Annotated in this window: 57 protein-coding genes and 1 pseudogene (2 of these 58 running past the window's edge); 32 read left to right on the forward strand and 26 right to left on the reverse strand. The window is 71.3% G+C overall.

Annotated features, from left to right (window positions below; genetic code table 11):
- On the forward strand, positions 1-589 hold the 3' portion of the coding sequence (locus tag Vau01_RS30170; protein WP_203999482.1) for a GntR family transcriptional regulator. The gene continues 116 nt to the left of window position 1, outside the view; the window shows 589 of its 705 coding nt (coding positions 117-705); its start codon lies off the left edge, out of view; its stop codon occupies positions 587-589.
- Here the strand turns inward: Vau01_RS30170 and Vau01_RS30175 are convergent.
- Both Vau01_RS30175 and Vau01_RS30180 read right to left on the reverse strand, forming a co-directional pair.
- Positions 582-857, reverse strand: a complete 276-nt coding sequence (locus tag Vau01_RS30175) for a DUF1905 domain-containing protein (RefSeq protein WP_203999485.1) — start codon at positions 855-857, stop codon at positions 582-584. The two genes, Vau01_RS30170 and Vau01_RS30175, sit on opposite strands and share 8 nt — an antisense overlap.
- Positions 858-874: 17 nt before the next feature.
- Positions 875-1,252 (reverse strand): DUF1761 domain-containing protein, encoded by a 378-nt coding sequence (locus tag Vau01_RS30180; protein ID WP_203999488.1) that lies wholly within the window; start codon positions 1,250-1,252, stop codon positions 875-877.
- A 147-nt stretch (positions 1,253-1,399) separates the two neighbouring features.
- On the opposite strand from Vau01_RS30180, the gene Vau01_RS30185 reads away from it, so the two are divergent.
- Positions 1,400-1,972, forward strand: a complete 573-nt coding sequence (locus Vau01_RS30185; protein ID WP_203999490.1) for a TetR/AcrR family transcriptional regulator — start codon at positions 1,400-1,402, stop codon at positions 1,970-1,972.
- Here Vau01_RS30185 and Vau01_RS30190 read toward each other — a convergent pair.
- Complete coding sequence (locus Vau01_RS30190) at positions 1,969-2,925, reverse strand: ArsR/SmtB family transcription factor (protein WP_203999493.1); 957 nt, start codon at positions 2,923-2,925, stop codon at positions 1,969-1,971. The two genes, Vau01_RS30185 and Vau01_RS30190, sit on opposite strands and share 4 nt — an antisense overlap.
- A 69-nt stretch (positions 2,926-2,994) precedes the next feature.
- On the opposite strand from Vau01_RS30190, the gene Vau01_RS30195 reads away from it, so the two are divergent.
- Positions 2,995-4,206: an MFS transporter gene (locus tag Vau01_RS30195; RefSeq protein ID WP_203999495.1), complete on the forward strand. Its 1,212-nt coding sequence runs from the start codon at positions 2,995-2,997 to the stop codon at positions 4,204-4,206.
- 329 nt (positions 4,207-4,535) lie between these two features.
- Here Vau01_RS30195 and Vau01_RS30200 read toward each other — a convergent pair whose 3' ends face one another.
- Positions 4,536-5,408 (reverse strand): EI24 domain-containing protein, encoded by an 873-nt coding sequence (locus Vau01_RS30200; RefSeq protein WP_203999497.1) that lies wholly within the window; start codon positions 5,406-5,408, stop codon positions 4,536-4,538.
- Here Vau01_RS30200 and Vau01_RS30205 point away from each other — a divergent pair.
- The 3 genes from Vau01_RS30205 to Vau01_RS30215 all read left to right on the forward strand — a co-directional run bounded on the left by Vau01_RS30205 (position 5,389) and on the right by Vau01_RS30215 (position 7,775).
- Entirely contained in the window at positions 5,389-5,760 is a 372-nt protein-coding gene (locus Vau01_RS30205) for a hypothetical protein (protein ID WP_203999499.1), read from the forward strand. The genes Vau01_RS30200 and Vau01_RS30205 overlap by 20 nt on opposite strands.
- Positions 5,761-6,274: 514 nt before the next feature.
- Complete coding sequence (locus tag Vau01_RS30210; RefSeq protein ID WP_203999501.1) at positions 6,275-6,895, forward strand: class I SAM-dependent methyltransferase; 621 nt, start codon at positions 6,275-6,277, stop codon at positions 6,893-6,895.
- Between the two features lie 58 nt (positions 6,896-6,953).
- Positions 6,954-7,775 carry an SAM-dependent methyltransferase gene (locus Vau01_RS30215; protein WP_203999503.1) on the forward strand — a complete coding sequence of 274 codons (822 nt, stop codon included), beginning with the start codon at positions 6,954-6,956 and terminating at the stop codon, positions 7,773-7,775.
- A gap of 1 nt (position 7,776) precedes the next feature.
- Here Vau01_RS30215 and Vau01_RS30220 read toward each other — a convergent pair whose 3' ends face one another.
- Both Vau01_RS30220 and Vau01_RS30225 read right to left on the reverse strand, forming a co-directional pair.
- Positions 7,777-8,700 (reverse strand): DUF1295 domain-containing protein, encoded by a 924-nt coding sequence (locus Vau01_RS30220; protein WP_203999505.1) that lies wholly within the window; start codon positions 8,698-8,700, stop codon positions 7,777-7,779.
- Between the two features lie 17 nt (positions 8,701-8,717).
- On the reverse strand, positions 8,718-9,947 hold the full coding sequence (locus Vau01_RS30225) for a phospholipase D-like domain-containing protein (RefSeq protein ID WP_203999507.1): 1,230 nt from the start codon (positions 9,945-9,947) through the stop codon (positions 8,718-8,720).
- A gap of 206 nt (positions 9,948-10,153) precedes the next feature.
- Between Vau01_RS30225 and Vau01_RS30230 the strand changes: the two genes are divergently transcribed.
- Entirely contained in the window at positions 10,154-11,770 is a 1,617-nt protein-coding gene (locus tag Vau01_RS30230) for a pectate lyase family protein (RefSeq protein WP_239151966.1), read from the forward strand.
- A gap of 61 nt (positions 11,771-11,831) precedes the next feature.
- Positions 11,832-13,004 (forward strand): MFS transporter, encoded by a 1,173-nt coding sequence (locus tag Vau01_RS30235; protein ID WP_203999509.1) that lies wholly within the window; start codon positions 11,832-11,834, stop codon positions 13,002-13,004.
- A gap of 25 nt (positions 13,005-13,029) precedes the next feature.
- Here Vau01_RS30235 and Vau01_RS30240 read toward each other — a convergent pair whose 3' ends face one another.
- From Vau01_RS30240 to Vau01_RS30250, 3 genes are all read right to left on the reverse strand, one after another.
- A complete protein-coding gene (locus Vau01_RS30240) occupies positions 13,030-13,920 on the reverse strand; it encodes a hypothetical protein (protein WP_203999511.1) in 891 nt (296 codons plus the stop codon).
- Positions 13,921-13,994: 74 nt separating this feature from the next.
- Positions 13,995-15,209, reverse strand: a complete 1,215-nt coding sequence (locus Vau01_RS30245) for a CapA family protein (RefSeq protein WP_239151967.1) — start codon at positions 15,207-15,209, stop codon at positions 13,995-13,997.
- 85 nt (positions 15,210-15,294) lie between these two features.
- The gene (locus Vau01_RS30250; RefSeq protein WP_203999513.1) at positions 15,295-15,822 is read right to left on the reverse strand and encodes an alpha/beta hydrolase; all 528 of its coding nucleotides are present in this window, start codon (positions 15,820-15,822) and stop codon (positions 15,295-15,297) included.
- An 83-nt stretch (positions 15,823-15,905) separates the two neighbouring features.
- Here Vau01_RS30250 and Vau01_RS30255 point away from each other — a divergent pair, with 83 nt between their 5' ends.
- Both Vau01_RS30255 and Vau01_RS30260 read left to right on the forward strand, forming a co-directional pair.
- Entirely contained in the window at positions 15,906-17,087 is a 1,182-nt protein-coding gene (locus Vau01_RS30255) for a PucR family transcriptional regulator (protein WP_203999515.1), read from the forward strand.
- Between the two features lie 139 nt (positions 17,088-17,226).
- Positions 17,227-18,192 carry a TerC family protein gene (locus Vau01_RS30260; protein ID WP_239151968.1) on the forward strand — a complete coding sequence of 322 codons (966 nt, stop codon included), beginning with the start codon at positions 17,227-17,229 and terminating at the stop codon, positions 18,190-18,192.
- Here Vau01_RS30260 and Vau01_RS30265 read toward each other — a convergent pair.
- Positions 18,176-18,826 carry a GntR family transcriptional regulator gene (locus Vau01_RS30265; protein WP_203999517.1) on the reverse strand — a complete coding sequence of 217 codons (651 nt, stop codon included), beginning with the start codon at positions 18,824-18,826 and terminating at the stop codon, positions 18,176-18,178. The genes Vau01_RS30260 and Vau01_RS30265 overlap by 17 nt on opposite strands.
- A 123-nt stretch (positions 18,827-18,949) precedes the next feature.
- On the opposite strand from Vau01_RS30265, the gene Vau01_RS30270 reads away from it, so the two are divergent.
- The 9 genes from Vau01_RS30270 to Vau01_RS30310 are packed head-to-tail and all read left to right on the forward strand — an operon-like array spanning position 18,950 to position 26,760.
- Positions 18,950-19,894 (forward strand): NADP-dependent oxidoreductase, encoded by a 945-nt coding sequence (locus tag Vau01_RS30270; protein ID WP_203999519.1) that lies wholly within the window; start codon positions 18,950-18,952, stop codon positions 19,892-19,894.
- A complete protein-coding gene (locus Vau01_RS30275) occupies positions 19,891-20,865 on the forward strand; it encodes an aldo/keto reductase (protein ID WP_203999522.1) in 975 nt (324 codons plus the stop codon). Before Vau01_RS30270 ends, Vau01_RS30275 begins: the two co-directional genes overlap by 4 nt.
- 44 nt (positions 20,866-20,909) lie before the next feature.
- A complete protein-coding gene (locus Vau01_RS30280) occupies positions 20,910-21,974 on the forward strand; it encodes an ABC transporter substrate-binding protein (protein ID WP_203999526.1) in 1,065 nt (354 codons plus the stop codon).
- Complete coding sequence (locus Vau01_RS30285) at positions 21,971-22,792, forward strand: ABC transporter permease (protein ID WP_203999528.1); 822 nt, start codon at positions 21,971-21,973, stop codon at positions 22,790-22,792. The genes Vau01_RS30280 and Vau01_RS30285 overlap by 4 nt, the downstream gene beginning before the upstream one ends.
- Positions 22,789-23,586, forward strand: coding sequence for an ABC transporter ATP-binding protein (locus tag Vau01_RS30290; RefSeq protein ID WP_203999530.1), 798 nt, complete (start codon positions 22,789-22,791; stop codon positions 23,584-23,586). Before Vau01_RS30285 ends, Vau01_RS30290 begins: the two co-directional genes overlap by 4 nt.
- Complete coding sequence (locus Vau01_RS30295) at positions 23,583-24,926, forward strand: NtaA/DmoA family FMN-dependent monooxygenase (RefSeq protein ID WP_203999532.1); 1,344 nt, start codon at positions 23,583-23,585, stop codon at positions 24,924-24,926. The genes Vau01_RS30290 and Vau01_RS30295 overlap by 4 nt, the downstream gene beginning before the upstream one ends.
- Positions 24,923-25,732, forward strand: coding sequence for a sulfurtransferase (locus Vau01_RS30300; protein WP_203999534.1), 810 nt, complete (start codon positions 24,923-24,925; stop codon positions 25,730-25,732). Before Vau01_RS30295 ends, Vau01_RS30300 begins: the two co-directional genes overlap by 4 nt.
- Before the next feature lie 54 nt (positions 25,733-25,786).
- A complete protein-coding gene (locus tag Vau01_RS30305) occupies positions 25,787-26,299 on the forward strand; it encodes a flavin reductase family protein (protein WP_203999536.1) in 513 nt (170 codons plus the stop codon).
- Positions 26,296-26,760, forward strand: coding sequence for an NADPH-dependent FMN reductase (locus Vau01_RS30310; RefSeq protein ID WP_203999538.1), 465 nt, complete (start codon positions 26,296-26,298; stop codon positions 26,758-26,760). The genes Vau01_RS30305 and Vau01_RS30310 overlap by 4 nt, the downstream gene beginning before the upstream one ends.
- Here Vau01_RS30310 and Vau01_RS30315 read toward each other — a convergent pair.
- From Vau01_RS30315 to Vau01_RS30340, 6 genes are read right to left on the reverse strand one after another with little or no spacing between them, the layout of a single operon-like run.
- Entirely contained in the window at positions 26,757-27,416 is a 660-nt protein-coding gene (locus Vau01_RS30315; RefSeq protein WP_203999541.1) for an HAD family hydrolase, read from the reverse strand. The genes Vau01_RS30310 and Vau01_RS30315 overlap by 4 nt on opposite strands.
- A gap of 2 nt (positions 27,417-27,418) precedes the next feature.
- Positions 27,419-28,576, reverse strand: a complete 1,158-nt coding sequence (locus Vau01_RS30320; RefSeq protein WP_203999544.1) for an LLM class flavin-dependent oxidoreductase — start codon at positions 28,574-28,576, stop codon at positions 27,419-27,421.
- Positions 28,573-29,616, reverse strand: coding sequence for an LLM class flavin-dependent oxidoreductase (locus tag Vau01_RS30325; RefSeq protein ID WP_203999546.1), 1,044 nt, complete (start codon positions 29,614-29,616; stop codon positions 28,573-28,575). The genes Vau01_RS30320 and Vau01_RS30325 overlap by 4 nt, the downstream gene beginning before the upstream one ends.
- Positions 29,613-30,923 carry an NtaA/DmoA family FMN-dependent monooxygenase gene (locus Vau01_RS30330; RefSeq protein ID WP_203999548.1) on the reverse strand — a complete coding sequence of 437 codons (1,311 nt, stop codon included), beginning with the start codon at positions 30,921-30,923 and terminating at the stop codon, positions 29,613-29,615. The genes Vau01_RS30325 and Vau01_RS30330 overlap by 4 nt, the downstream gene beginning before the upstream one ends.
- Positions 30,923-32,113, reverse strand: a complete 1,191-nt coding sequence (locus Vau01_RS30335; protein ID WP_203999550.1) for an LLM class flavin-dependent oxidoreductase — start codon at positions 32,111-32,113, stop codon at positions 30,923-30,925. Before Vau01_RS30335 ends, Vau01_RS30330 begins: the two co-directional genes overlap by 1 nt.
- Positions 32,110-33,003 (reverse strand): glutathione S-transferase C-terminal domain-containing protein, encoded by an 894-nt coding sequence (locus Vau01_RS30340; RefSeq protein ID WP_203999552.1) that lies wholly within the window; start codon positions 33,001-33,003, stop codon positions 32,110-32,112. Before Vau01_RS30340 ends, Vau01_RS30335 begins: the two co-directional genes overlap by 4 nt.
- A gap of 219 nt (positions 33,004-33,222) precedes the next feature.
- Here Vau01_RS30340 and Vau01_RS30345 point away from each other — a divergent pair, with 219 nt between their 5' ends.
- The 5 genes from Vau01_RS30345 (at position 33,223) to Vau01_RS30365 (ending at position 37,964) form a co-directional block, all read left to right on the forward strand.
- On the forward strand, positions 33,223-34,191 hold the full coding sequence (locus tag Vau01_RS30345) for an amino acid ABC transporter permease (protein WP_239151969.1): 969 nt from the start codon (positions 33,223-33,225) through the stop codon (positions 34,189-34,191).
- A gap of 2 nt (positions 34,192-34,193) precedes the next feature.
- Complete coding sequence (locus tag Vau01_RS30350; protein ID WP_203999758.1) at positions 34,194-34,946, forward strand: amino acid ABC transporter ATP-binding protein; 753 nt, start codon at positions 34,194-34,196, stop codon at positions 34,944-34,946.
- 8 nt (positions 34,947-34,954) lie between these two features.
- Positions 34,955-35,905, forward strand: a complete 951-nt coding sequence (locus Vau01_RS30355; protein ID WP_203999556.1) for an ABC transporter substrate-binding protein — start codon at positions 34,955-34,957, stop codon at positions 35,903-35,905.
- A 17-nt stretch (positions 35,906-35,922) separates the two neighbouring features.
- On the forward strand, positions 35,923-36,594 hold the full coding sequence (locus Vau01_RS30360) for a GNAT family N-acetyltransferase (RefSeq protein WP_239151970.1): 672 nt from the start codon (positions 35,923-35,925) through the stop codon (positions 36,592-36,594).
- A gap of 62 nt (positions 36,595-36,656) precedes the next feature.
- Complete coding sequence (locus Vau01_RS30365) at positions 36,657-37,964, forward strand: sulfite oxidase (RefSeq protein WP_203999562.1); 1,308 nt, start codon at positions 36,657-36,659, stop codon at positions 37,962-37,964.
- Between the two features lie 157 nt (positions 37,965-38,121).
- On the opposite strand, the gene Vau01_RS30370 is transcribed toward Vau01_RS30365, so the two are convergent.
- Positions 38,122-39,078: an NADP-dependent oxidoreductase gene (locus Vau01_RS30370; protein WP_203999565.1), complete on the reverse strand. Its 957-nt coding sequence runs from the start codon at positions 39,076-39,078 to the stop codon at positions 38,122-38,124.
- 81 nt (positions 39,079-39,159) lie between these two features.
- On the opposite strand from Vau01_RS30370, the gene Vau01_RS30375 reads away from it, so the two are divergent.
- Positions 39,160-39,720: a TetR/AcrR family transcriptional regulator gene (locus Vau01_RS30375; RefSeq protein ID WP_203999568.1), complete on the forward strand. Its 561-nt coding sequence runs from the start codon at positions 39,160-39,162 to the stop codon at positions 39,718-39,720.
- Here the strand turns inward: Vau01_RS30375 and Vau01_RS30380 are convergent.
- Entirely contained in the window at positions 39,710-40,585 is an 876-nt protein-coding gene (locus Vau01_RS30380; protein WP_203999571.1) for an SDR family oxidoreductase, read from the reverse strand. The two genes, Vau01_RS30375 and Vau01_RS30380, sit on opposite strands and share 11 nt — an antisense overlap.
- A gap of 77 nt (positions 40,586-40,662) precedes the next feature.
- On the opposite strand from Vau01_RS30380, the gene Vau01_RS30385 reads away from it, so the two are divergent.
- On the forward strand, positions 40,663-41,232 hold the full coding sequence (locus Vau01_RS30385) for a TetR/AcrR family transcriptional regulator (protein ID WP_203999575.1): 570 nt from the start codon (positions 40,663-40,665) through the stop codon (positions 41,230-41,232).
- A 45-nt stretch (positions 41,233-41,277) separates the two neighbouring features.
- Here the strand turns inward: Vau01_RS30385 and Vau01_RS30390 are convergent, their stop codons facing one another.
- The 3 genes from Vau01_RS30390 to Vau01_RS30400 are packed head-to-tail and all read right to left on the reverse strand — an operon-like array spanning position 41,278 to position 43,803.
- On the reverse strand, positions 41,278-42,285 hold the full coding sequence (locus Vau01_RS30390) for an aldo/keto reductase (protein WP_203999577.1): 1,008 nt from the start codon (positions 42,283-42,285) through the stop codon (positions 41,278-41,280).
- Between the two features lie 4 nt (positions 42,286-42,289).
- Complete coding sequence (locus Vau01_RS30395) at positions 42,290-43,222, reverse strand: GlxA family transcriptional regulator (protein ID WP_203999579.1); 933 nt, start codon at positions 43,220-43,222, stop codon at positions 42,290-42,292.
- Entirely contained in the window at positions 43,219-43,803 is a 585-nt protein-coding gene (locus Vau01_RS30400) for a cysteine hydrolase family protein (protein WP_203999581.1), read from the reverse strand. Before Vau01_RS30400 ends, Vau01_RS30395 begins: the two co-directional genes overlap by 4 nt.
- Positions 43,804-43,916: 113 nt before the next feature.
- Here Vau01_RS30400 and Vau01_RS30405 point away from each other — a divergent pair, with 113 nt between their 5' ends.
- Both Vau01_RS30405 and Vau01_RS30410 read left to right on the forward strand, forming a co-directional pair.
- Positions 43,917-45,524, forward strand: coding sequence for an AMP-binding protein (locus Vau01_RS30405; RefSeq protein WP_203999583.1), 1,608 nt, complete (start codon positions 43,917-43,919; stop codon positions 45,522-45,524).
- A 39-nt stretch (positions 45,525-45,563) separates the two neighbouring features.
- Entirely contained in the window at positions 45,564-46,079 is a 516-nt protein-coding gene (locus Vau01_RS30410; RefSeq protein ID WP_203999585.1) for a pyridoxamine 5'-phosphate oxidase family protein, read from the forward strand.
- On the opposite strand, the gene Vau01_RS30415 is transcribed toward Vau01_RS30410, so the two are convergent.
- Entirely contained in the window at positions 46,076-47,323 is a 1,248-nt protein-coding gene (locus tag Vau01_RS30415) for a glycoside hydrolase family 16 protein (RefSeq protein WP_203999587.1), read from the reverse strand. The genes Vau01_RS30410 and Vau01_RS30415 overlap by 4 nt on opposite strands.
- A gap of 163 nt (positions 47,324-47,486) precedes the next feature.
- Here Vau01_RS30415 and Vau01_RS30420 point away from each other — a divergent pair, with 163 nt between their 5' ends.
- Entirely contained in the window at positions 47,487-48,251 is a 765-nt protein-coding gene (locus Vau01_RS30420; protein WP_203999589.1) for a phytanoyl-CoA dioxygenase family protein, read from the forward strand.
- Here Vau01_RS30420 and Vau01_RS30425 read toward each other — a convergent pair.
- Both Vau01_RS30425 and Vau01_RS30430 read right to left on the reverse strand, forming a co-directional pair.
- Positions 48,241-49,056, reverse strand: a complete 816-nt coding sequence (locus Vau01_RS30425; protein WP_203999591.1) for an ABC transporter permease — start codon at positions 49,054-49,056, stop codon at positions 48,241-48,243. The genes Vau01_RS30420 and Vau01_RS30425 overlap by 11 nt on opposite strands.
- A complete protein-coding gene (locus Vau01_RS30430) occupies positions 49,049-49,996 on the reverse strand; it encodes an ATP-binding cassette domain-containing protein (RefSeq protein WP_203999593.1) in 948 nt (315 codons plus the stop codon). The genes Vau01_RS30425 and Vau01_RS30430 overlap by 8 nt, the downstream gene beginning before the upstream one ends.
- An 83-nt stretch (positions 49,997-50,079) precedes the next feature.
- On the opposite strand from Vau01_RS30430, the gene Vau01_RS30435 reads away from it, so the two are divergent.
- Positions 50,080-50,829 (forward strand): TetR/AcrR family transcriptional regulator, encoded by a 750-nt coding sequence (locus tag Vau01_RS30435; RefSeq protein WP_203999595.1) that lies wholly within the window; start codon positions 50,080-50,082, stop codon positions 50,827-50,829.
- Between the two features lie 8 nt (positions 50,830-50,837).
- Here the strand turns inward: Vau01_RS30435 and Vau01_RS30440 are convergent, their stop codons facing one another.
- Entirely contained in the window at positions 50,838-52,055 is a 1,218-nt protein-coding gene (locus Vau01_RS30440) for an alpha/beta hydrolase family protein (protein ID WP_239151975.1), read from the reverse strand.
- On the opposite strand from Vau01_RS30440, the pseudogene Vau01_RS30445 reads away from it, so the two are divergent.
- Positions 51,972-52,862 (forward strand): annotated as a pseudogene (locus Vau01_RS30445) (adenosylhomocysteinase); the annotation flags it as partial. The gene Vau01_RS30440 and the pseudogene Vau01_RS30445 sit on opposite strands and share 84 nt — an antisense overlap.
- Here the strand turns inward: Vau01_RS30445 and Vau01_RS30450 are convergent.
- A complete protein-coding gene (locus tag Vau01_RS30450; RefSeq protein WP_203999603.1) occupies positions 52,856-54,997 on the reverse strand; it encodes an MMPL family transporter in 2,142 nt (713 codons plus the stop codon). The pseudogene Vau01_RS30445 and the gene Vau01_RS30450 overlap by 7 nt on opposite strands.
- Positions 54,998-55,165: 168 nt before the next feature.
- Between Vau01_RS30450 and Vau01_RS30455 the strand changes: the two genes are divergently transcribed.
- Positions 55,166-55,228, forward strand: the 5' end (the start) of a protein-coding gene (locus Vau01_RS30455) for a sensor histidine kinase (RefSeq protein ID WP_203999606.1). Its footprint extends 1,197 nt past the window's final position; the window shows 63 of its 1,260 coding nt (coding positions 1-63); its start codon is at positions 55,166-55,168; the stop codon falls past the right edge of the window.

Genomic DNA, 55,228 nt, shown 5'->3' on the forward strand with positions numbered 1-55,228 from the left:
GATCGCGCCCGGCGAGCGCCTGGTCGAGACCCGGCTCGCGTCGGTGTACGGCACCAGCCAGGCGCCGGTGCGCGAGGCGCTGCGCGAGCTCGAGGCGATGCGCATGGTCGAGACGCGGCCGCGGCGCGGCACGTTCGTCCGGCACTTCGTGCAGCAGACCCTGCGCGAGTGCTACGTGGTGCGGGCCGCACTCGAAGAGACCGCCACCCGCCTCGCGATGCTGGCCGGCACGATGCCGATCGCGGCGCTCCGCGCGGAGGTGAAGGCCATGCGCGCCGCCACCCGCTCCGGCGACGCCGACGCCGCGGCCCGGGCGAGCGTGGCGTTCCACCGGCACATCGTCGACGCGGCGCACAACGAGTTGCTGAAGCTGTCGTGGGAGGCGCTACGGATCGAGGCGCGCACGTCGGTCACGATGGTCGCCGCCGACGTGAAACTGAAAGACATTGCCCGCGAACACGCCGAACTGCTGAAGACCATCGAGACCGGCGATCTGGAGGCCGCGTGCCGGGAGACCCGCGACCACCAGTGGCACTACGCCGACCTCCCGCACGACGCACACGGCCGCGCCCGTCGCAACGCTAGTTGAGGCGCTCGGTCAGGTGGACGACGACGTCGTCGCCGTCGGACTTGCCGATCGCCTTGCGCACGGCAGCCTTGATCGGCAGCTTGTGGGTGCCGTCGCCCAGCGCCATGAAGGCGCCCCGGAACGCGACGCCGTCGACGGTGCCGGCGACCTTCACGAGGCCACGGGTGCCGAAGATCTTCGCGGAGTCGGGGAGCTTGACGCAGGTCCAGGTGTCGCCCTCCTGTGCCTTGCCGAGGGTCGCGGTGAACGTGATGTCGAGTGGGCTCATCTCGGGTCTCCTGCCTCTTATACGAACACGCCGACGAGGGCGCCGATCACGACGAGCTTGACCAGCCAGTCGCCGATGTGCAGGGCGGCGCGGGGCACGGGAACCCGTTCCCAGACCACCGAGCCGGTGAGGATCACGAACGGCAGCACCCACAGTACGAGGCCGAGCAGGGCGCCGGCGGCGGCTCCGTCCCATCCGCCGGCGACAAGCAACCCGGCGACGAGGCCGGCGGTGATCGCGCTGCGGACGAGTTCGGCCGCGATCTGCCACGGCGCGGGGCGGCCGGAATCGGGTGTGGCGCCGCCTGCCATGGGGACCGCCGGCATCACGATGTAATACACCGAACTGACGATGAACGCGGCGACCGTGGCGACGCCGATCCCGAGTGCGATCATGGCAACCTCACTTTAGTACTATGCCGTACTGATTGCCGAACCATAGGCCGACCGATAAAGTACTGTCAAGTACTGAACTGGAGGTGCGAGATCGAGACCCGCCGTCGGGGCCGTCCCAGTGGTAGCCAGGGCACCGAACTGCTGGCGGTGGCCCGCGCCGTCTTCCTCGAACACGGCTTCGCCCGCACCACCATGGACGCCGTCGCCGCGCGTGCCCGCATCTCGAAGGCGTCGCTCTACCAGGCGCACCCCTCGAAGGACGCGTTGTTCGCCGCCGTCGTGCGGGACTGGGCGGCGCGCGGCCGCGACGCCATGCGTCCACATCTCGATCTTTTTCTGAGAACCGACGACACCGCTTCCGCCCTCCTGACCCTCGCGCGCACGATGCAGGCCGGGATCCTCAGCGCCGACGTGCTCCGGATGCGCCGGCTCGTCGCGAGCGAGGCGGGCCGGTTCCCCGAGGTGGCCGCCGGCTACGTCGCCGACAGTTGGGACCGCAACATCGCCAACCTCGGCGCGGCGCTCGGCGAACTCGACCGGCGCGGTCGCATCCGCACCGGCGATCCGGTGACGGCCGCGCAGCAGTTCACCTGGCTCGTCGTCGCCGCGCCGCTCAACGACCGCACGTTGCGCGGCGACGACACCCCACCCGACCGCGCCGATCTCGACACGATCGCCATTGCCGCGGTCGACACGTTCCTCGCTCGGTACGGCCCTTAAGCCATCAGGGCCTGCGCGCGATCGGTGCGGAGGTGCAGGGTCGTGCGGCCGTCGCGATGCGTCGCGACGAGGCCGGCGTCCTTGAGGACCGCGAGATGCTGCGACACCGCACCGGCGGTGACGCCCAGCCCGGCGGCGAGTCCGCCGGTGGTCTGCGGCGTGCCCAACCGGGCGAGGATCGCCGCGCGGGTGCGCCCGATCAGGTTGGCCAGCGCCTCGGGTGCGGGCTCGGCGGCCTCCCACAGCGTCGCGACGCCCCGCGCCGGGTACCGAAGCGTGCCGACCGTCGGGGGATTGGTCGACGCCGTGACCCGTGGCCAGCAGAAGACGCTCGGGCACAGCACGAGCCCGTGCCCGCGGACGTTCACCGTCGCCGACGGCGACTGTCGCGGGTGGACGATCAACTCCGAGTCGGCCCACACGACGTCGTCGTGCAGGTCGGTGAACAGGCTCTCGAACCCGCCCGCGGCCAGCGCCCGGGCGCGGAACGCGATGTCGGCGTCGAGCAGGCGCACCATGCGGTCCCAGTGCGGCGCGATCACGAGGTCGTAGCAGCGGCGCAGGGCGTCGACCACCAGCGGCAGGCCGGCGCGGGGATCGTCGTGGAACTGCCGGGCCAGCCGGGAGGTGAGCCGGGCGGTCTCGTCGCGGGCGTCGGCGAGTCTCGTCGCCCGGACCGTGCGCAGCTCGTCGGTCATGTCGGGCATCCGCGCGGCCGGTGCCGGCATGAGGAAGCCCGGCTTGAACCCGTCGCGGCTGACGAGGGCCTGCAGGAGCGGCAGAGTGTCCACTGTGGCCAGTCGGGGCCGGGCCCAGCGCGCCCACGGCAGGTGCACCGCGTGCACGCCGGGCCGCGCCAGCGCCGCCAACGCCATGACGGTCTCGTACACCGGCGAGATCGCGAAGCGCACCCGGGCCAGTTCGGCCCCGGCCAGCTGGATGCGGATCCTCATGCACGTCTCCCGGTTTAGCGTCAGCTAAATCCTACCGCCGCTCCATCCGGCGGCCGCACGCTTGCCCGCGTGAAGAGAGACTGGCGCCTGCTGTGGACCGCCTCGACCGTCACCAGCCTGGGCGACGGCGTGTTCGTGGCGGTCCTGCCGCTGCTCGCCGCGACCCTCACCACCGACCCGCGACTGATCGCCGGCGTGACCGCGTGGGGCACGCTGCCGTGGCTTCTCGCCGCCCTGCCGGCCGGCGCGATCGTCGACCGGTCCGACGGCCGGCGGGCGCTGGTGGTCGTGCAGTGCTGCCAGGCGCTGCTGGTCGGCGCGCTCGCCGTGGTGTCCATGATGGACGCCGGCACCATGGCGGTGCTGTATGGCGTGGCGTTCGCGCTCGGCACCGCCGAGACGTTCGCGAAGGTCACCGTGCAGAAGCTGATCCCCGCGGTGACGCCGTCGGACCGGCTGGAAACCGCCAACGGTCAGCAGAACGCCGCGATGTTCGCGATGAAACTGTTCCTCGGCCCGCCGATCGGCGCCCTGCTCTTCTCGTTCTCGGCGGCGCTGCCGCTGTGGCTCGACGTCGCCGCGTTCGCGGTGTCGGTCACGCTGGTCGCGCGGCTCACCGTCCGGACCGTCGCGAGTGGACGGTCGCCGGCCGGCGGCGTGTGGGCGGGTGCCCGCTGGCTCGCCGGTCACCGGGTGCTGCGCACGCTGACGATGCTGACCGCCGTCGCCAACCTGGCGAACTTCATGACCGTCTCGACGCTCGTGCTGTTCGCGCGGCAACGGCTCGGGCTCGACGAGGTCGGCTACGGGGTGCTGCTCAGCGCGATGGGGGTCGGCGGCGTCCTCGGCAGCCTCGTCAGCGGGCGGCTCATCGGCCGGTTCGGCGGTCGCGCCGTCGTCACCACGACGATCTTCACGACGCCGGTCGCGATGCTCGGCGTCGCCTCCCTCGCGACCGACCTGCCGACCATGGCCGCGCTGACGACGGTGACCTCCGCCGGCGCGTCGTTGTGGAACGTCGCCTCGACGTCGTTGCGCCAGCGCACCGTCCCCAGTGGACTGATCGGCCGGGTCAGCAGCGCCGGCCTGATGGTCTCGTGGGGAATGCAGCCGATCGGCGCTGTCCTCGGCGGGCTCGTCGCCGTGTCACCGCTGGGGATCGCGGGCCCGTGGATGGTCGCCGGCGCACTGCGCCTGCTCGCGGCCGTGCTCGCGACCCCCGTCCTCCGCGACTGGCCGGCCGTCGCGTCGGCCGACCTCGATCACGTCGGGAAGGCCTAAGATCGCCGCTTGCGGAACAAACCTGAAGCCTCACTGCGGGTTTCTTCCACGGACAGCGATCTTGACTGGCCGTCGCTCGTCATGGCGACCCCGAACCCGTATCGCCGCCGTCGCCGGATCACCCCCTCAAGAGTCGATCTTGCAGTTGTGGTGCCTGTGCCTACCAAGGCGGAACAATGCCGCTGCAACCCGGAACCACTACTGCAAGATCGATTGCACCACGCCATCGCCCGCTCGCGGTGTTCCCAACCGGCATGGCATCCGGGGACCTTCGCGACCGGCCTTAAGGGAGAGAAAAGTCGGTTGCGGCAAACCGTAGTCACCCAGATCTAGCTCGACGGCAGTGCGGGCTCGTGCGGGAACTTCCGGTGCAGCAGCACCGCGCCGATGAACACGGCGGGGATCGTGAACCAGCGCAGCGGCGCGAACGGGACACTCAACACGAGGACGCTCATCGTGCCGAACCCGATCGTCGGCCACCGGCGCCGCCACACGTACTTCAGGTGCGCGAGCCGTTCGCCGACGCCGCGGTGGTGCAGCGTGGGCCCGACCGCGAGCAGGCCGATGACGAACCCGTTCACCAGCACCGCGACCGTCAGCGCCACCAGCACGTTGATGCCGGGGATCAACAGGATGGGCACCAGCACCAGGCCGCCGAACGCGATCACGAGCGTCACCAGGATCGTCTGCGACATCACGAAACCGCTGGCCCGCAACCACCCCGGCCGGTCCCGGCGGTCGACGGTCTCACCGAGCCGGCGCTCCATCCGCCGCACCGTCAGCACGAGGAACGGTGCACCGACGATGAGCGTCAAGGGGACGACGAGGAAGCCGATCAGCATGTAGGCAAGCCCGGTGAGTCCCCACCGGACGGTATTCTCCAGCGCCCACCGCAGGATTCCGGGCCAGTCCTCGGCGAACCCGACCGCCCACCCGGTGAGGCTCTCGGTGGCCGCGTCGGCCCCGGCCCGCCCGGCAAACGTCAGAAGGTAGACGGCCACCGCCGGCACCACCGCGTACAACCACAACACGGGACTCGTGACAAACGTCCACAACCCCCGCCAGAACGCGCCGATGCCCGTCCCGAACTCGGCGACCGCCGAGACCGTCCGCCGCGCCGCCCGCCCGGTCTGCGTGACGGTCGTGCGCCCCACCTGCCCGGCGACCGCCGCCACCCGACCCGTGTCAACGCGCGACGCCATCCCCCGCACCGCCGAACCGGCGGTGGTGGCCTGGACCCGGGCCCGACCGGTGAGGTGCTGGGCCCGGACGAGCATGGACTGCTGCGGCGACGCCTGCGCCGGCACCACAAAGGGCACCGGGGCCGACGCCGCGAACGGCGCGGCCGGTGGCGGCGCGGCGGCCGGTGGCGCGAACGGCGCGGCGGGCGGCGGTGCGAACGGCGCGGCGGCCGGTGGCGGCGCGAATGGTGCGGTGGGCGGCGGCGCGGTGGGCGGCGGAGCGAAGGGCGGCTGCGCGAAGGAGGCGGGAGGCGGCGCGGCCGGTGGCGGCGCGGCGGCCGGTGGCGCGAACGGCGCGGCGGGCGCAATGTAGAACGCCGCGGGGGCAGCCGGCGGAGCGTACGGCGCCGTGGGCGGTGCGAGGGGAGCCGCAGGCGGAGCGCCGGGAACCGTGGGCGGCACGGGGGGAGGAAAGTAGGGACCGGTGGGAGGTGCCGACGGCGGTTGCTCCTCCGGAGACGATGTCACGCGCGACCCCCGTCCACCCACGTGCGTAGCATGCCCACCAGCATGACCGATCCGACCCGGCCGAGTCACGCGCGCCCGTTTCGTCCCGACATTGTCAACGGGGAAACGAGCACACGCCACCACGTGGACAAAGTTCCCCGCTGATGACATCGGTATAAAACGGGCGCCGGGGCTTGCTGGGGCGCCCGCCGTGGGACCGGGTGTCCGAAGTGGACAGACGCCGGAGCGTCGCCGAGACGACCGGTCCGGGACGCCGCCTGGCGCAACCCGGTGTGGGCACCACGCCGGCGGCTCGCTCGCCGAGTGGTGACCCCGAGAGCCGCCCCGGATACTGTTGCGGCAGGTCGGGGAGGTATCGCATGAGCACCGACAAGCAGCGTCGGGTCTGGGACCGGCACGCGTCGAGCTACGACCGGCAGATCGCGTTCTTCGAGCGGCTGCAGTTCGGGGGCGGCCGCGAATGGCTCGGCGCCCGGGTGCGCGGCCGGGTGCTCGAGGTCGCGATCGGCACCGGCCGCAGCCTGCCGTTCTATCCGGCCGACACGCCAGTGACCGGTGTCGATCTCAGTCCGCGGATGCTGGCGATCGCACGGGAACGCGCCGCGACGGAGGGGCGCGCCGTCGACCTGATGGAAGGCGACGCCCAGCGGCTGCCGGTCGCCGACGCGTCCTTCGACACGGTGCTGTGTGCCCTGTCCCTGTGCTCGATCCCCGAACCGGCGGTCGCGCTCGCGGAGATGCGCCGCGCGCTGGTGCCCGGTGGGCGGCTGCTGCTCCTCGACCACATCGCCAGCACCTGGCCGCCGATCCGGGCCGCCCAGTGGCTGCTGGAGCGCGTCACGATCCGCACGGCCGGCGAGCATTTCACCCGCCGCCAGTTGCCGCTGGTGGAGGCGGCCGGCTTCGACGTGGTGGAGACCGAGCGGCTGAAGGCCGGCACGGTCGAGCGGATCCACGCCGTCGCGCCCGGTACCTCGTGAGGTAGTGACGGCAGGGTATATTCACCGCCGACGTAGATTCCACATTGGAGGGTCGGCAGTGGGCGACGAGAGGGTACCCCGGGGAATCGACGTCACCAGGCCGAATGTGGCCCGCGTCTACGATTTCATGGTCGGCGGCAAGGACCATTTCGCCATCGACCGGATGGCCGCCGAGCGCGCGCTCGAAATCATGCCCGACGCCCGGGAGGCGGGCCGGGCGTGCCGCGCGTTCCTCCGCCGGGTGGTGCGGTACATGGCCGCCGACGCCGGGATCCGGCAGTTCCTCGACATCGGCTCCGGCCTGCCCACCGACACCAACGTCCACCAGGTCGCGCACGACGTCGACCCGGACGCGCGCGTCGTCTACGTCGACAACGACCCGATGGTGCTCGTGCACGGCCGGGCACTGCTCGCCACCGAGCAGACCACCACGGTCATCGAGGGCGACGTCCGGACGCCGGAGAAGATCCTCGACCGCCAGGCGGTCCGCGAGCGCATCGACTTCACCGAACCGGTTGGCCTGTTGCTGCTGTCGATCCTGCACCACGTCCACGACTCCGAAGACCCGGCGGGCATCGCCGCGACCCTGCGCGACGCCCTACCGTCGGGCAGCTACCTCGCGATCATCCACTTCTGGGACCCGGCCGGCGAGCACCCGGAGATCTCGGCCAAGGTGCGCGACGTCGAGCGGGTGTTCAACGAGACGATGGGCACCGGTCGCTGGCGGCTGCGCGAGGAGATCGAAGGCTACTTCGGCGACTTCGAGATGATCGAGCCCGGCCTGGTGCCGCTGGCCGACTGGCGCCCCGACGGCCGGGACGACGCCGACCAGAAAGACACCCACTACACCATGATCGGCGGCCTGGCCCGCAAGCGCTGAGTCACAGCCGCCGCAACCGCAACGGGAAGATCGCCGGCACGCGGCGCATGTATTCAGCGTAGTCCGGCCGGCGTTGCAGCGACCGGCGGTCCATCATCGGCACGCTGACGACCGTGAACAGCAGCACCATCCCGAGCGGGCCGATCACCGTCCACCACCAGCCGGGCGCGGCGGCGAGGCCGAACAGCCACATGCCCCACCAGAAACCGATCTCGCCGAGGTAGTTGGGGTGGCGCGAGCGGCGCCAGAGGCCGCTGTCGATGACGCGGCCGCGGTTCGCCGGGTCGGCGGCGAACCGGTGCAACTGGCGGTCGGCGGTCGCTTCGACCGCGATCGCGGCGGCTGTCACCGCGGCGGCCACGGCGTCGAGGACGCCGAACCGCCGGCCTGTCTCGGTGACCGCGGGGAACACCGCGAGCATGCCGACGAACACGACGAGCGTCGGCATCAGCTGGATCCCGGTGAGGCTGACCAGCCACCACGGAACGCGATGGGGAAGCTGGTCGCGCATCTGGACGTAGCGCCAGTCCTCGTGGCTCAGGCCGCGCCACCCCCGCGCCCAGTTCGCGGTGAGTCGTACCGCCCACGCCAGGATGAGGACGAGCACCACGGCCTGCCGCCGGCTCAGTCCGTGGTCGTTCCAGAGCACCCACCCGACGGCGATGACCGGTGGTGCCACGCTCCAGTAGGGGTCGTAGAGGCTCGAGTTGGCGACCGCCATGGACGCCGCGAAGACGACGACGGTGGCGGCGAGGTCGGCCCACAGCGTCACCCACAGCGGATGCATGTCGGGCAACGCGGCAATCACGCCCCACGCGACGACGCCGGCCGCCAGGTACGCGGCGGTGACCACCGCGAAACCCAGCGGCCGCGACGCCGTCGCCAGCCCCCGGCCCACCCGATATCCATCCCGGCCGATCGTCATGGGAAGAGGGTAGAGGACTACTTACACGGATAGTTGGCCGTGGTGCAGGTGACGCCGAAGTTGTAGGCGTCGTTGAAATGGTTGTAGAAGCCGTCGTACAGCGGGTGGGTCGCGCCCGACTCCGTGCCCATCTTCACGAAGATCTCGTCGTTCTCGCTGAGCGCGTCCTGGGTCCAGTTCTGCGAACCGGTGTAGACGCGGTAGTTGTAGGCGGTGCCGTACTTCCCGTACACGAGGAAGAACTTGTCGTGGACCTGTGCCATCCGCCGGATCTTCACGCCGGCACCCAGCAGGTCGTTGTAGACGCCCTGGTTCATGCTGATGCCACCGGCCGAGTCGTTGCCGACGACCATCCACACCTGGCAGCCGCCACTGCGGTACCGCTTGACCTGACTGACGATCTCCGGCCGCCCGCTCGTCACCGACGCCATGCCGATGCGCAACCGGCAGTTGGCGTCGGGCGTGACGTCGTTGAGCCGGGTGACGATCGTGTCGGTCTGGCCGGCCCGCTCGGGTGACGCGTACACGTCGGCGGCCGTCGCCATGTAGTAGCCGCGGCCCGACGCCGAGTCGTAGTAGTCGTTGTTCGCGTAGTGCCGCTGCGCGAACAGGTCGGCGACGTTGGCGTTGAGCCCGTTCATCAGCGTCGCGTCGCCGTACACGGTGACGGTGTTGTTGAACGAGTCGGGTCCGGTCGCGTACGTCAGGTTCGACGAGCCGAACCACGACACGTTCGAGCGCGCGGTGCCGTCCGGGTCGGTGGTGGCGGTGAACGTGAACATCTTCGTGTGCATGTCACCGTCGGCACTCGTGCTGACGCAGCTGTGGCCGGCGTTGGCGTTCACGCAGAACCTGTTGCTCAGCTGGCGCAGCGACGGAATCGACGGGTCGGTCGACGCCGCGTTCTTCCCGTCGACCACGACCTGCACGGTGACGCCGCGGTTCTTCGCGTTCACCAGTGCCTGCGCGACCTCGTCGATGCTGATCGAGTGGATCGTGCCGCGGATCGTCGACCCGGCCGGCGCGGCGTCGATGAGCCGGCGCAGTTCGGTGATGATCGTGTAGTCGCGCGCGGTGCGCGGATTCGAGAAGTGTGCCCAGACCGGATACCCGCCGATGGTGGCGCGGGCGGACGCGACCAGCGGCCGCACCTCGTCGTCCGCCACCGCGGCCTGCTGTCCCACGACCGGCCCGCCCACCGCGAGCAGACCGGCCGCCAGTACCGCGACGACGCGTTTCTTTCCCATGATCGAAGCTCCCCGTGTCGGCGACCGGGTCTGCCGGCCGCCGACGAGCGACCGGCCTCCCGGCCGCAAGTTACGCCTATCTATATCTGCAGCGAGGTGGCAATGCAACAAAGCTGCAAACGGAATCCATTGACCGCCGTAATTTCATCTCCATACCGTATTAGGAAAGCGCTTTCCTGGAGCGCTTCGGACATGGAGGTCCACCAGTGCAGCCACTCAAGCACCCGCCGCGTCCCCTGAGCAGACGTACCCTCACCGCTCTCGGTGCCGGTGCCACCGTCCTGGCCACTGCGCTCGTCTTCACCGTCGCGACCGCCGCCAACGCCGCGACGCTCCTCTCCGACGACGTCGCCGACGGCAACGCCAACGGCTGGAGCACCTCCGGCGGCAGCTGGTCGGTGTCGTCCGGCGCCTACGCGCAGTCGAGCGCCTCCGCCAGCGCCAAGGCGTCGGCGGGCTCGACGTCGTGGGGCACCGCCACGGTGTCGGCCCGCGTCCGGGCCACCACGTTCAGCACCAACGGCTCGCGCGGGATCGGCGTCACGGCCCGCGTGCAGAGCACGTCGAACTTCTACGCGCTCGTGATCACGCCGACCGCCGTGCAGCTCCGCAAGGGCGCGACCACCACGCTCGCCTCCGCGCCGTTCTCGGCGACCACCGGCACCTGGTACACGCTGTCGTTGAGCGCGACCGGCGGTTCGCTGGTCGGCTCGGTCAACGGAAGCGCGGTGGTGTCGGCGTCCGACGGCTCGTACCCCACCGGACGCGCCGGCCTGCTCGCCAACTACACCGCCGGCTCCTTCGACGACGTCGTCGTGACCGACGCCGCCGGACCGAGCCCGAGCCAGCCGCCGAGCTCACCCGGAACACCGTCGTCGCAACAGCCGTCGCCGAGCCAGAGTCAGAGCCAGAACCCGAACCCGCCGACCGGGATCGTCGGCTGGGCCACCCAGGCGGGCGGCACCACCGGCGGCGCCGGTGGCACCACGGTCACCGTGTCGACGTGGGCCGACCTCCGCACCCAGGCACAGGCCGCGGGCACCCGGACGATCCTCGTCAACGGCATGCTCAGCGGCTCGGGCACGATCGAGATCTCGGCCAACAAGACGATCCGCGGCGTCGGCTCGAACTCCGGTGTCTCCGGCACGACGCTCAACATCGAGGACATGAGCCCGGCCAACGTCATCATCCAGAACATGCAGATCCGCGGGGTTCCCGGCGGTGACGCGATCCAGATCGAGAACGCCACCCACATCTGGATCGACCACAACACGATGCAGAGCACCATCGAGAGCGACGTCGACTTCTACGACGGAATGATCGACATCACCCACGCGGGCGACTACATCACGGTCTCGTGGAACATCATCCGCGACCACTGGAAGACGTCACTCGTGGGCCACTCCGACGGCAACGGCTCCGAGGACATCGGCCACCTCCGGATCACCTACCACCACAACTGGTTCGACCGGACGTTCGAGCGCAGCCCCCGGGTGCGCTTCGGCGAGACGGTCCACGTCTTCAACAACTACTACACGAACGTCAACAACAACACGTCGTCCTACGCGATCGCGTCGACCGAGAACGCCGGCGTGCTCGTCGAGGCCAACGTCTTCGAGACCGTGCAGCAGGCCTGCTGGTCGGCGAGTGGTTACGCCGACTCGGGTCCCGGGCGGCTCGTCGCCCGGAACAACTCGCTGACCAACTCCGGGCCGTGCGAGGTGAACGGCACGGTGGCCGCCCTGCCGTACAGCTACACGGCGGAGAACGTGGCCAGTGTCAAGGCATCCGTCACGGCGGGCGCGGGCGCCGGACGGATCTGAGAACGCGGGCCGGCACCCTGACGATCGTCGGGTGCCGGCCCTGCCCGCTACGATCTTCCGCATGGGGGAACAGGACCGCGGCCGCATCCAACGCGGCCGCGTCGCCACGTCGCTCGCCTTCTTCCTGTTCGGCTCGGCGCTGGGCGTGTGGACGGCCCGGATTCCCGCGGTGAAGGAGCGCCTCGGCCTGAGCGACGGCCGGTTGAGCGTGGCGCTGCTCGCGTTCGCCGCCGGGTGCATCGTGGGCATGGCGGCGATCGGGCGGCTGACCGACCGATTCGGCAGTTCCCGCGTGCTCGTTCCGGCGGCGTTGCTGGAGGGCGTGCTGCTCGTCGTTCCCGGCTACATGACCGGGCTCGTCGGCCTGTGCGTGGCGCTGGTGCTGTTCGGCGCCGCGCACGGCACGCTCAACATCGCGATGAACGCCAACGCCATCGAGGTGCAACGCGCCGACGGCCGGCCGATCATGTCGTCGTTCCACGCGGTCTACAGCATCGGCGGCTTCTGCGGAGCGATCGTCGGCGGCTTCTTCGCCGGCCGCAACGTCGGCGCCGGCACCACGTTCCTCATCGTGGGGGCCGCCGTCGTGGTCCTGGCCATCTGGACGTCACTGTGGATACTTCCGTCAAAGACAGTGGACGGAGAGACGCACCCGCCGCGGCCCGAATCCAACGGACGCCGGTATGTGTTGCTGTTCCTCGGTTTCCTCGTGCTGTGCACGCTCGTGGGTGAGGGCGCGGCGGCCGACTGGAGCGCGGTGTACCTGCGCGACCACCTCGGCAGCGATCCCGGCTTCGCCGCGTACGGGTACGCCGCGTTCTCCATCGCGATGACCGCCGGCCGGTTCGCCGGCGACCCGCTCGTCCGCGCGATCGGGCCGGTCCGCCTGGTGCGGGGGAGCGGGCTGCTCGCGGCCGCCGGGCTCGGCGTCGCCATGCTGATCGACCATCCGGTCGCCGGCGTGGTCGGGTTCGGGTTGCTGGGCGCCGGCCTGTCGTGCGTCGCGCCGCAGATCTTCTCCGCGGCCGGCGACCGCGACCCGCAGCGCGCCGGCCGCGCGCTGTCGACCGTGGTGAGCATCGGCTACCTCGGGTTCCTGCTCGGTCCGATCGCGATCGGTGCCGCCGCGACGGTGGTCGGCCTGCGTGCGGCGCTGGTCGTCCCGGTGGCGCTCGCGCTGTTCGTGGCCGCGAGCGCGCCGGCGATGCGCACGACGTCCACTGTGGAGCGTTGACGTACGGGCCGATCAGCGGTGGGCGTCAGCGGGTGACGGTGAGCGTCCCCAGGCCGGCGACCGCGTCGATGACGTAGCGGTCGCGGGCGGCGTCCCAGCCGGTGGGCACGATCCGCGTGCCGGCCGCGACCCCCGACCGGGTCGTGCCGTCGACGGTGACCGTCGCCGCGCCGCGGGCCAGCGCCACCCGCACCGGAACATTGCGGGGCGCGTGCACGGCGAAGTCCCGTACCCCGCCGGCCATCCGCACCGTGACGTCGCCCTGCGGTTTCGGCAGGAACACCTCGATGCGCGCGGCTCCGCCGGTGAAGTCGACCCCGGCGAGGGCGGCGTTGCGCATGTCGACGGTCGCCGTCTCCGTTCCGGCCACCAGCGTGATGCGCCACCGCACCCGCTGGTTCAGTTCCACGGTGACGGTGTCGGGCGCGTCGGTCTCGTAGAGGCTCGTGAGGCGCAGCTTCACCTGGTCGCCCTCCTGCGCGACGCGCGGCACCGAGCCGGCCCCGTCCGGGGTGCTCGCGCGGTACAGGTCGGTGCCGAGGTCCGCGGCCCGCACCACGATCGCGGTGACGCCCTCGACGAGCTGGAACTCCGCGGCCGTCGTGGCGCCGACCGGCGCCGACACCGTGTACTGCGGCCGGGGCTGCGCCGACGGCCGGGTGTCGGGTTCCGGTGGCGGGTCGATGATGCGGGCGAAGGTGACGGTCACCAGCACGACGATCGCCGCCAGCGCGACGGCGATGAGCAGCCCGACGACGGGAAAGCGACGGCGGTCCGGTGGCGGGTCCTCGTCCGCGCCGTCCGGATTCCGGTACTGCGGAACGATGGTCGCGGGTTCGCTCTGCGAATCCGCGGGTTCGCTCTGCGAGTCCCCGGTTTGTGGCACAAGGCCCGATTCGACCGGCGTGGATGCCATGACCGACTCCGCCTCACCCCTGAACATGATCCCTGCCGGGCAGTACGCAGCGCGGCGCGGTCCGGGTCCATGAGCTAGCCGGTGATCGAGAGGCCCTGCGCCCCGGCGCCGCGCGCGGTGACCGCCGTCGTGGTTCTCCGCAGCGACCGCGCGCACGCGTCGCGCAGCGCGGGCGGCGTGGCCGGATCGGCGAGCGCGGCCGGCACCAGCACCAGCCGGGCCGGGTCGGTGTCGTGCGACATCCAGGTGGGGATCGCCTCGGCCGCGGTCACCCGCCAGCGCTTCGGCCCGACCTCCGTGAACGTCATCCGGGCCAGCACGCCGTCGCGGGTGGTCTCCGGGTTGCGCTGCGTCGACACGTGGTTACCCAGCCCGTAGGCGACCCACTTGTCGCCGATGCGTTCGAACGGCTGCACCACGTGGGCGTGGTGGCCGAGCACGAGGTCGATGTCGGGCGACGTGAGCAGGTGCCGCGCCACCGCGAGCTGGCTGTCGTTCGCGCCGCTCTGGTACTCCGTCCCCCAGTGCAGGCTGGTGATGACGATCTCGGCACCGGCCGCGCGTGCCCGGGCGGCCTCGGCGACAATCGCGTCGGCGTCCAGGCTGTTGGCCAGCCACGGCTTGTCGGCCGGCCGGACGATCCCGTTGAACGAGAACGTGTACGACAGCAGGCCGACCCGCACGCCGTTGGCGCTGACGATCGTCGGCGCGGCCTTCTCGCCGGCCGAGCGGTGCGTGCCCGAGTGCGCGACGCCGGCCGCGTCGAGCGCGTCGAGCGTGCGGCGGACGCCCGCCTCGCCCCGGTCGAGGCTGTGGTTCGACGCCGTGCTGCAGGCGTCGTAGCCGGTCTCCTTCAACGCCGGCACCACCTGCGGCGGAACCTCGAAGACGGGGTAGCCGGAGAACGGTCCGCCGGGGTTGCCGAGCGGCGTCTCGAGATGGCAGATCGCCAGGTCCACGCCCGCCACGACGGGCCGCACCGCGGCGAACAACGGCCCGAAGTCGTACCCCTGCCGGCCGGCCGCCGCGGCGTCGCGCTGCGCCTGTCGCCACAGCCCGCTGTGCAGCAGCACATCGCCGGAGCCGAGCACGGTCAACGTGCGGGGCCGCGCCGGTGCCGTGGCCGGTGGCGTCGCCGCCGAGGTGGCCGGCGCCGGCCGCGCGTCCACCGGAGTGGCGCTGCCGCGCGCCGCCGGTCCGGGTTCCCGCGCCTGCGTCGGCGCGGCCGACGCCGCGCCGACGGCCAACAGAATCACCAGGACGTGCCCGGCCCCGCTTCGAACCCCCATGAGAGCCCCCCTCCGCGCCGGTAAGACGCCGAGGGCGACGAACGGGTTGCGGAGAGTGCGCTGTCGGGTTACGGCACCGGGCGCGTCAGCCCGGCCACGAGATGGCGTCGAGGAACTCGTCCATGGCCGCGATCACGCGGGCGAGCACGTTGACCGACCCGACCATCGGACCCGGCACGCACAGGCCGTGATCGGCGTCCGCCACCTCGACGACGTGCGGGGTCAGGCGTCGGGCGGTCGCGCCGTCCCAGAGCCGGTCGGCCGTGCCGCCGACGAGCAGGACCGGTCGGGTCGCGCGGCCGAGCGCCGCGACCACCCAGGGCGCGGTGAGCAACGGCGTGAGCCAGACGGCGGGCAGGCCACGGTCGGCCGCGAGCGCGGCGGCCGCCGACCCGAGCGACTTGCCGATCAGGAGCGGCCGGCCGGTGAGCGTCGGGGCCAGCTGCGCGGTCACCCACGTCTCGACGGTGGCGTCGAAGGCGTCGGGCGCCGGCTCCGTCCAGCTGTGCCGGTGGACGGTGGCGCCCCGCCGGGCGGCCACCTCGCCGGCGTACCACAACATCCCGGTGGTGACGCCGTAGCCGCCGCCGGGGATGACCACCGCCTCCGCCATGCCATCGAGCGTAGTCGCTGCGTGGGTCGCGTCGGTGGTGCGGTTCGGGCTCGCGCCGGCGGTGGGCACGGCATAGTAGGGCGGTGGGAGACCTGGAGCAGGTGGGTCGGGCGGCGGCCCGTGACGCGGGTGGGATCGACCCGCAGTTGCTCGGCGGGTTCCTGCCGGCCGTCGTGGCGGCGACCGCGGCGGGCCGGCGGTTGCGCCGTCCGGAGCTCGCGGCCTGCGTCGCGGCCGGGCGCCGGGCGGCCACCCAGGGCATCGCCATGCGCGCCCTCGTGGACCTCTACCTGTCCGCCGGCTGGCGGCTGTGGCGCGACGTCCCCGAGGTCGCCGCGGGCGACGCCGCCCGGGTGCGGGCCGCCGCGCTGAGCGTGCTGCGGGCCGCCGACGACGGGGTCGCCGCCCTGGTGGAGGGCTACCAGTTGGCGCTCGCCGACCTGGGCCGGCTGCACGAGTCCACCAAGCGTGAGGTCCTCGAAAGCCTGCTTGCCGGCGGCCAGCAGGCGGTCGAGGCGGCCGAGCCCGCGGCCGACCTGGGGCTGGTGCTGACCGGACCGGTGTCGGTGCTCGTCGTCCGGGCCCGGGCCGGCTTCGCCGAGCCGGCGGGCGCGGCGCTGCCGGTCACCGTCGACCGCGCGCTGCAGGGTCGTTACGGTGACGCCCAACCGCTGGTCAACCTGCACGCCGGCGATCTCGTGTGCGTGTTCGCGGCACCGGACGCCGTCGCCGTCGACCTGGTGGGCCGGGCCGTCACCGTCGAGGTCGACGCCTACTTCGCGACCGAACCGACCGTCCACGCGGACGGCCGGCGGCTCTGGCACGGTGCGGTCAGCACTCCACGCATCGGTGCCGCCGCCGTGCGGGCCAGCCTCGACGAGGCCCGGTACGCCCTGGAGATCGCCGACCGGCTCGGGCTCGACCGGCCCATGGTCGACGCCGGTGAGCTGGCCGTGTACCGGGTGCTGCTGCACGACCGTCCCGCGGTGCACGACCTGATCCGGGGCACCCTGGCGCCGCTCACCGACGCCCGCGGCGGCGCGGCCACGCTGCTCGAGACGCTCGACGTCTACTACCAGACCGGGTGCGTGGCGACCGAGACGGCGGCCCGGCTGCACCTGTCGGTGCGGGCCGTCACCTACCGGCTGGCCAGGGTGGCCCAGCTCATCGGGCGCGACCCGGCCGATCCGACGCACCGGTTCACCGTGCAGGCGGCCGTCACCGCCGCCAAGCTCCTCGACTGGCCCGCGACCCCGCTGGATTGACGCGGCACGGTGCCGGTACCTTGCCGGCCGCCGGCAAGATTCGGGCGGGATCGTTGTCCGGGCAGAGACCCGTCCTCACCAGGGGTTTTACGGAGACGATTGACCGGTCATCGTGTTCCGACCCTCAGGGAGGTATTTCGTGCTCGACGTGCCGGTGTGGCTGTGGGCGGTGTTCGCGACCAGCGTGGTGGTCATGCTGTTGATCGACCTGTTCGCGCACCGGAAGGTCCACATCATCGGGTTCCGCGAGGCCGGGGCGTGGAGCGCGGTCTGGGTGGTCGCGTCGCTGCTGTTCGCCGGGCTCGTCTGGGCCAGCCTGGGTTCGGGCGCCGCCGTCGAGTTCACCACGGCGTGGCTGCTGGAGAAGAGCCTGAGCGTCGACAACCTCTTCGTCTTCGCCCTGATCTTCGGCTACTTCGCCGTACCGCGCGAGTACCAGCACCGGGCGCTGTTCTACGGGGTCATCGGTGCGCTGGTCTTCCGCGCGATCTTCATTGCGGCCGGCGTCGCGATCGTCACCAAGTTCGTGTTCGTGCTGTTCGCGTTCGCGGCGGTCCTGCTGTGGAGCGCCTACAAACTGATGAAGGGCGACGACGACGAGTACGACCCGCAGAAGAACATCGCGGTGCGCCTGGTCCGCAAGCTGGTGCCGGTGCAGGAGGAGTACTCGGGCGCGAAGTTCTTCGTCAAGGTGGCCGGCAAGTGGATCGCCACCCCGCTGTTCGTGGTCGTGGTCGCCATCGAGGTCGCCGACCTCGTGTTCGCCGTCGACAGCGTGCCCGCGGTGCTGGCGGTCAGCGACGACACGTTCATCGTGTACGCGTCGAACGCGTTCGCCATCCTCGGCCTCCGGGCGCTGTACTTCTTCCTCTCCGGGATGCTCGACAAGTTCCACTACCTGTCCAAGGGCCTGGCCATCATCCTCGGCTTCATCGGCGTGAAACTGATCCTGCAGGCGTCGCACAAGATGATCAGCACGTCGGTGCCGGAGATCCCGTCCCTGGTCAGCCTCGCGGTCATCGTGGTCGTGCTGGCCGGCTCGGTGATCCTCAGCCTGAAGCGCCCGGCACCGGCGAAGGAGGACGAACCTACTCAGGTTCACTGAGCAGGGACTCGATCCGCAGGTCCCGCATGTGCTTCAGGTGGTCCCGCATCAGGGCCTGCGCGCCGTCGGCGTCGCGGGCCCTGATCGCGTCGAGGATCTCGGCGTGTTCCTCGGCCGAGCGGTCGGCCGACGGGGGGAACGGCGTGCGGTGCGGGTACAGGGTCAGCAGCGAGTCGAGGCGTTCCAGCAGGTCGGTGATCGTCGCGTTGTGGGCGGCCGCGCGGAGGGCCTCGTGCCAGCGGTTGTTCAGCTTGCCGAACGTGCTCCGGTCGGTGGCGGCGCGGCGCTCGTCCACCAGATGGGTGAGGCGCACCAGATCGAAGTCGGTTCTCCGGGACGCGGCGAGCGCGGCACCGGTCGTCTCGAGCGCGATGCGTGCCTCGTAGATCTCCAGGATGTCCTCGGGCGAGTACCGCCGCACCTGGAAGCCCCGCGTCGACCGCACGAGCAACCCGTCCTGGGCGAGGCGCGTCAACGCCTCCCGCATCGGCGTCCGCGAGACGCCGTACCGCTCGCTGAGCACGGTTTCGAGCAGCGTCGCACCGGGCGGGAACGTGCCGTCGAGGATCTCGGCGCGCAGCCGGGCGTACTGGAGGTCGGCGGCATCGGGTCGCCGGGCGGGCGATGTGTCCACTGCGATCCCCTTCATGTGGCGTGCGACTCCGTTGACCATAGCGGATGCCAGCGTATACGCTCGTGTCCACTGGTGTACGTCCGGTGCCGGCATCTGTTTCCCTGCGTTCGGTGAGGAGTCACCGTGTCCAAAGCCGTTGTCATCAACCGTTTCGGCGGCCCCGAGGTGCTGGAGGTGGTCGACGTCGAACGGCCGTCGCCGCCGCCCGGCGGCGTGGTCGTCGAGGTCCGGGCCGCCGGGGTCAATCCGGTGGAGGGAAAGATCCGTTCGGGACGCCGGGCGGGCGGACCGTTGACCGCCCCGTTGCGCCTCGGCTCCGACGCCGCGGGCGTGGTCGTCGCCGTCGCGCCCGACGCGACCGGGTTCGCCGTCGGCGACGAGGTCGTGGCGCGCGGTCTCACCGGAGCGTATGCGACGCACGTGGTGGCGCGGCCGGAACAGTTGTGGCGCAAGCCGTCCGGCGTCACGTTCGAGCAGGGCGCCGCGATCGGCATCCCGGCCGGCACCGCGTACCAGTCGCTCCGGTCGCTCAAGCTGAGCGCGGGGGAGAGCCTGCTGGTGCACGCGGGTTCGGGCGGGGTCGGGCAGGCGGCGATCCAGTTCGCCCGGCTGTGGGGCGCAACCGTGGTGGCGACCGCGAGCCCGGCGAACCACGACCGGTTGCGGCACCTCGGCGCGGTGCCGGTCGCGTACGGAGACGGCCTGCTGCAACGGATCCGGGCCGCGGCACCCGACGGCGTCGACGTCGTGCTCGACGCCGCGGGCACCGACGAGGCCATCGACGCGTCGCTGGAACTGGTCGACGACCGGTCCCGGATCGCGACGGTGGTGGTCGTCGAGCGGGCCGCGGAACTGGGTATCCGGGGTTTCAGCGGGTCGCGCGCCGCGTACCTCGACGACGCCCAGCGGGCGCTGCGGGTCGAGGCGCTCGGCGTCACCGCAGACCTTGCCGGGCAGGGGAAGTTCGAGCTCGAGATCGCCGCCAGCTATCCGCTGGCGAGCGTCGTCGAGGCGCACCGGCACAGCGACAGCGGCCACGTGCGCGGCAAGATCGTGCTGATCCCGTGAGCCACCGCCATGTGGGTGACTCGGGCCTCGTCGTATCGGAACTCGCGATCGGCGCGGCGCCGTTCGGCAAGGGCAACCGCGTTCCGGACGGGCAGCGGGGCGTCGACGCGATCGTCCACCGCGCGCTCGACCTCGGCGTGACGCTCTTCGACACCGCCGACGTCTACGGCGACGTGCCGGGCGCGAGCGAGGAACTGCTCGGCCGGGCGCTCGCGGGCCGCCGCGCGGAGGCCGTGATCTCCACCAAGTTCGGCGGCGATCTGCGTGGTGCCAACGGGCCCGACTGGGGCGCCCGCGGCTCGCGCCGGTACATCCGGCGCGCGGTGGAGGCGTCGTTGCGGCGGCTCGGCACCGACTGGATCGACCTGTACCAGCTCCACCTGCCCGACCCGCGCACGCCGATCGAGGAGACACTGTCCACACTGGACGATCTGGTGCGCGAGGGGAAGATCCGGTACGCCGGCAGCTCCAACGTCGACGCGTGGCGGGTGGCCGACGCACACCACGTGGCGCGCGGTCGCGGTCTGCGGGGGTTCGTGTCGGTGCAGCACGAGTACAACCTGCTGTGGCGCAGGCCGGAGGAGGAACTGCTGCCCGCGGTGCGGGCGTACGGGCTGGGGCTGCTGGCCTACTTCCCGCTGCAGAACGGGCTGCTCACCGGCAAGTACACGCGGACGGCCGCACCGGCCGACGGCAAGGTGACGCGGTTCAAGCCGCACCTCCTGGACGAGGCGCCGTGGGACGAGCTGGAGTCGTTCGCGGCGTACGCCGACGCCAACGGGGTCTGCGGCGTGCACCTGGCGTACGGCTGGCTGCTCGCCCAGCCGGGCGTGGCCTCGCTCGTCACCGGCGTCACGAGCGTCGCGCAGTTGGAGGCGAACGTGGCGGCGGCGCGCTGGCGTCCCGACGCGGAGCAGTTGGCGACGATCGGCAAGCTCTTCGCGTCCCGGATCAGCGGCCGGCGCAGGTAGTCCTTTTTTCGTACCCAAATTCCTAGTAAAATGATCGGAGAGCAATGAGATTCAGGGCTGTTCTGCTGACGTTGGGGCTCGCGACGGCGCTCGCCGGCTGCGGTCTCGACGACACCGAACCGGGCAGCGGACCCGGCGGCGAGGGCCGCGACAAGGTGCTCATCGGCACCTCCGGCGACTCCGCCGGAACGCAGCTCGCGTACAACATCGCGCGGGCCGAGAAGTACTACGACGCCGAGGGCGTCGAGATCGAGGAGGTACAGGTCAACGGCGCGCCGCTGATCCTGCAGGCGCTCATCAACGACCAGGCCAACGTCGGGTTCCTCTCGCTGTCGACCGCGTTGCAGGGGCGCGAGCACGGCAAGAACATCAAGCTCGGCGCGGCGGTGCAGATCACCAACGACTGGACGCCGATCATCTCGCTGGCGTACCTGAAGAAGAAGGGCATCGACCCGGCGGCGTTCGTCAAGCTGCCGGTGAAGGAGCGGCTGGCCCAGATCAAGGGCAGCGTCTGGGCGGTGAACGCGGCGGGCGGGCTGTACGAGCGGGCCACCGTCTACCTCGTCGACCACTACGGGCTCGACCCGGAGCGGGACATCGAGATCATCCCGCTCGACCAGGTGAGCCAGGTCGCCGGCGTCAAGGACGGGTCGGTGAACGTCTGGCTGGCCAGCCCACCGAACAACAAGCTGCTCGTCGAGCAGGGCCACGCGGTCGAGCTGGTGACGCACGACGAGATCGTGAAGGAACTGCCGCTGGTCGCCAACGCGCGGTCGGCCGAGACGATCATCAACGACGACTGGGCGAAGAAGAACAGCGACGTCGCCAAGCGGTTCTTCCGGGCGTACCAGCGCGGTGCGGACTTCGTGGTGGCGCACACCGTCGAGGAGATCATCGCGTCGCTGAAGAAGGTCTACCCGGACCTGTCCGGTGACCGGCTGAGCGCGATCGTGCGGGCGAACAAGGAGAACACGCCGAAGGACAGCCGGCACCCGACCGAGGCGATCCAGGCGCAGATCGAGTTCGCGTTGGCGAGCAAGAACATCAAGAAGTCGTTCACGGTCGACGAGGCGTACACCGACGCCTACCTGCCGGCGGCGAAGTCATGAGTGCGCTGAGCACAGAGCTGGACCAGGTTCCCAAGCCGGCGCGCCGGGTGGGCGGTTCGGCCGCGCTCGTCCGGACGGCGCAGCACGTCGCGGTGGTACTCGCGTTCCTGGCGGCGTGGCAGTTCCTCTCCGGCCGGTACGTGGACCCGTTGCTCATCACCGATCCGGTGTCGGTGGGCCGGCAGCTGTGGGAGTGGGTGGAGAACGGGCGGCTGCTGTTCCACCTCTCGTTCACCGTGCAGGCGTTGGTGATCGGGTTCGTCGCCGGGTCGCTGGCGGCGTTCGTGCTCGCGGTGGCGTTCACCGAACTGCCCCGGCTGGGCCGGTTCACCGAGACGTACATCATCGCGTTCAACGCGATCCCGAACATCGCCCTGGTACCGATCTTCATCGTGTGGTTCGGGTTCGGTATCGAGACGAAGATCCTGATGGGCTACCTGACCGCGTCGTTCATCGTCTTCATCGCGGCGTTCCAGGGCCTGCGCAACACCGAGGCCCGGTACCTGGAACTGGCCCGCATCTTCGAGGCGACGAAGCTGCAGACGCTGCTGAAGATCCGGCTGTGGGCGGCGCTGCCGTTCCTCGCGTCGGCGTTCAAGATGGCGCTGCCGAAGACCGCACTGGCCGTGGTGATCGCGGAGTTCCTGGGCTCCAACCGGGGCGTGGGCTATCTCGTGGTACGGGCCAGCAACCTGCTCGACATCCCGGCGCTGTTCGCCGCCGTGGTGGTGCTGACCGTTCTGGTGCAGGCGCTGTCGTTGATCGCGGCGTTCGTGGAGTCGCGGTTGTTGCGCTGGATTCCCAAGGAGAAGCGATGACCGCGACGACGCTCGACACGCGCCCCACCACCGGCGGCCGGATCGTCGTCGAGAACCTGACCCACGCGTTCGACGACCTCGAGGTGCTGCACGACTTCACCCTGGACATCGCGCCCGGAGAGTTCGTCTCGTTCGTCGGCAAGAGCGGATGCGGCAAGTCGACGCTGCTGAACATCCTCGCCGGGCTGCTGACCCCGACGTCCGGGAAGGTGGAGATCAGCCGGGCCGAGGTCGCGTCGAAGCTGCCGCGCCGCGCGTACATCACGCAGGACGACCGGCTGCTGCCGTGGCGTACCGCGGTGCAGAACGTGGCGCTGCCGTTGGAGTTGCACGGCGTCGGCAAGCGCGACCGGCTCGCCCGCGCGCACGATCTCCTCGACCGCGTGGGGCTGGCCGACTTCGCCCGCCGCCGGCCGAGCGAACTGTCCGGCGGCATGCGCCAGCGGGTGTCGATCGCGCAGGCGCTCGTGTACGGGCCGGCGGTGCTGTTGATGGACGAACCGTTCGGCGCCCTCGACGCGTGGACCCGCGAGTCGCTGCACGAACTGCTGCTCGGCGTGCAGGCCGAGTTGGGCACCACGACGGTGCTCGTCACGCACGACGTCGTCGAGGCGCTGGCCCTCTCCGACCGGGTCGTCACGCTGGCGCCACGGCCGGGACGGTTGCTGGGCGAGTACGTGCTCCCCGCGTCACCCCGACCCCGGACCCACCGCGACCTTCAGCGCGGCGAGTTCGCCGACCTCCACGACCGCATCCGCACCGATCTCGGCTTTCACAGTGAGGACCGACCATGACTCAACGCAGGCAGGTGAAACTCGGATTCTCCATCTGGGCGTCCGGGATCCACCCGGCCGGATGGCGGCTGCCGGAGGCCAACGCGCACGGCACGTTCGACCCCGACTTCATCCGCGACACCGCCCGGGCGGCCGAGCGCGGCAAGCTCGACTTCTACTTCATCGGCGACCGCGTGGTCGGCCTGCCCTCGTCGCAGTACGAGGCGCCGAACGAGGTGCTGCGCCCGGAAGCGTTGACGCTGGCGGCTTTCGTGGCCGCGGCGACGAGCCGGATCGGGATCGTGACGACCGTCAACACGACGTACGCCGACCCGTACACGGTGGCCCGCGCGACCGCGGAGGTCGACCACCTGAGCCGGGGCCGGCTGGCGTGGAACATCGTCACCGGCAAGAACGAGGAGGCGGCCGGCAACTTCGGGCGCGACGAACACTGGAGCGCCGACAAGCGCTACGAGTGGACGAGCGAGTTCGTCGAGGTGACCCGCGGGCTGTGGGACAGCTGGGAGGACGACGCGCTCGTCGCCGACAAGGCGCGCGGGCAGTTCATCGACGAGGCGAAGGTGCACGCGCTGAACTACCGGGGCCGGTACTTCTCGGTCAACGGGCCGTTGAACATCGCGCGGCCGCCGCAGGGGCACGTGCCGATCCTGCACGCCGGATCGTCGGAGGAGTCGCACGAGTTCGGCGCGAAGTACGCCGACATCCGCTTCATCCTGTTGCAGGACACGGCGAAGGCGAAGCAGTACTACGCCGAGACCAAGGCGCGCCTGGCGAACCACGGCCGCACCGAGGACCAGCCGTTCGTGGCCGGGCTTCCGGTGTACGTCGCCGGCACGGCGCGGGAGGCGCACGCGAAGTTCCGTCAGATCCAGCACCTGACGGTGCTGGAGGCGTCGCTGGCACCGCTCGGGGCGGCGCTCGGCGTCGACCTGACCGGGCACCGGTTGGACACCCCGATCTCCGATGTCGAGTCGCTGTCGGGCCTCGACGGCCGCGCGGCGTTGATCCTCGACCGGGCGCGGCACGCCTACGACGACGAGTCGCCCACGCTGGAGGAGGTGGCGCTGTTCCTCAAGCGCACGCACGGAAAGCAGGTCGCGGTCGGCGACGGCAGGCAGGTCGCGGACTACATCGAGGAGCAGTTCGAGGAGCGCACCACCGACGGGTTCATCCTCTTCCCGCCGTACCTGCCCGGTCCGCTGGACGCGTTCGTCGACCTGGTGGTCCCGGAACTCCAGCGCCGCGGCCTGTTCCGCACGGAGTACGGGTCGGAGCGGACGTTCCGCGAGTTCTTCGGCCTGTCCAAGCCCGCCAACCAGTTCGTGGGGAGCGCGCGATGAGCCGATCCGAACACTTCGTGTCCGCCGTCGATCTCGCGGCGCTGCTGGCCGGTCCGCGGCCACCGGTCCTGTTGGACGTCCGGGAGGCGCCGGGCTCCGTCGGCCACCTACCGGGCGCGGTGTACGTCGACCTGCCGACGCAACTGGCCGGGCCGCCGTCGGGGTACAGCGGACGGCGCCCGCTGCCCGGGATCGCCGACCTGCAGTGGCTGGCGCGGTCGTGGGGGATCGACGACGGCGACGCGGTGGTCGTCTACGACGATGTTGCCGGAACGAAGGCGGGCCGGGCGTACTGGGTGCTGCGCTGGGCCGGGATCGCCGACGTGCGCGTCCTCGACGGCGGCCTGGGTGCGTGGACCGCCGCGGGGCTTCCGCTGAGCACGGCGGCGTCGGCGCCGTCGCCGGGCGGCGTGACGCTCACCGCCGGTCACCTCGCGGAGTTGACCGCCGACCAGGCGGCGGAGTACGCGGCGGCCGGCCGGCTGTTCGACGCCCGGGGCGCGGCGCAGTTCGCGGCCGGCCACATCCCCGGTGCGGTCTCGGCGCCGACCCGCGACAGCCTCGACGCCGCCGGCCTGCTGCTCGACGAGACCGCCCTACGGGAGCGGTTCGCCGCCCTGGGCGTCGACGGATCGCAACCGGTGGGCCTGTACTGCGGCGGCGGGGTGGCCGCGGCGCACGCGGTGGCGGTGCTGCGCTCGGTGGGGCTCGACGCGGCGCTGTTCGTCGGGTCGTTCTCGGCGTGGTCGTCCGACCCCGACCGGCCGGTGGCAACCGGGGTGACCGACGTCGCAGTGGTGCCCTAAAACCTATTCCTGAAGTAGGATATGACAAGTGCTTCCGCAGGCAGGGGACCCGGCATGACAGTGCAATCCGAGGATCTAGCTACGGTGGATGAGCTCGCGTTCCGGCGCCTGATGGGCAGGCACGCCGCCGGCGTGGTGGTGGTGACCGTCGCCGGCGACCCGCCGGCCGGGTTCACCGCGACGTCGTTCACGTCGGTGTCGTTGCGCCCGCCGCTGGTGTCGTTCTGCCTCGACCGCAAGGCGTCGAGCTGGCCGGCGGTGGCCCGCGCGCGCACCGTCGCGGTGCACGTCCTGTCCGACCGGCAGGAACGGGTCGCGCGCACGTTCGCCACGAGCGGCATCGACCGGTTCGCCGCCCACGCCGACTGGCAGTCCGGCCCCGACGGCGTACCGTTGCTCGGCGGCGTGGCGGCCCACCTCGTATGCCGCGTGGTACAACGGGTTCCGGCCGGCGACCACTCCATCGTGCTGGCGACACCGGTCATCGGCGCACACGGCGACGAGAACGCCGCCCCGCTGCTGTACCAGGCGGGCGGATACGGCTACCTGCACCGGGAGATCGCATGACTGTCGTTGTCGTATCGGGTCACCCGCGGCTCGGGTCGCGCACGGCCGGCCTCGCGGAGGAGGTCGGCCGGGCACTCGCCGGGGGCTCGGAACCCGAGGTCATCCACGTCTCCCGGCTGGGCGCAGGCCTGCTCGCCGGCGACGCGCCCGCCACGGTCGACGCGCTCGACCGCATCCGCAAGGCCGACCTGCTGGTGGTGGCGACCCCGACGTACAAGGGCGCCTACACGGGTCTGCTGAAGGTGCTGTTCGACCACCTGCCCGCGCGCGCCCTCGACGGGATCGACGCCGTCACCGTCGTCACGGCGGGAATCCAACCACAGGCCGACGCGGCGGAGGGCCACCTGCGCGACCTGCTCGGCGAACTCGGCGCGCGCATCCCGCGTCCCGGATTGACCGTGGTGGAAAAGGACCTCGACAGCGCCGCGGACATCGCCGCGCGATACGCCGCCGCGGGTTAGCCCGCGAGGGCGAGTGCGTGGTGCAGGCCGCGCGTGCGGCGGGGAGTGAGCACCGGCGGTAGCACCAGCGCGGTGATTCCGGCGGCGACCGCGCCGCCGTCGCCGGCCGGATGGTCACCGACCATGAGCGTGCGGGCCGGGTCGGCGGCGAGCGCCCCGACGGCGATGCGCCAGATCTCGGGATCGGGTTTCACGCGGCCGACCTCGTACGACACGGTGAACCCGTCGACCAGCCCGTCGAGCCCGTGCCGGGCGAAGATCGGCCTGATGTCGCAACCGAAGTTGCTCACGACGCCGACGCGGATCCCGCGCCCGCGCAGGGTTTCCAGGGTCTCACGGACGTCGATGTACGGCTCGTAGCTGGTGAGGTACCGCTCGAACAGCGCCGCCGCGAACTCCGGCTCGACGCCCGGCAACCCCGTCAGGAGAGCCAGGATCGCCGCGTCGTGGACGGTCGGGTCGAGGTCGCGGCCGATGTGCGCGGGATCCAGTGCGGTGACGGCAAGCTGACGCGTGAACTCGGTGACGAGCCGGGTCGGCTCGCCGTCGGAGAGCGGCCGTCCGATCGACGCCGCCGCACCGCCCATCCAGCTCTCGGGATCCTTGGCGAACAGCGTCCACGCGAAGTCGAACAGGACGGTCGTGAAGGTCGGCATCCCTAGGACGTTACCCATTCCTCCGCGAGAAGGTCGAAGGACCGCACACGATCGGTGTGGTCGTGCGTGATCGTGGTGACGAGCAACTCGTCGGCGTCGGTGGCGTCGCGCAGGACGCGGAGCTGGTCGGCGACGCGGTCCGGGGTGCCGACGAACTGGGTGTCGACGCGGTCGGCGACGAGCTGCCGGTCGTCGTCGGTCCACTCGTGGGCGGCGGCCTCCACGGCCGACGGGAACGGGATCGCGCCGTGGCCGGTGCGGATGCTGCGCACCCACAACCCGTACGGTGCCGCGAGTTCGGCCGCCGTCGAGTCGGTCGCGGCGACCACGACGTCGGCGGAGACGAGCACGTGCGGCTTGTCGAGCCGCGCCGACGGCTTGAACGCGGCCCGATACGCCTCGACCGCCTCCAGCACCGCCGACGGCGCCACGTGGTAGTTCGCCGCGAACGGCAGGCCGCGTTCGCCGGCCACCTGCGCGCTCTGCCCGCCGCTGCTGCCGAGGATCCACAGGTCGAGGTCGGCACCCTCGCCGGGGACGGCGTGCGCGTCGAGGCCGTCGGCCGACACGTAGGTTCCGGCGAGCAGCGCGATGATGTCGTCGACCTGATCGGCGAAGTCGGGGCTCTCCGCACCGGGCTGCTGGAGCAGCGACGCGTACAGCGCGAACTTCGGCGACGCGAGCAGCTTCGAGAACGAGAACGGTGCCGGGATCAGCAGGCCGTTGTCGGTGCGGAAGGCCTCCTCCTTCGGCGGAGCGGCCGTGTTGAGCTCCTTGACGGCCTCCGCGCGGCGCTGGCCGCTGCGTCCCAGCCCGAGGTCGATGCGGCCGGGGTGCAGCGCGTCGATGGTGCCGAACTGTTCCACCACCGCGATCGCCGTCTGGTGTCCCAACTGGACGGCGCCCGAGCCCACCCGGATCCGCTGGGTAGCGGCTGCGACCAGTGCGATCAGCACCGCCGGCGAGGAACTGGCCACGCCCGGGGTGAAGTGGTGCTCGGCCAGCCAGTAGCGGTGGTAGCCGGCGGCTTCGGCCCGGACCGCCAGATCGATGGTCTCGCGGATCGCCTTGGCCGCGGTGTTGCCCGTCGCCTCTTTCGGCGACAAGCCGGCAACGGACTTCACCGGTGCGAGGTCCAGAATGGACAGTGGCGTCGTCATGGCACGTTCGCTTTCGTGAGGGGACGGCTGGGGAGCTCGCGCCGCAGCACCGGCGCGATCTCGCTCTGGAACAGCTCCAGCGACCGGCGGTGCTGCTTCTCGGTCAGGCCGTCCGGTTCCGCCGACAGGTGCATCACCTCGTGCCCGAAGCGGGCGTGGTACCGGTGCACCTTGTCGATGATCTGCCGCGGGCTCCCGACGAGGATCGAGCTGCGCTCGATCGCGTCCTCCAGCGTCGGGAACACGGGCTCGACGCCGACGCTCCGGAACAGCGCCAGCCGCTTGTCGTAGATGGGCCGGTAGGTCTCCACCGCCTCCTGCGACGTGCGCGCGGCGTAGAAGCCGGCCGACCCGGCGCCGACGAGCGCGTCGGCCGGGTCGTGTCCATAGTGGACCCACCGCTCCCGGTAGTAGTCGATCAGCTCGGCGTAGGGGTCGATCGGGTTGGTCACGTTCGCCGAGAACAGCGGGTCGCCGAAGCGCGCGGCCAGGTCGACCGACTCGCGGCTCGTGGCGCTGCCGTGCCAGACCCGCACGGGTTGCTGGTACGGCCGGGGGAGCACCTCGGCGTCGGTGAGCGACGGGCGGAACCGGCCCTCCCACGTCACCCGGTCCTCCCGCCAGAGCCGGCGGAACAGTTCGTAACCCTCGCGGTTGCGGTCCCACTGGTCGGCGGCGGTGACGTGGAACAGCTGCGCCTGCGCGGCGCCGTTCCCCTTGCCGATCATCAGCTCCAACCGGCCGTCGGAGAGGTGGTCGAGCGTCGCGTAGTCCTCGTACGCGCGCACCGGGTCGAGCAGGCTCAGCGTGGTGACCGCGGTGAACAACCGGATCGTCGACGTGCGCGCCGCGATGTGGCTGAGCACCACGGGCGGGGACGACGAGATGAACGGCCGCTCGTGCCGTTCGCCGACGCCGAACCCGTCGAACCCGAGCTCCTCGGCCAGCACGGCGTTGTCGACGACCTCCCGCAGCCGCTGGTGGGTCGACTTGGTCGCGTCGGGCCCGTGCACGATGAGCGTGATGGCGAGGAACTTCATAGGCCCAGGTGCTCCCGTAGCGTCTGCGTGGTGTATTCGGATCGGAGCACGCCGCGCTCCTGCAGCAGCGGCACCACCGTGTCGACGAACCCGTCGAGGCCGGTGGGCGTCAGGTGCGGGACGACGATGAAGCCGTCGCACGCGTCGGTCTGCACGAACAGGTTCATCTGCTCGGCGACGTGCGCGGGCGTCCCGATGAACGACTGCCGCCCGGTGACCTCGATGATGAGGTCGCGGATGCCGAGGTTCTTCTCCTCGGCGAGCGCGCGCCACTTCGCCGCGGTCTCCAGCGGGTCTCTGGTCATCCGCGCGCGGCCCTGGATGATCGACGTCGCGTCGACGTTCGGGTCCTCCTTCGGGAGCGGGCCCTCCGGGTCGTAGGCCGACAGGTCGCGGTTCCAGACCTGTTCCAGCAACAGGATCGCGGTCTGCGGGCTCACCTGCTGCCGGCGGATGTGGTGCGCGCGCTCCTGCGCGTCGGCGTCGCTGTCGCCGAGGACGAACGTCACACCGGGCAGCAGCTTGACCGAGTCCGGGTCGCGGCCGTGCCGGCGCACCTTCTCCTTGACGTCCTTGTAGAACGCCCGGCCCGCTTCGAGCGTGCCGTGCCGGTTGAAGATGGCGTCGGCCGTCGCGGCGCCGAAGTCGCGGCCCGCGTCGGAGTCGCCGGCCTGGATGATGACCGGATGCCGTTGCGGGCTCCGGGGAACGGTGAAATTCCCGGTGACGTCGAACTGCGCGCCCCGGTGTCGGAAGGCACCCGGTTGGCCTGTGACGAACCGGCCCGTCTCGGCGACCAGCGCGTCCGGATCCCAGGAGTCCCAGAGCTTCCGGGCGACCGCGACGAACTCGGCGGCCCGCTCGTACCGCTGGCTGTAGTCCAGGAAGCCGCCGCGCCGGAAGTTCTCCCCGGTGAACGCGTCGGACGAGGTGACCACGTTCCACGCCGCCCGCCCGCCGGAGAGGTGGTCGAGCGTGGCGAGCTGGCGGGCCAACTGGTACGGCTCGTTGAACGTGGCGTTCACGGTGGCGCCCAGCCCCAGGTGCTCCGTCACCGCCGCCAGTCCACTGAGGACGGTCAGCGCGTCGGGCCGGCCGACGACGTCGAGGTCGTGGATGCGGCCGCGCTGCTCGCGCAGGCGCAGCCCCTCGGCGAGGAAGAAGAAGTCGAACCGGCCGCGCTCGGCGGTCTTCGCCAGGTGGACGAACGACGCGAAGTCGATCTGGCTGCCCGACGCCGGATCGCTCCACACGGTCTGGTTGTTCACGCCGGGGAAGTGCGCGGCGAGGATGACCTGCTTGGGCATCAGCGGGCCTCCGCGTAGCGGTTCTTCGGTTTCTCCAACCCGAGCCGGCCGCGCAGCGTGTACCCGTTGTCGCCGGCGCGGTAGACGCCGAGCCGGCGTAGCTCGGGCACCAGGAAGTCCACAATGGAGTCGAGGTCGAGCGGGAGCACCGCCGGCCGCAGCCGGACGCCGGTGACGCCCGCGCTCCAGTAGTCGACGAGGAGGTCGGCGAGTTGTTCGGCGCTGCCGGTGAACGTCGCCGCGTCGGACCGGTGCTCCGCGCCGTCGAGCTCGTCGAGGCGGGCCCTGCGGTCGGCGCCGGTGCCGTCGGCGGCGTCGAGGTGCACGAGCACGTCGGCGAACACCCGCAACGGGGGCCCGGTGCGGCCGACCGCCCGCTGTGCCGCGTCGACCTCGGCGAGGATCCGCCTGGCGTCGTCGGGGTCGCGTGGGGTGACGTAGACGAGATCCGATGTGCGCGCCGCGAACTCGTAGATCGGCGTGGAGTGCGCCAGCGCGGCGATCACCGGCTGACCCTGCGGGGGCCGTGGCGTGATCGACGGTCCCTTGACGCTGAACCACTGCCCGACGAAGTCGATGTAGTGCAGCTTGTCGCGGTCGACGAACCGGCCGGTGGCGACGTCGCGGATCTCCGCGTCGTCCTCCCAGCTGTCCCACAGCCGGCGCACCACCTCGACCGCGTCGGCGGCCTCGTCGAGCAGATCGGTCAGCCGCTCCTGGAGGTTCTCGTCGTAGCCGGTCAGCTCCGGCACCTCGCGGCGGCCGAACAGCGCGGCGTCGCTGTGCCTCGCCGAGATCTGCGGCCGCCAGCCGGCGCGGCCGGAGCTCACGAAGTCGAGTGTCGCGAGCGCGGTGGCGAGGTGGAACGGTTCGAGGTGCGTCGGGGTCGCCGTCGGTATCAGCCCGATGCCCTCGGTCACGGGTGCCACGCGGGCCGCCAGGAGCACCGCGTCGAGCCGTCCGCGCACCTGGTCGGTGCGACCGTCGGGGCCGTCGAGGCGGGTGGACTGCAGGCCCGGCGAGTCCTCGAAGCCGACGAAGTCGAGGTCGCCGGCCGCCGCCGTGTTGACCAGGTCGACCCAGTACGCCGCGGAGAAGATCCCGTCGGGACGCGCCGCGGGATGCCGCCAGGCGGCCGGGTGCCACCCCGCACCGTCGAGCGCCACGCCCAGCCTGATCGGTCCGGTCATACGGTCACTCCCTCCCAGTCGGGGATCTCGGCGCCGTCCGCCGCGAACGTCGCGAAGTCGGTGGTGTCGCGGAACGCCGGGACGCGGTACAGCTCCCGCGCGTACGCCCACAGGTTCGGGTACGCGTCCAGCCCGCCGTTGATCGACCGGGTCGCGTTGGGCCCGACGTCGTAGCGCACCAGCGCGACCCAGAGCCGGATGTCGGCCTGCGTCAGCGCGTCACCGAGCAGGTAGCGCGATCCGGCCAGCCGCCGGTCGAGCGTCGCGAACGTCCACAGCAACGCGTCCCGCGCGGCCGCGGCGATGCCGCCCGACCGGTGCCGGGCCGCGAGCGACGCGCCGTTGTTGACCGCGGGCCCGAGCCACCCGTTCAGCGCGTCGATCTCGGGCCGCAGCGCCACCGGGTACGTGTCGACGATCGGCGTCGTGATCGCGGTGAACCGGCTCGCGAGGTCGTTCGCGATGCCGTCCGAGTCGTTGCTCACCAGCCGCCGGTGCTCGCGGTCCCACAGCGCCGGAACGCTGACGTGGCCGTCGAACCCGGGCTCGGTCGCCTCGAACGCCTCGCGCAGCAACGCGAAACCGTTGACCGGATCGGGCCCGCGCGCCGGCCGGAACGCCCAGCCGCGGCCGTCCCGCTCGTCGTCCACATAGGACAGTGAGACCACCCCGGTGAGGTTGGCCAGCCGCCGGGTGATGTCGACCCGCTGCGACCACGGACAGAACGTGCCGCCGTAGAGGTGGTACCGGCCCGCCGCCGGCGTGGTGGCCGGCCCGCCGATGCGGCCGTGGAAGCGCAGCAGCGGCCGGGGGTCGTCGGGGCGCCGGTGGATCCGGTACTCGCCGAAGCGCTCGGCGTCGACCGGACTGGCGAAGCGGGGGAGAGGCATGCGGCCTCCTGTTTTCCGGGTGCGACAACCTCCAAACTCTATCGGCCTGATAGGAATTTGGCCAGACCTCGGAGGGTTGTCGTGACGTGGCTGACAGTTCCGGTGGTCAACCGTTGACACCGGCGGGTGATGCCCGTTCCATGTGCGTCACCCGTTCTTCGATTCACCGCCGTGAGTGCCCGGCGGCGTGACCCCCTGCGCCGAGAAGAGGTGTGTGGCGTGACCGCTCCACCCGACGTCGCCGCGCGTGAGACCGCGCTCGCGGCGGCCGAACTGCCGGTGATACCGGCCCGGCGGCCGTGGCGGTGGGTCGCGAGCCTCGCGGCCGCCGTTCTGCTCGCCATGGCGCTGAACGCGCTCATCACCAATCCCGCCTGGGACTGGCCGGTCGCCGCCCAGTACCTGTTCTACGAGACGATTCTGCGCTCCGTCGGCGTGACGTTGCAGCTGACCGGATTCGCGATCGTCATCGGGTTCGCGCTCGGCACGGTGCTCGCGCTGATGCGGCTGTCGCGCAGCCCGGTGCTCGTCGGGTTCTCGTGGGGTTACGTGTGGCTGTTCCGGTCGGTGCCGCTGATCCTGCAACTCCTGTTCTGGTTCAACCTGGCGCTGCTCTACGACCGGATCTCGATCGGTGTGCCGTTCGGGCCGGCGTTCTTCGACATCGGCACCCAGGACCTGATCGGCCCGCTCACCGCCGCCACGCTCGGGCTGGCGCTGCACCAGGCGGCGTACTGCGCCGAGATCGTGCGGTCGGGGTTCCTGTCGGTCGACCAGGGACAGCTGGAGGCCGCCGCCGCGCTGGGCATTCCGCGCTGGCGCCAGATCCGGCGGATCCTGCTGCCGCAGGCGATGCGCACCATCATTCCCAACGCCAGCAACGAGATCACCAGCCTGGTGAAGGGGACCTCGGTGGTGTACATCATGGCGATCCCCGAACTCTTCTACCAGGTGCAGGTCATCTACGCCCGCAACGGGCGGGTGATCGCGCTGCTGCTCGTCGCCGCGATCTGGTACCTGCTGCTGACCACCGTGCTGTCGATCGTGCAGTTCTACATCGAGCGGTACTACGCGCGCGGCGCGGTGCGGGTGTTGCCACCCACGCCGTGGCAACGGTTCCGGCGCGTCGTCGGTGATGCGGCCGCGGCCCGGCGACGGCGCGCCGTCCTGTTGAAGGATCTTCCGTGACGATGGTGGACGTGCACGGTGTGCACAAGAGCTTCGGCCCGATCGACGTGCTGCGGGGCGTCGACCTGACGGTCGACCCGGGCGAGGTGGTGGTGATTCTCGGCCCGTCCGGGTCGGGAAAGTCGACGCTGCTGCGCTGCATCAACCACCTGGAGAAGGTCGACCGCGGATACGTGCGCATCGACGGCGAGCTCATCGGCTACCGCCTCGTCGGCGGCCGGCTGCGGGAACTGACCGAGCGGGAGATCCTCCGCCAGCGGACGCACGTCGGCTTCGTGTTCCAGAACTTCAACCTGTTCCCGCACCTGACCGCGCTCGAGAACGTGGTGGAGGCGCCGGTCTCCGCGCAACGACGGCCGCGGGCGGTGGCGCGGGCGCGGGCACTGGACCTGCTCGCCCGGGTCGGCCTGCAAGACAAGGCCGACGCCTATCCGCGACGGCTGTCCGGCGGGCAGCAGCAACGGGTCGCGATCGCCCGCGCGCTCGCGCTCGACCCGAAGATCGTCATGTTCGACGAACCCACCTCGGCACTCGATCCGGAACTCGTCGGCGAGGTGCTGGAGGTCATGAAGGGCCTCGCGCGCGGCGGCACCACGATGATCGTCGTCACCCACGAGGTCGGCTTCGCCCGCGAGGTCGCGGATCGCGTGGTCTTCATGGACGACGGCCGCATCGTCGAGCAGGGCCTGCCGGCCGAGGTGCTCGACCGTCCCCGGCACGACCGCACCCGGTCGTTCCTCGACAAGGTTCTCTAGGAGGAGTTGTGCGACGGATCCTCGTTCCCGTGCTGGCGCTGGGACTTGCGTTGGCCGCCTGCGGCACCCCCGACGCGGAGAAGACCGCGGCGTCGACGGACACCGGCGGCGTCCAGATAAACCTTTCCCCGGACCAGAAACGCGTCCGCGCCGACAAGGTCGCCGCGATCGCCGCGAAGGTGCCCGACGCCATCAGGGCCGACGGCAAGCTGACCGTCGGGGTGAGCGGGCAGGGCTCGCCGCCGTTGGCGTTCCGGGCCAACGACGACCGGACCATCATCGGCGTCGAGCCCGACATCGCCCAACTCGTCGCCGACGTGCTCGGGCTGGAACTCGACCTGCAGCCGACGTCGTGGGAGAACCTCTTCCTGGTCGTCCGAAGTGGACAGAACGACGTCGGCTTCTCGAACATCACGGTCACCGAGGAACGCAAGGACATCTACGACTTCGCCTCGTACCGGGTCGACTCGCTCGGTTGGGAGGTGGCGAAGAAGAGCAAGATCACGAAGATCGACAAGCCGGCCGACATCGCCGGGCTCAACGTCTCCGTGGGTTCCGGCACGAACCAGGAGCAGGTGTTGCTGCGCTGGAACGACCAGCTGAAGAAGGACGGCCTCGAGCCGGCGAAGATCACGTACTTCCAGGGTGCCACCGAGTACCAACTCGCGTTGTCGTCGGGCCGGATCGACGCGTACTTCGGCCCGAACCCGGCGCTCGCCTACCACGCGGCGGTCAGCGGTGAGACGAAGGTGGTCGGCATCGTGCCGGGCGGCGGCGACGTGCCCGCACAGATCGCGGCGATGACGAAGAAGGGCAACGCGGTGGCCGCGCCGGTGGCGGAAGCGCTGAACGTCGTCATCAAGAGCGGGAAGTACAAGCAGGTGCTCGACCGCTGGGGCCTGAGCGGCGAGGCCATCCCGACGAGCGAGGTCAACCCGCCAGGGCTGCCCAGAAAATGACTGTCCACATTGGATCGGTGCCGGTCCTCGACAACCCGGTGTGGGCCGCGCTCACCGGTCCCCACGCACGTTTCGCGGAAGTGAGCGGCGCCGCGGCCAGGTACGACCCGGCGGTGACGCGGTTCGCCACCCTGGCCGACCGCGCCGATCCCCACGCCTGGGCCGATCTCGCGACGCTGATCGGCCGGGGCGGCTCGGTCGCGTTGTCCGGTGACACCGTCGATCCGCCGGCCGGGTGGCGGGTGCAGTTCCGCGGCGCCGGCGTGCAACTCGTCGACGACCGGCTGGTGGCGGCCGACGATCCGGACGCGGTGGTGCTGGGTGCCGACGACGTACCGGAGATGCTCGACCTGGTCGAGCGGACGCAACCGGGTCCGTTCCTGGCCCGCACGGTCGAACTCGGTACGTACCTGGGGATCCGCCGCGGCGGCCGGCTGGTCGCGATGGCGGGGGAGCGGCTGCACCCGCCGGGCTGGACCGAGATCAGCGCGGTGTGCACCGACGAGGCGCACCGGGGGCAGGGCCTCGCGACGCGACTGGTGCGCGCGGTCGCCGCCGGGATCCGCCGACGCGGCGAGACGCCGTTCATGCACGCGTCCGCCACCAACACCAACGCGATCCGGCTCTACGAGTCGATCGGATTCCGCCTGCGGAAGCGGACGATGTTCGCGATGCTGACCTCCCCGTAGCCTTCCGGTCGTTTCCCCGTTATCCTATCGGCACGGTAGAGTATGGCGGGGCGGAGGAACCGATGAGGTCGTTCGACGAGGGCCGCTACGACAGCACCCGGCTGGCTCAGTGGGAGGCCGGCCGGGCCCGCGGAGACGGCTTCTCCCGGCGGACGGCGTTGCGGCTGTCGGCCGGTCTCGGGCTCGCCGCCGTGCCGGTGCTCGGGGGTGGATCCGCGGCGGTGGCCGGGCCCGTTCGGGCGGGCGGCCCGGCCCCCGCGGCGGGTTCGGTCGCGGCGGGTCCCATCGTGAAACCCCTGCCGCCGGAGCTGTTCACGGTGTTCGGCACCAACGCGGAGACGCGCTGGGACGCGCTGCGCGACGTCGGCTACCGGGTGCCGATCGACCGGTTCTTCGTCCGCAACCACTCGAGTACCCCGACCGTCGACGGCGACGCCTGGCGGCTGAAGCTGTTCGGTGCCGGGCTGCACGGATCGCCCACAGTGGACAATCCCATCACGGTCAGCCTGAAGCAATTGCGCCGGCTGCCGTCGACGACGCTCACCGCGTTCATCGAGTGCGCCGGCAACGGGCGGAGCTTCTTCACCACCCAGCAGGGCCAGTCGGTGTCCGGCACGGCCTGGCAACTCGGCGCCGTCGGCGTCGCGACGTGGCGCGGCGTGCGCCTGTCGACGGTGTTGCGGCTGGCCGGTCTCCGCCCCGACGCGGTCGACGTGCTCCCGGCGGGGCTCGACGCGAACTTCGTGTCCGGCGGTGTCGACCTCGGGCCGGTGCGCCGGCCGATCCCGATCGGCAAGGCGCTGCACGACGTGGTGCTGGCCTACGAGATGAACGGCGAGCCGCTGCCGCCCGACCACGGTTACCCGGTGCGGGTCGTCGTGCCGTCCTGGATCGGCATCTCGTCGATCAAATGGGTCGGGCAGATCGAGGTGTCGGCCGAACCGTTGTTCACGCCGTGGAACACCCAGTTCTACCGGTTCTTCGGGCCCGACTACCCGGCCGAGGGCAGCGCGCCGCTCGGCCGGCAGGTGGTCAAGAGCGCGTTCGAACTCGCGCGGGGTGCGCAACTGCCGGCCGGCCGACCGGTCCGGTTGCAGGGCCGCTCGTGGTCCGGCAACGGCGGCATCAGGCGCGTCGACGTGAGCACCGACGGCGGAGCGACGTGGCGGCGGGCCACGCTGTTCGGACCGGCGGTCGACACCGGGTGGCGGCGGTGGCACCTCTCCTGGCGGCCACCGGCGGCGGGCGCGTACGACCTGTTGGCGCGCGCCACCGACGAAACCGGCGTGAGCCAGCCCGACGTGTCGCCGTACAACACCCTCGGCTACCAGTTCGGCGCGGTCGTCCGGCACCCGGTGACCGTGGCCTGAACCAAGGCTTCCGATCGCGACATCCTGCACGCGGCCGCGAGCGGATCGCGGGCCTCGGCCGTGCGGGCGCTGGCGACCCATCCGCTCGTCGACTCGGTCGCGGTGGCGGGCCGCCTGCTCGACGCCTACCGTGGCCACTTCCCGGAACTGGCCTACCTCAGCTGACGGTCAGCACGATCTTCCCCTGGAGGTGACCACGTTCGGCGCGCTCGTGCGCCGCCGACGCGTCGGCGAGCGGGTAGACGCTGTCGATGCCGACGCGCACCGACCCCTCGTCGATGAGCCGGGCGAGGTCGGCGAGCTGTTCACCGCTCGACCGCACCTGGCCGCCCGGAAACGTGATGCCGCGGGCGGCCGCGCGGTCGCGGTGGTACTCGCCGAAGAAGACCGGGCTGACGGTGCCGCCCGCACGCACGGTGTGCACGAGCCGGTGGGCGTGCGGGCCGCCGACCGTGTCGATGACGTGATCGACGCCGCGGACCGTCTCCTCGACCGCGGTCGTCGTGTAGTCGACGAACTCGTCGGCGCCGAGGTCGCGGAGGAACTCCTCGTGCCTCGTCGAGGCCACCGCGATCACGTGCGCGCCCGTCACCTTGGCCAGTTGCACCGCGAAATGGCCGACGCCCCCGGCGGCGCCGTTCACGAGCACCCGCTTTCCGGGCGTGAGTCCGATGTGGACGAACAGGAACTGGTACGCGGTGAGCCCGGCCATCGGCACGGCGGCGGCCCGGACGTGGTCGACGGCCGCCGGTTTGCGCGCGAGGTCGCCGACCGGGGACGTGGTGTACTCGGCGTAGCCCTTGCCGCCGTTGTTCAGGTTCGGGAATCGGATGAGCCCGAACACCTCGTCGCCCGGTCGCCACTCCGTCACGCCGTCACCGGTCGCCTCGACGACGCCGGACACGTCCGTGCCGGGTGTGGTCGGAAGCGCGAGCCGCGGACGGAGCGCCGCCGGAATCGTGGAGAAGCCCGACCGGGCGTACCAGTCCGGCGGGTTGACGCCGGCGGCGCGCACGCGGATCAGCACGTCGCCCGGCCCCGGCACCGGCCGCGGCACCTCCTCGTACGTCAGGACCTCCGGTCCACCCTGCCTGTGCACCCTGATCGCCTTCACGGGTTCCTCCCGGTACTATTCGGAGCAGTGCTCCGGATAATAAGCGGAGCACTGCTCCGTTTGTCAACGGTGAGGAGTCTCATGCCCCGCGCCGACGCTCAGCGCAACTACGAGCGTCTCCTTGCCGTGGCCCGCGAGGTGGTCGAGGAGCAGGGGACGCAGGCCTCGCTGCGCGACGTCGCCCGCCGGGCGGGCGTCGGCCTCGGCACCCTGTACCGGCACTTCCCGACCCGCGAGGCCCTGTTGGAGACGCTGCTCGGCCGCGGCTTCGAACGCCTGGCGACGCGGGCCGCCGACCTGTCTGCCCGGCTCCCACCGGACGAGGCACTGTCGGAGTGGCTCCGCGACTTCGTCCACGGATCCGGCACGTTCCGCGGCCTGCCCGCCTCGATGCTCGCGACGCTGGCCGACGAGGGCTCACCGCTCCACGCGTCGTGCCGGGCGATGCGCGAGGCCGGCGCCCGGCTCCTGGCCGACGCCCAGAAGGCCGGCCACATCCGCCCCGACGTCGACGGGACAGACCTGTTCGCGCTGGTCAACGCGGTCGGCTGGATGGCCGAGCAGGCCCCGTCGCTCGCCGACCGGCGAGACCACCTGTTCGCGCTGATCCTGGACGCCCTGTCTCCCCGCCCTACGGGGTGAGGCGCGAGCGGAGCTCGTCCGAGTGGTCGGTCGCGAACTCGGCGAACGACCGGGCCGGCCGGCCGAGGATCCGCGGCACCGTGTCGGTGACCCCGGCCAGCGCGCCCTCGGCGACCTCGGCCCACAGGGCGGCCACGTCGTCGGCGAAGGGGGCGGGGAGACCCTGCGCGCGCAGCGCCTCCGCCATCTCGGCCGGACGCAGGCGGTGGAAACCCACCCGGCGACCGGCCACAGTGGACAGTTGTGCGGCGATCGCGGTCTGGGTGAGGGCCTCGGGGCCGGTGAGCACGAGCGTCTCGGCGGATTCGTGGTCGCCGGTGAGCAGGGCCGCGGCCACCTCGGCGATGTCGCGGGCGTCCACATAGGACACCGGGGCGTCGGTGTGGTGGCCGATGAGGTCGCCGTCGGCGGTGAACGAGCCGGCGCCGGTGACGAAGTTCTGCATGAACCCGTTCGGCCGCAGGACCGTCCGGTCCACAGTGGACGCCGTCAGGTGCCGCTCGATCTCCCAGTGCGCGCCCTGCGCCAGGCGTCCACCCGGCCGTGCGCCCTCGACCGACACCTTGACGATCCGGCGGACCCCGGCCCGAACCGCGGCGTCGATCGCGGCCTTCTGCTGCCGCACCATCGGCTGCTCGCCGTCGGCCGGCACGGCGCCGCCGGAGTTCAGGAACAGCCGGGTGACGCCGTCGAGCGCCGCGTCGAGACTGCCGGGCTCGTCGAGGTCGCCCACCGTGTAGGGGACGCCGAGCGCCGCGCCACGTTCGGCGTCACGGACGAAGGCGCGGACCTCGACCCCGCCCGCGGCCAGGTGACGGACGAGAGCGCGGCCGATCGAGCCGGTGGCTCCGGTTACGAGAATCATGACGTCGTCCTGTCCACTAAGCTGAGGGGGCCTCGACAATATATCGAGGGTGCCTCGACTTAGCCCGGGGGTTGTGGATGGCCGGCCGACGACCGCGTGCCGACGCCGTGCGTAACTACGAGCGACTCCTCGAACACGCCGAGGTGGCGTTCCGCGAGCAGGGCACCGGCGCGTCGCTGGAGGGCATCGCGCGGCAGGCCGGCGTCGCGATCGGCACGCTCTACGGGCACTTCCCGAACCGGCGCGCGCTGCTCGGCGCCGTGCTCCGGCAACGTCACCTCGAACTGTTCGCGTTCGGCGACGGGCTGCTCGCCGACGCCGGGGCCGCCGAGGCGCTCACGGAATGGACGCGCGCGGTCGCCCGCCACGCCGCCGCCTACACCGGCCTCGCCGACGTCATCGCCGGCGCCGCGGGCATCGACGACGAAACCTCAGAACTGCACGCGGCCTGTGCCCGGCTGGACGCCATCACGGAAGCGGTCGTCGCCCGCGCCCGGCGGCTCGGCAAGGTGCGCCCCGACGCGACCGCGGCCGACCTCACCGCGGTGATGGGCGCGGCCGCGTGGTTGCGGGGCCAGGCCTCGCCCGAACAGGCCGACCGCCTCATCGAGGTCACATTGGACGGTCTGTGCCGGCCACCACTCTGACGGACGCCGGGCAACGCCGGGCAACGCCGGGCAACGTCACGAACGCTACGGGCGTCGGACGAAACCGGCCAGGATGTCGTACGGGTACACGGTCGGCTTCTCGCTGGCCTTGTCGAGCCTGGCCAGCTGGTCGTCGGTGAGGATCCAGCCGGCGGCGCCGAGGTTGTCGGCCAGGTGGTCGGGCGTGCGGGGACCGATGATCGGGGCCGTGACGCCCGGCGCCTGCAGCAACCACCGCACCGCCACCTGTGCCACCGTGCGGCCGGTCTCGGCGGCCACCGTCTCGGCCTCGTCGAGGATCCGCCAGGTGCGCTCGGTGGCGTAGTTGTCCCACGACTCGATGAGCCCACGATCGGCGGCCAGCTCGATCCTGGTGCCGACGGGCGGCGCCGCCATGCCGCGGGTGAACCGGCCGGACAGCCAGCCGGCCCGCAACGGGCTCCACGGCATGACGCCCAGCCCTTCGTTGCGGCACACCGGGATCAGCTCCCACTCGGTCTCGCGGTCGAGCAGGTTGTAGAGCGGCTGCAGGGCGTCGTAGCGGGCCCAGCCGTGGCGGTCGGCGACGTCGATCGCCTTCTGCAGGTGCCACGCCGGCACGTTGCTGGCGCCGAGGTACCGGACCTTCCCGGCCGTCACCAGAGTGTCCAGAGTGGACAGTGTCTCCTCGATCGGCGTCGCGTCGTCGTAGACGTGCGTGTAGTAGACGTCGATGTGGTCGGTGCCCAGCCGGCGGAGGCTGGCCTCGACCGCGGTGCGGATGTGCTTGCGGCTCAGGCCGTCGTCGTTGGGGCCCGGGCCCATCCGTCCCCACACCTTGGTGGCGATGACCAGTTCGTCGCGGTTGCGACCGCGCAGCCACCGGCCGAGGATCGCCTCCGACTCGCCGCCGTTGTAGACGTCGGCGGTGTCGATGAACGTGCCGCCGGCATCGACGAACGCGTCGAGGATACGCACGCTCGTCGACTCGTCGGTCGGCCCGCCGAAGTGCATCGCGCCGAGGCACAGTTCGCTGACCTTCAGGCCGGTCCGGCCGAGGTATCGGTATTCCATCCGGTTACGCTAGGTCTTCGAGTGCGCTCGAAGACAAGGGCCGCGACCGCAACCGGCGGAGCATCCGCGCGTCGTCGAAGCCCGTGGTGCGGGCGGCGGCCTCCACTGTGGACCCGTGCGCGATCAGGTTCTCGGCCCGTTCCAGGCGCAGCGTCTGCTGGTACCGCAGCGGCGTCATGCCGGTGGCCGTGGTGAACAGGCGGGTCAGCGTGCGCGGGCTCACGTCGCACGCGGCGGCGATCTCGGCCAGCGGCAACCGATCCTGGTAGCGGGCGTCGATGAGGTCCTGCGCGCGGTGGACGGCGTCGCTGAGGTGGGCGCGGTGGCGGAGCATCGCGCTGCGTTGCGGCTCGTCGCCGTTGCGCCGCGCGTAGACGACCATCTCGCGCGCCACCTTCGCCGCGTCAGCGGCGCCGTGCCGCACGGCGATCAGGTGCAGGGCGAGGTCGATGCCGCTGGCGATCCCGGCCGACGTGATCACCCGGTCGTCGACGACGTAGAGCACGTCGCGTTGCACGCGGCTGGCCGGGTAGCGGGCGGCCAACTCGTCCTGCAGCGCGTGGTGGGTGGTGCAGCGTCGCCCGTCGAGCAGGCCGGCCTGCGCCAGCGCGTAGGCGCCGGCGCAGACGCTGGCGACCGTTCCGCCGATCGCGTGATGGGCCGCGAGCGCGTCGCGGGTCGCTCCGGAGAGCCGCGCGTGCGCTCCGAAGCGTCCCCGCCAACCGGGGACGATCACCAGATCGTCCGGTTCGAGCACCGGCCACGCGGTACCGGCCCGCAGCGGGACGCCCTGCGCGGTCGGCACCTCCTCGTGCTCGGCGACGTACCGCAGCCGGTAGCCGTGGCCGAGATCGGCGGCGGTGGAGAACACCTGCGCCGGCCCGGCCAGGTCGAGCAGGTGCAGCCGGGGCACGAGGAGGAACACGACGGTGGTCACGCCGAAACGTACTCCTTGACCGTGGTGATCGTCGCGAACCGGTGCGCCAGCGCGTACTCGGTGCGGGAGATGATCTCGTCGACGCCGAGCGTGAGCGGATCGGCGAGCACCTCGGCGTACGGGCGGCCGGCCGGGGCGTCGCGGTGCGGGATCGGGAACGTCGCGGTGGCGTCGGTGACGAACGTGACGTCGTACCCGAGATCGTTCGCGACCCGGGCCGTCGTCTCGCAGCACTGCTCGGTCTGGATGCCGCACACCACCAGCTCGCGGATGCCCTTCTCGGTGAGCACCTGCTGGAGGTTGGTGGTGGTGAAGGCGTTGCGGGACGTCTTGGTGAGCACCGGTTCGCCCTCCTCCGTGCCGAGGCCGTCCAACAGCCGGGTGTAGCCGTTGACGGGGTCGAACACCCCGCCGGTGCCCGGTTCGTGGTGCAGGATCCAGACAACGAGATCGCCGGACCCGCGGGCGGCCGCCACGAGCTCGGCCACATCCTGGACGATATCGGGATTCGAGACAGCCTGCCAGGAATCCCGGCGGGTGAAGGACTCCTGCACGTCGATGACGAGAAGCGCTTTGGTCATGGGATGATTCGACCAACCCAGCGCGCCGGGCGGTAGGCCGGATCAGGTCGGAGCCCGGACGGATCTGGTCACGCTATCGGAAAGATCGGCGTACCCGGCGTAGCCTGACGTCCATGACCGGAGTGCTGTCCGAGGCGCGGGGTGAGTCCACGCCGCCCCTGCTCGACGAGACCATCGGCGCGAACCTCGAGCGGACGGTGGCCACCTGGCCCGACCGGGAGGCGCTCGTCGAGGTGGCCAGCGGCCGCCGGTGGACGTACCGGGAGTTCGACACCGCGGTCGACGACGTGGCGCGCGGCCTCATCGCGTACGGGGTCGGTAAGGGCGACCGCGTGGGCATCTGGGCACCCAACTGTGCCGAGTGGACGATCAGCCAGTTCGCCGCCGCGAAGGTGGGCGCGATCCTGGTCAACATCAACCCCGCGTACCGCACGCACGAGTTCGCGTACGTGGCGAACCAGTCGGGAATCCGGCTGCTGCTCGCCGCGTCCCGTTTCAAGACGAGCGATTACCGCGACATGGTCGATCAGACGCGCGACGAATGCCCGGCTCTCGAACGGGTCGTGTACGTCGACACGTCCGACTGGGCCGACCTGATCTCGGCGGGCCGCGACGTCGCGGAGCTGCCGACGACGCTGAAGCCGGACGACGCGATCAACATCCAGTACACGTCCGGCACCACCGGATTCCCGAAGGGCGCGACGCTGTCGCACCGCAACATCCTCAACAACGGGCACTTCGTCACCGAACTGATCCGGTTCACCGAGAACGACCGGTTGTGCATCCCCGTCCCGTTCTACCACTGCTTCGGCATGGTGATGGCCAACCTCGGCTGCGTCACGCACGGCGCGACGATGGTGATTCCCGCGCCGGCGTTCGACCCCGCCGCGACGCTGCGGGCGGTGCAGACCGAGCGGTGCACGGCCGTCTACGGCGTCCCCACGATGTTCATCGCGATGCAGAACCACGAGGACTTCGCGTCGTTCGACCTGTCGTCGTTGCGCACCGGGATCATGGCCGGCGCGCTGTGCCCGGTCGAGGTCATGAAGCGCTGCGTCAACGACATGAACATGGCCGAGGTGTCGATCGCGTACGGCATGACCGAAACGTCGCCCGTGTCGTGCCAGACCCGCACCGACGACGACCTCGAGCGCCGCACCGAAACGATCGGACGCGCCGCGCCGCACGTGGAGATAAAGATCGTGGACCCGGCGACGGGCGAAACGGTTCCGCGCGGCGAGCCGGGTGAGTTCTGCACGCGTGGCTACTCGGTGATGATCGGCTACTGGAACGACGACGAGCGCACCGCGGAGGCGGTCGACGCCGACGGGTGGATGCACACCGGCGACCTGGCCGTGATGCGCGAAGACGGCTACTGCAACATCGTCGGCCGGATCAAGGACATGGTGATCCGCGGCGGCGAGAACATCTACCCGCGCGAGATCGAGGAGTTCCTCTACACGCACCCGGGCATCGAGGACGTACAGGTGATCGGCGTCCCCGACGGGAAGTACGGCGAGGAACTGTGCGCCTGGATCAAGATGAAGGCGGGCGCCCCGCCGTTGGACGCCGCCGCGGTGCGGGCGTTCACCGAGGGGCGACTGGCGCACTACAAGATCCCCCGGTACGTGATGATCGTGGACGCGTTCCCGATGACCGTCACCGGAAAGATCCGCAAGGTGGAGATGCGGGAAGTGAGCGCCCGCGAATTGGGCCTCTGACGGGTGTCGTATCCGGCCCGGCCCGTTCGACGTCATGGTATGAGAGAGCCTACTTCGACCCGTAACCTCGACCGGTACGGATCCGCCGAGCTTCCGTGGAGCCGTCCGCGCGACGTGCTCGTCCGCGACACACCCCACACCGACCTGACGTTCTTCGTCGCGACCGTGCGCCCCGACGGCCGTCCGCACTCCGCCGGGGTCGGCGCGGTCTGGAAAGACGACGTCCTCTACTTCACGAGCGGACCCGGCACGGTCAAGTCCCGCAACCTCGCCGCGAGTCCGGCGTGCACGATCTCGGTGCGGCTCGCCGGAATCGACCTGATATTGGACGGCGAGGCGCACCGCGTCACGGATCCGTCCACATTGGACCGGCTCGCCGCCTTCTACCGGGAGGGCGGCTGGCCCGCGCGGGTCGAGGGCGACGGGTTCACCGCGCCGTTCAGCGCGCCCAGCGCCGGCCCGCCGCCGTGGCACCTGTACCGCTTCACGGCGAGCAGCGCCGTGGGGGTCGCGACGGAAGAACCCCACGGCGCCACTCGGTGGAATTTCAGCTAACCCTTACGCCACTTCTGGTTGCTGGCACCGGTGCACTCCCACAGGTGCAGCGGGGAACCGTTGCCGGTGGCCAGATTGGCGACGTCGACGCACTTGTTCGCCTGGATGTTCACCAGGTCGCCGGCGCCGCTGAGGGTGAACTTCTGCGCGCCGGTTCCGTTGCACGTCCACAGTTGGATCGCGGCACCGTTGGCGGTCGAGCCACCGGACACGTCCATGCACTTGCCGAGCGCGGTCACCGATCCGTCGGCGTTGAACGTCCAGCGCTGCGCGCCCGTCCCGTTGCAGTCCCACAGTTGGAGGCGGGCGCCGTCGACGGCGTTGGACGACGGGATGTCGATGCAGCGGTTGCTGCCGGCGCCGATGATCGAGCTCGTGCCGCCACCGCCGCCACCGCCGTCGGTCCAGCCGTAGACGCGGACGTAGTCGACCGTGAGCTGCTGCGGGAAGGTGGTGGACCCGTCCGGGTCACCCGGCCAGAAGCCGCCGACCGCGACGTTCATGATCATGAAGAACGGGTGGTTGAACACCCACCGGTCGCCGCCGAGGTCGGCCGGGGTGCGGCGCTGGTACTGCACGCCGTCGACGAACCAGGCGATGTAGTCCGGCCCCCACTCGACGGCGAAGGTGTGGAAGGCGTCGGCGAACGCGCCGCCGATGCTGTAGCCGGCGCCGATGCCCTCACCACCCGAGTAACCCGGGCCGTGGATGGTGCCGTGCACCATGTTCGGCTCGCGACCGATGTTCTCCATGATGTCGATCTCGCCGCTGTTGGGCCAGCCGACCGAGCCGATGTCGTTGCCCAGCATCCAGAACGCGGGCCAGATACCCTGTCCGCGCGGGATCTTCATGCGCGACTCGAACTTGCCGTACGTCTGCGTGAACGTGGCGGAGGTGAGCAACCGCGCCGACGTGTACTGGCAGCTGCCGTACCAGCAGCTGTATCCGGCGGGGTTCTCGCGTCGCGCGGTGATGACGAGCTGGCCGGCACCGTTCAACGCCGCGTTGCTCGTGCTCGACGTGTAGTACTGGCGTTCGTTGTTGCCCCACCCGCCGCCGCCGATGTCGTACCGCCACCGGCTCTGGTTGGGTGCGGTGCCGGCGGCACCGTCGAACTCGTCCGACCACGTGAGCCCGCCGATCGCGGCCTGCGCCGGTGTGGTGACACCGGTACTGACCGCGACGATGGTACTCCCGAGGAGGACGGCGGTTGCCGCCAATCTGAGGCTCCGCAACAGTTTCATCGACCCTCCTACCGGTCCCGGGCCGCGGGCGGGCGACCCGAAGATAGACCTGAGTCGAACTCTAGAGATCGCCCGGTGGCGGGTCAAGAGAGCGCTCTCCGGGGAGTCGTCGCGCGCGGAAATTGGGAGGCCATCCGTGGATGGATGGCACAGACTGGTCGACGTGGACAGCCGCGAGATCGAGCAGTTCGAGCGCGACGGGTATGTCGCCGTGCGCGGTGCGTTCGCACCGGAGGTCGCCGCCGCGTGCCGCGACGTGATCTGGGACGCGTTGGGCGCGCAGGGCGTCACCCGTGACCCGGCCACGTGGACCCGTCCCGTGGTGCGGGTCGCCTGCCCGGAGGGTGGGCCGTTCGAGACGGCCGGCACGGCGCCGGCGTTGTGGGCGGCGTACGACGCGTTGATCGGGCCGGGACGATGGGCGCAGCGCAGGGGGGTCGGCGGGTCGGTTCCGGTGCGGTTCCCGTCCGAGGAGTTCCCGGGCGACGCCGGCTGGCACATCGAGGGCAGCTACGACGTCGACGGCGAGTACTGGGCCAACGTCCGGTCGCGCGCACGCGGTCTCCTCGCCCTTTTCCTCTTCAACGACGTCGGTGACCACGACGCGCCGACGCGGCTGGCGATCGGGTCGCACCTCGCGGTTCCGCCCGCGCTGGCGCCGGCCGGCGACACCGGGATGAGCTCGGACCGCGCGATGGCCGGGGTGCGGCCGTCGGTGTTGTGCCGCACGGTGGTGCACGCCACCGGCCGGGCCGGCGACGTGTTCCTGTGCCACCCGTTCATCGTGCACACCGCGACGTGGCCGCACCGCGGCACGACGCCGCGGATGGTGGCGCAGCCGGGGATCTACGTCGGCGACGGCTTCGCGACCGACGGGTCCGACCCGTCGCCGGTGGGGCGCGCGATCGCCGCCGGCCTCAGCGGCTGAGTCGCTGGTACCGCCGGACCGCCAGCGGTAGGAACACCGCGAGTATGACGGCCGGCCACACGATCGCCGCCGCGACCGCATGGCCCTCGATCCAGTAACCGCTCTCGACCGGCGGCGACTCGAACAGGTCCCGGATCGCGCCCGCCGTCGAGGAGACCGGATTCCACGCCGCGATCGTGCCGAGCCACCCCGGCATCAGCCCCGGCGGCGCGAACACCGACGAGATCATGCCGAACGGGAACGCGAGCGCGAACAGGTTGCCCGCCGTCTCGGTGTTCTTCACCAGGAGACCGAGGTGGATGCCCACGAAGATGAGCGCCAACCGCAGCCACAGCAACAGCGCGAACGCGCTCAGCGTCGCCGCCGTCGAGCCGCCCGGGCGCCACCCCAGCACGACCGCGATGACCGCCAGGATGACGAGATCGACCGTCGCGTGCAGGAGATCGGCGACGCCGCGCCCGGTCACCACCGCCGACGACGCCATCGGCATGGAGCGGAACCGGTCGATGAAGCCCTTCTCCTTGGTGATCGCCACCGCGAGTGCCGTGTTCATGAAGCCGAACGCCATCGTCATCGCGAACAGCCCCGGCATCGCGTAGTCGAGGTAGCCGGTGCCGGCGCCGTGACCGGACACGTCCATGGCGCTGCCGAACACGTAGACGAACAACAGCACCATGACGATCGGGAAGCCCAGTTGCCACGCGAAGTTGGCCGGCTGCCGCACCAGGTGCGTCATCTCCTGCACGACGACCGTCCAACTGTCCACAATGGCCCATCGCGCCCGGAGCGCGAGCGTGTCATCCACGGGATCCTCCCGTCAGGTGCAGGAACGCTTCGTCGAGGGTGGGGCGGCGCAGGCCCAGGTCGGCCACCGCGAGGCCGCGGCCACGGAGTTCCGCGGCAACCTGCACGAGGACGGGCACCCCGTCGGGAACCGACACGCCGACCGCGAGCGCATCCCGGTCCACCAAAGGTTTTCGCCCTTCGGCGGCCTTCTCGAGCACTTCCACGATCTCCGGCAGGTCGTCCGGCCCGGCGGCCACGACCTCCAGCCGTTCCGTGCCGATCCGCCGCTTGAGCCCGCCCGGTGTGTCCTCGACGACGTTGCGTCCCTTGTCGATGACGCCGATCCGGTCGCAGAGCTTGTCGGCCTCGTCGAGGTAGTGGGTCGTGAGCAGCACGGTGGTGCCGCGGGCGGCGAGGTCGCCGACGGCGTGCCACACCTCCTGCCGGCCGGCCGGATCGAGCCCGGTGGTCGGCTCGTCGAGGAACAGCACGGCCGGCGCGAGGATCATGCTCGTGGCGAGGTCGAGCCGGCGGCGCATCCCGCCGGAGAACACCTTCGGCGCCTTGTCGGCGGCGTCGGCGAGGCCGAACTGGTCGAGCAACTCGCCGGCTCGTTGCCGCGCGGCGGCCTTGCCGATGTGGAACAGGCGGCCGAACATCACGAGGTTCTGCCGGGCGGTGAGCGTGTCGTCGACCGCGGTGTGCTGCCCGGTGAGCCCGATCCGGCGGCGCACCCGCCGGGCCTCGGTGCGGACGTCGTGGCCGGCGACCTCCGCGCGGCCGCCGTCGGGTCGCAGCAGGGTGCACATGATGCGCACGGCGGTGGTCTTGCCGGCGCCGTTCGGGCCGAGCAACCCGAAGACGGTGCCGGCGGGCACGGCCAGGTCGAGGCCGTCGAGGGCGACGGTGTCGCGGTAACGCTTCCGGAGACCGTCGGTGAGCACGGCGGGTCCTTCCATGGGGCTCCCTTCATCTGGGTACGGTGTACGCAAATTTAGCGTACGGTGTACCCAGATCACAACGCGTTTGTAGGATGCTCGTGATGTCCACACCCGAGCCCACCGCCGCCGAGCAGGTCCGGCGCAGCATGGAACTGCTGTGGAACGGCGGCCCGCGGTCCGCGCCCGGGCCGAAACCGAGCCTGACGCTCGACCGGATCGTCGACGCCGCGATCACGCTCGCCGACCGCGACGGGGTCGACGCGCTCTCGATGCGGCGGGTGGCGGCCGAGCTCGGCGTCGGCACGATGTCGCTCTACCGGTATGTGCCCGGCAAGGCGGAACTGCTCGCGCTCATGCTCGACCGGGTCGACGCACCCGATCCCGCGTCGCCGAGCCCGGGGTCGTGGCGGGAGACGCTGGAGCGCGCCGCCCGCCGCACCTACCGCCTCTACCTGTCGCACCCGTGGCTACTGCAGGTCAACTGGACCCGGCCGGTGCTCGGCCCGAACTCGGTGGCCGGCCTCGAGGTGTTGATGCGTGGCCTCGACGGGCTGGGCCTGACGGGCCAGGAGTGCGTCGCCGTCGTCACGATGATCGACGCCTACGTCGTGGGCCAGGCCCGGAGCCGGATCCAGTACGACGCGGTCACCGTCCAGAGTGGACTGTCCGACGAGGAGTTCTGGACCCAGCAGTACCCGTTCCTGGCGAAGGCCATGGAGTCGGGCCGGTATCCGGCGATGGCCGCGCTCGACGAGGACGCGTTCGGGATGGGCTGGGCGGAGAACTTCGACTTCGGGCTGGACCGGCTCCTCGACGGCATGGCGGTGCTCGTCGAGGGCCGCTCCACGTAGCGGGTGACTCAGGCGAGCGGCAGCGCCGCCGCGACCGGCCAGGCGATCACCAGCGCGCCCGCCGCGACGGTGTGCCCCAGCGGGATCGCGGCCCGCCACGCCAGCGCCATCACCATGAAGTAGACCGCGAACAGGATCGCGACGAGCGGCGCGATCAGGACGAGGAACCCGGGCGCCAGCCCGACGACCGTGGCGATCGGAAGCGGCACGCAGACGAGCACCACGACCAGCATCGCCCACAGCGGCCGGCCGGCCGTGTGCGCGCCGGCCAGCAGGACGGCGGTGGCGAGCACGAGCATTCCGACCATCCACCGGTGCGGGCCGTGCGGCACCATCGCGGTGAGGCCGGCGTGCACGGGGACGATCACCGCGGCGCCGGCGACAACCGCGAGCGCGCCGCCGGTCGCCACCGCCCGCGGCGAGAGGCCGGGTACGTTGTCGCCGGCTCGTCGCCGGTACACCAGTTCGGCCGCCAGCAGAACCGTTCCGGCGCCCGCGAAGTAGCCGACGAGGTAACCGGACACCGGTGCCGGCATTGTCCAGGCCAGCAGCGGGCCGCCGACGATTCCGGCGACGGACGCGGCCACCACCGTGACGCCGAGCCACACCAGCCGGTCCCGGTCGGGTGTCGTTGTCCCGCTGCGCCGGGGCCTGTTGATGGACGCCAGGCCGGCGGCGAGCACGAGCAGCGCACCGGCCAGGGTCAGCGCGCCGGCGCCGACCCGCTGGGTCGCCGCGACGTCGGACCGGTCCGGCCGGTGCGCCAGCGCGTCGTCGAGCCAGCCGGCGGCCTCGCGGTGGGTCCGCCCGGCGAACAGGACACTGACGTGCTCGACCATCGGCACCGTGACGGTCCGGCGGCCCTCGACCCGTCCCGCGGCCCGGGTCGCGGCCCGGATGCCGCCCGGTTCCCACGCCCCGGCGATCAGCAGCAGCCCACGCGGACCCGTTGTTGCCACCTCACCGTCGGGCAGGGAGATCGCCACCGTGGCGGGGATCCTCGGGTCGGCCGCCCCCGCCCGGACCACCGCGGTCGCGCCCATCGAGTGCCCGAGCAGCGCCACCCGGTCCGGATCGACGTCCGGCCGCGCCCGGAGGTAGGCGACGACGTCGGCGATCTCCCGTTCGATGTCACCCAGCGGACGGGTGTTCGCGGCGTGGCCGGCGAGGTCGGGGAGGGCCACCACGTAGCCGCGCCGCACGAGGGTGTCGGCAAACGGACGCATCAGCCGCCCGGAGCCGGCGTACCCGTGCACGACGACCACGGCGGGGCGGCCCACGCCGTCTGCCGCGGGCCGGACCACCTCCACGGGCTCCGTCACTCCATTGTGGACGGTCTGAACCGGGCGACCGACGTGATGCTCGGCGGCAAGCTGGTGGTCGTGTGCGGCTACGGCGACGTCGGCAAGGGCGTGGCGGACGCGTTGCGGGGACAGGGTGCGCGGGTGGTCGTCACCGAGATCGACCCGATCTGCGCGCTGCAGGCCACGATGGAGGGCCTGTCGGTCGTGCGCGTCGACGACGTGGTGGAGAAGGCCGACATCGTCATCACCACCACCGGGAACCGAGACATCGTCATGGCCGCGGACATGGCCCGGATGAAGCACAACGCGATCGTCGCCAACGTCGGCCACTTCGACAACGAGATCGACATGGCCGGCCTCGCCGCGGTGCCCGGCATCGTGAAGACGGAGATCAAGCCGCAGGTGCACGAGTGGCGGTTCCCGAGCGGGCGCAGCATCGTCGTGCTCTCCGAGGGACGGTTGATGAACCTGGGCAACGCCACCGGGCACCCGAGCTTCGTCATGTCGAACTCGTTCGCGAACCAGACGCTGGCGCAGATCGAGCTGTTCACCCGTCCGGGCCACTACCGCAACGAGGTGTACCGGCTGCCCAAGGAGCTCGACGAGAAGGTCGCCCGCCTGCACCTCGACGCGGTCGACGCCCGGCTGACCGAGCTCACCAAGGTGCAGGCGGAGTACATCGGAGTCGACGTGGCCGGTCCCTACAAGCCCGACCACTACCGCTACTGACCGACACCCACCTCGACGCGTGCGGTCTCCGGAACCGCACGCGTCGGCGTGGGGGCGTCCAGCCGGGGGAGGAGCCGGTCGAGCCATCCCGGCAGCCACCAGTTCGCCTTGCCCAGCAGGGTCATGAGCGCCGGCACCAGGATCAGCCGCACCACCGTCGCGTCGAGGAACACGGCCGTGGCGAGGCCGAGGCCGACCATCTTCGTGAACGGCGACGGGTTCGCGACGAACGCCAGGAACAGGCCCGTCATGATGAGCGCCGCCGACGTGATGACCCGCCCGGTGGCCGTGATGCCGCGGGCGACCGAGGCCACGGTGTCGCCGCTCGCCCGGTACTCCTCCCGGATCCGCGACAGCAGGAACACCTCGTAGTCCATCGACAGCCCGAAGAGCGCGGCGAAACACAGCGTCGGCAACGGTGACGCGATGACGGTCGTCGCCTCCAGCCCGATCACGTCCTGCAGCCAGCCCCACTGGAACACCGCGACCAGCACGCCGTACGCCGCGCCGATCGACAGCAGGTTCATCAGCACCGCCTTCAGCGGCACCAGCACCGACCGGAACACCAGGAGCAGCAGCAGGAACGACGCGATCAGGATGCCGCCGACGAAGATCGGCAGCATGCGGTCGAGGTGCCGGCTGAGGTCGGTGGTCATCGCCGTCAGGCCGGAGACGGACGCGTTGGCGGGCAACATGTTCCGCACACGGTCGAGGGTGTCCGCGGTCGCCTCGTCGGCGGGCGCGGTGGTCGTCACCAGGCGCAGCACCACCGTGTCACCGGCCGGCGACACCTGCGGCGGGCTCACCGACGCGATGCCCGGATCGGCCGCGATCCGTTGCGCGAGACCGGAGACGTCTGCCGCGCCGTCGATCACCAGCAGCAGGGGGCCGTTTATGCCCGGGCCGAAGCCCTCGGCCAGCAGGTCGTACGCGCGGCGGTGGGAGGTCTCGGTCGTGTCGCCGCCGGCGTCCGGAAAACCGGTGCGCAGGCCGAGCGCCGGAGCGGCGATCGCGAGCAGGAACGCTGTCGCGACCACGAGGTAGGGCCACGGCCGCCGCGACACGGCGGCGGCGACCCGGCCCCACGGGCCGGATCCGGTCGTGGACCGCATCAGCGGTACCCGGCCGCGGTCGACGCCGTTGCCGAGCAACGACAGGATCGCGGGCAGCAGCGTCAGCGCGGCGGCCACCGCGCCGAGCACCACCAACGCGGTGCTGAGCCCGGTGGAGGTGAGGAAACCCATGCCGGTCAACGCGAGCGCCGACATCGAGACGACGATGGTGCCGCCGGCGAACACGACCGCCGGTCCGGCCGCACCCATCGCGTCGGCGAGCGCGGTGCGGTTGTCACTTCCCGCGCCGCGGTTGTCGCTTCCCGCGCCGCGGTTCTCGCGGTAGCGGGCGACGATGAAGAGCGCGTAGTCGATGCCGACGCCGAGGCCGATCATCGCGGCGACCGTCGGCGCGGCGGTGGAGACGTCCATTCCCCTGGCCAGCAACGTGATCGCGCCGAGCCCGAGCGCGACCACGAGAAGCGCGAGCACGATCGGCACCAGTGCCGCCACCACGCTTCCGAACGCGACGACCAGCACGATCAACGCGATGACGATGCCGACGGCCTCCGTGCCGGACGTCGGCGTCTCGGAGTTGATGAACGCCGCGTCGCCGCCGATCTCGGCCTGCAGTCCGGCCTGCCGGGCCGGTTCCAGCGCGTCACTCATCGCGGCGAACCCCGCGATGCCGAGGTCCGCCGAGGGCGCGTCGAAGGTGATTTCGGCGTAGCCGATCCGCCCGTCGGGCGCGATCGTCAGGTCCGCGACGGCGGCGACGTGCTCGACGTCACCTATCGCCGCGACCGCGCGGTCGACGGCGGCCCGGTTTCCCTCCAGGCGTTGCCCTTCCGGGGCCGCGAACACCGCGAGCGCGTTGCCGTCGGCCGCCGCCGGGAACCGCTCCTCGAGGAGGTGCATGGCGCGCTCGCTCTGGCTTCCGGGCGCGACGAAGTCGTCGGCGAACGAACCGCCGACCGTTCCCGCCAGCCCGAGAACGACGGCGGCGGCCACCAACCAGGCGGCGATAGTGATCCATGGCCTGCGGGCGCTGGCCGCGCCGAGGCGCCGGGTGAAGGAATTCATGGCGGCCATCGTGGGGGCGTCCGCCGGGCGCCGTCTTCCGGCGCCCGGCGGGCCACCGTCTCCATCCGAAGGCGGGGACGCACGTGAGGATGTCAGCCCAGGGGCGGATGACGCCGGTGGCGGGCTGTCCTACGGTGAGCCGACGTCGGGATCGTTGGGGGGTGGGCCATGAAGGTAGTTTCAGTGCGTGGCCCGTTCGCCCGCTGGCCACGGGTCAGCGACGCCGTGCTC

The organism is Virgisporangium aurantiacum (assembly GCF_016863635.1).
GTDB lineage: Bacteria > Actinomycetota > Actinomycetes > Mycobacteriales > Micromonosporaceae > Virgisporangium > Virgisporangium aurantiacum.

Coding starts and splice junctions, on each gene's coding strand:
- Vau01_RS30410 (WP_203999585.1), top strand. CDS start 45,564: ATGAGAGAGCCTACTTCGACCCGTAACCTCGACCGGTACGGATCCGCC.
- Vau01_RS30330 (WP_203999548.1), bottom strand. CDS start 30,923: ATGCCCAAGCAGGTCATCCTCGCCGCGCACTTCCCCGGCGTGAACAAC.
- Vau01_RS30200 (WP_203999497.1), bottom strand. CDS start 5,408: ATGGCGTCGCGCGTTGACACGGGTCGGGTGGCGGCGGTCGCCGGGCAG.
- Vau01_RS30450 (WP_203999603.1), bottom strand. CDS start 54,997: ATGAATTCCTTCACCCGGCGCCTCGGCGCGGCCAGCGCCCGCAGGCCA.
- Vau01_RS30225 (WP_203999507.1), bottom strand. CDS start 9,947: ATGGGAAAGAAACGCGTCGTCGCGGTACTGGCGGCCGGTCTGCTCGCG.
- Vau01_RS30220 (WP_203999505.1), bottom strand. CDS start 8,700: ATGACGATCGGCCGGGATGGATATCGGGTGGGCCGGGGGCTGGCGACG.
- Vau01_RS30315 (WP_203999541.1), bottom strand. CDS start 27,416: ATGCCGACCTTCACGACCGTCCTGTTCGACTTCGCGTGGACGCTGTTC.
- Vau01_RS30375 (WP_203999568.1), top strand. CDS start 39,160: ATGCCCCGCGCCGACGCTCAGCGCAACTACGAGCGTCTCCTTGCCGTG.
- Vau01_RS30340 (WP_203999552.1), bottom strand. CDS start 33,003: ATGCCTCTCCCCCGCTTCGCCAGTCCGGTCGACGCCGAGCGCTTCGGC.
- Vau01_RS30430 (WP_203999593.1), bottom strand. CDS start 49,996: ATGGAAGGACCCGCCGTGCTCACCGACGGTCTCCGGAAGCGTTACCGC.
- Vau01_RS30290 (WP_203999530.1), top strand. CDS start 22,789: ATGACCGCGACGACGCTCGACACGCGCCCCACCACCGGCGGCCGGATC.
- Vau01_RS30320 (WP_203999544.1), bottom strand. CDS start 28,576: ATGACGACGCCACTGTCCATTCTGGACCTCGCACCGGTGAAGTCCGTT.
- Vau01_RS30365 (WP_203999562.1), top strand. CDS start 36,657: ATGAGGTCGTTCGACGAGGGCCGCTACGACAGCACCCGGCTGGCTCAG.
- Vau01_RS30295 (WP_203999532.1), top strand. CDS start 23,583: ATGACTCAACGCAGGCAGGTGAAACTCGGATTCTCCATCTGGGCGTCC.
- Vau01_RS30390 (WP_203999577.1), bottom strand. CDS start 42,285: ATGGAATACCGATACCTCGGCCGGACCGGCCTGAAGGTCAGCGAACTG.
- Vau01_RS30240 (WP_203999511.1), bottom strand. CDS start 13,920: ATGGCATCCACGCCGGTCGAATCGGGCCTTGTGCCACAAACCGGGGAC.
- Vau01_RS30350 (WP_203999758.1), top strand. CDS start 34,194: ATGGTGGACGTGCACGGTGTGCACAAGAGCTTCGGCCCGATCGACGTG.
- Vau01_RS30245 (WP_239151967.1), bottom strand. CDS start 15,209: ATGGGGGTTCGAAGCGGGGCCGGGCACGTCCTGGTGATTCTGTTGGCC.
- Vau01_RS30325 (WP_203999546.1), bottom strand. CDS start 29,616: ATGAAGTTCCTCGCCATCACGCTCATCGTGCACGGGCCCGACGCGACC.
- Vau01_RS30380 (WP_203999571.1), bottom strand. CDS start 40,585: ATGATTCTCGTAACCGGAGCCACCGGCTCGATCGGCCGCGCTCTCGTC.
- Vau01_RS30405 (WP_203999583.1), top strand. CDS start 43,917: ATGACCGGAGTGCTGTCCGAGGCGCGGGGTGAGTCCACGCCGCCCCTG.
- Vau01_RS30415 (WP_203999587.1), bottom strand. CDS start 47,323: ATGAAACTGTTGCGGAGCCTCAGATTGGCGGCAACCGCCGTCCTCCTC.
- Vau01_RS30435 (WP_203999595.1), top strand. CDS start 50,080: ATGTCCACACCCGAGCCCACCGCCGCCGAGCAGGTCCGGCGCAGCATG.
- Vau01_RS30385 (WP_203999575.1), top strand. CDS start 40,663: ATGGCCGGCCGACGACCGCGTGCCGACGCCGTGCGTAACTACGAGCGA.
- Vau01_RS30210 (WP_203999501.1), top strand. CDS start 6,275: ATGAGCACCGACAAGCAGCGTCGGGTCTGGGACCGGCACGCGTCGAGC.
- Vau01_RS30300 (WP_203999534.1), top strand. CDS start 24,923: ATGAGCCGATCCGAACACTTCGTGTCCGCCGTCGATCTCGCGGCGCTG.
- Vau01_RS30235 (WP_203999509.1), top strand. CDS start 11,832: ATGGGGGAACAGGACCGCGGCCGCATCCAACGCGGCCGCGTCGCCACG.
- Vau01_RS30400 (WP_203999581.1), bottom strand. CDS start 43,803: ATGACCAAAGCGCTTCTCGTCATCGACGTGCAGGAGTCCTTCACCCGC.
- Vau01_RS30280 (WP_203999526.1), top strand. CDS start 20,910: ATGAGATTCAGGGCTGTTCTGCTGACGTTGGGGCTCGCGACGGCGCTC.
- Vau01_RS30175 (WP_203999485.1), bottom strand. CDS start 857: ATGAGCCCACTCGACATCACGTTCACCGCGACCCTCGGCAAGGCACAG.
- Vau01_RS30250 (WP_203999513.1), bottom strand. CDS start 15,822: ATGGCGGAGGCGGTGGTCATCCCCGGCGGCGGCTACGGCGTCACCACC.
- Vau01_RS30285 (WP_203999528.1), top strand. CDS start 21,971: ATGAGTGCGCTGAGCACAGAGCTGGACCAGGTTCCCAAGCCGGCGCGC.
- Vau01_RS30305 (WP_203999536.1), top strand. CDS start 25,787: ATGACAGTGCAATCCGAGGATCTAGCTACGGTGGATGAGCTCGCGTTC.
- Vau01_RS30180 (WP_203999488.1), bottom strand. CDS start 1,252: ATGATCGCACTCGGGATCGGCGTCGCCACGGTCGCCGCGTTCATCGTC.
- Vau01_RS30190 (WP_203999493.1), bottom strand. CDS start 2,925: ATGAGGATCCGCATCCAGCTGGCCGGGGCCGAACTGGCCCGGGTGCGC.
- Vau01_RS30335 (WP_203999550.1), bottom strand. CDS start 32,113: ATGACCGGACCGATCAGGCTGGGCGTGGCGCTCGACGGTGCGGGGTGG.
- Vau01_RS30440 (WP_239151975.1), bottom strand. CDS start 52,055: ATGCGTCCGTTTGCCGACACCCTCGTGCGGCGCGGCTACGTGGTGGCC.
- Vau01_RS30310 (WP_203999538.1), top strand. CDS start 26,296: ATGACTGTCGTTGTCGTATCGGGTCACCCGCGGCTCGGGTCGCGCACG.